The 56,187-nt window shown below is 47.9% G+C and carries 46 protein-coding genes, 1 tRNA gene and 1 pseudogene; 25 read left to right on the top strand and 23 right to left on the bottom strand.

What is annotated here, in order from left to right; all coding sequences use genetic code 11:
- The first annotated feature begins 157 nt into the window (after positions 1-157).
- The 6 genes from F452_RS10795 (at position 158) to F452_RS13075 (ending at position 5,228) form a co-directional block, all read left to right on the top strand.
- A complete protein-coding gene (locus F452_RS10795; protein ID WP_018965400.1) occupies positions 158-691 on the top strand; it encodes a hypothetical protein in 534 nt (177 codons plus the stop codon).
- Positions 692-979: 288 nt separating this feature from the next.
- Positions 980-1,438: a hypothetical protein gene (locus tag F452_RS12790; protein WP_018965399.1), complete on the top strand. Its 459-nt coding sequence runs from the start codon at positions 980-982 to the stop codon at positions 1,436-1,438.
- A gap of 119 nt (positions 1,439-1,557) precedes the next feature.
- Positions 1,558-1,773 carry a helix-turn-helix domain-containing protein gene (locus tag F452_RS0106415; protein ID WP_033317158.1) on the top strand — a complete coding sequence of 72 codons (216 nt, stop codon included), beginning with the start codon at positions 1,558-1,560 and terminating at the stop codon, positions 1,771-1,773.
- A 462-nt stretch (positions 1,774-2,235) separates the two neighbouring features.
- A complete protein-coding gene (locus F452_RS0106405) occupies positions 2,236-2,706 on the top strand; it encodes an SPOR domain-containing protein (RefSeq protein ID WP_026292259.1) in 471 nt (156 codons plus the stop codon).
- Positions 2,706-3,722, top strand: a complete 1,017-nt coding sequence (gene murB / locus F452_RS0106400) for a UDP-N-acetylmuramate dehydrogenase (protein WP_018965396.1) — start codon at positions 2,706-2,708, stop codon at positions 3,720-3,722. The genes F452_RS0106405 and murB overlap by 1 nt, the downstream gene beginning before the upstream one ends.
- Before the next feature lie 27 nt (positions 3,723-3,749).
- Positions 3,750-5,228, top strand: coding sequence for an MBL fold metallo-hydrolase (locus tag F452_RS13075; protein WP_018965395.1), 1,479 nt, complete (start codon positions 3,750-3,752; stop codon positions 5,226-5,228).
- A gap of 805 nt (positions 5,229-6,033) precedes the next feature.
- Here F452_RS13075 and F452_RS0106385 read toward each other — a convergent pair.
- The 8 genes from F452_RS0106385 to F452_RS11515 form a co-directional block, all read right to left on the bottom strand.
- Positions 6,034-8,331: an ATP-dependent helicase gene (locus F452_RS0106385; RefSeq protein WP_018965394.1), complete on the bottom strand. Its 2,298-nt coding sequence runs from the start codon at positions 8,329-8,331 to the stop codon at positions 6,034-6,036.
- A complete protein-coding gene (locus tag F452_RS0106380) occupies positions 8,331-9,710 on the bottom strand; it encodes an SWIM zinc finger family protein (protein WP_018965393.1) in 1,380 nt (459 codons plus the stop codon). Before F452_RS0106380 ends, F452_RS0106385 begins: the two co-directional genes overlap by 1 nt.
- A 25-nt stretch (positions 9,711-9,735) precedes the next feature.
- Positions 9,736-12,639, bottom strand: coding sequence for an excinuclease ABC subunit UvrA (gene uvrA / locus F452_RS0106375; RefSeq protein ID WP_018965392.1), 2,904 nt, complete (start codon positions 12,637-12,639; stop codon positions 9,736-9,738).
- Positions 12,640-12,709: 70 nt separating this feature from the next.
- Positions 12,710-14,083: a T9SS type B sorting domain-containing protein gene (locus F452_RS0106370; protein WP_026292258.1), complete on the bottom strand. Its 1,374-nt coding sequence runs from the start codon at positions 14,081-14,083 to the stop codon at positions 12,710-12,712.
- A gap of 108 nt (positions 14,084-14,191) precedes the next feature.
- A complete protein-coding gene (locus F452_RS0106365; protein ID WP_018965390.1) occupies positions 14,192-14,926 on the bottom strand; it encodes an ABC transporter ATP-binding protein in 735 nt (244 codons plus the stop codon).
- Positions 14,927-14,944: 18 nt separating this feature from the next.
- Complete coding sequence (locus F452_RS0106360) at positions 14,945-15,691, bottom strand: MlaE family ABC transporter permease (RefSeq protein ID WP_018965389.1); 747 nt, start codon at positions 15,689-15,691, stop codon at positions 14,945-14,947.
- 243 nt (positions 15,692-15,934) lie between these two features.
- Positions 15,935-17,275, bottom strand: coding sequence for a T9SS type A sorting domain-containing protein (locus tag F452_RS0106355; protein ID WP_026292257.1), 1,341 nt, complete (start codon positions 17,273-17,275; stop codon positions 15,935-15,937).
- Positions 17,276-17,418: 143 nt separating this feature from the next.
- Positions 17,419-17,661: a DUF1661 domain-containing protein gene (locus F452_RS11515; protein ID WP_152567413.1), complete on the bottom strand. Its 243-nt coding sequence runs from the start codon at positions 17,659-17,661 to the stop codon at positions 17,419-17,421.
- A gap of 265 nt (positions 17,662-17,926) precedes the next feature.
- Here F452_RS11515 and F452_RS10785 point away from each other — a divergent pair.
- Both F452_RS10785 and xpt read left to right on the top strand, forming a co-directional pair.
- Positions 17,927-19,265: pseudogene (locus F452_RS10785) on the top strand (nucleobase:cation symporter-2 family protein).
- Positions 19,266-19,301: 36 nt separating this feature from the next.
- Positions 19,302-19,877, top strand: coding sequence for a xanthine phosphoribosyltransferase (xpt, locus tag F452_RS0106345; protein ID WP_018965387.1), 576 nt, complete (start codon positions 19,302-19,304; stop codon positions 19,875-19,877).
- Here the strand turns inward: xpt and F452_RS13030 are convergent, their stop codons facing one another.
- Positions 19,878-20,012 (bottom strand): hypothetical protein, encoded by a 135-nt coding sequence (locus F452_RS13030; protein WP_018965386.1) that lies wholly within the window; start codon positions 20,010-20,012, stop codon positions 19,878-19,880. It abuts the gene before it with no gap.
- Positions 20,013-20,049: 37 nt separating this feature from the next.
- On the opposite strand from F452_RS13030, the gene dnaE reads away from it, so the two are divergent.
- Together dnaE and trxA are read left to right on the top strand one after the other, a co-directional pair.
- The gene (dnaE, locus tag F452_RS0106335) at positions 20,050-23,736 is read left to right on the top strand and encodes a DNA polymerase III subunit alpha (protein WP_018965385.1); all 3,687 of its coding nucleotides are present in this window, start codon (positions 20,050-20,052) and stop codon (positions 23,734-23,736) included.
- Positions 23,737-23,785: 49 nt separating this feature from the next.
- Positions 23,786-24,100 (top strand): thioredoxin, encoded by a 315-nt coding sequence (gene trxA / locus F452_RS0106330; protein WP_004583434.1) that lies wholly within the window; start codon positions 23,786-23,788, stop codon positions 24,098-24,100.
- Between the two features lie 249 nt (positions 24,101-24,349).
- Here the strand turns inward: trxA and F452_RS0106325 are convergent.
- The 4 genes from F452_RS0106325 to mutY form a co-directional block, all read right to left on the bottom strand.
- Positions 24,350-24,420, bottom strand: a tRNA-Gln gene (locus F452_RS0106325).
- 495 nt (positions 24,421-24,915) lie between these two features.
- The gene (locus F452_RS0106315; RefSeq protein ID WP_018965384.1) at positions 24,916-25,488 is read right to left on the bottom strand and encodes a 30S ribosomal protein S16; all 573 of its coding nucleotides are present in this window, start codon (positions 25,486-25,488) and stop codon (positions 24,916-24,918) included.
- Positions 25,489-25,863: 375 nt separating this feature from the next.
- The gene (locus tag F452_RS0106310) at positions 25,864-27,150 is read right to left on the bottom strand and encodes a T9SS type A sorting domain-containing protein (protein WP_026292255.1); all 1,287 of its coding nucleotides are present in this window, start codon (positions 27,148-27,150) and stop codon (positions 25,864-25,866) included.
- Between the two features lie 1,178 nt (positions 27,151-28,328).
- Complete coding sequence (mutY, locus tag F452_RS0106300; RefSeq protein ID WP_018965381.1) at positions 28,329-29,480, bottom strand: A/G-specific adenine glycosylase; 1,152 nt, start codon at positions 29,478-29,480, stop codon at positions 28,329-28,331.
- 125 nt (positions 29,481-29,605) lie between these two features.
- Here mutY and F452_RS0106295 point away from each other — a divergent pair, with 125 nt between their 5' ends.
- The 5 genes from F452_RS0106295 to F452_RS0106275 all read left to right on the top strand — a co-directional run bounded on the left by F452_RS0106295 (position 29,606) and on the right by F452_RS0106275 (position 33,978).
- On the top strand, positions 29,606-30,544 hold the full coding sequence (locus F452_RS0106295) for an ABC transporter substrate-binding protein (protein WP_018965380.1): 939 nt from the start codon (positions 29,606-29,608) through the stop codon (positions 30,542-30,544).
- Between the two features lie 50 nt (positions 30,545-30,594).
- Entirely contained in the window at positions 30,595-31,293 is a 699-nt protein-coding gene (locus F452_RS0106290) for an ABC transporter ATP-binding protein (RefSeq protein WP_018965379.1), read from the top strand.
- A complete protein-coding gene (locus F452_RS0106285) occupies positions 31,290-32,039 on the top strand; it encodes an ABC transporter permease (RefSeq protein WP_018965378.1) in 750 nt (249 codons plus the stop codon). The genes F452_RS0106290 and F452_RS0106285 overlap by 4 nt, the downstream gene beginning before the upstream one ends.
- 50 nt (positions 32,040-32,089) lie before the next feature.
- Complete coding sequence (locus tag F452_RS0106280; RefSeq protein ID WP_018965377.1) at positions 32,090-33,139, top strand: porin family protein; 1,050 nt, start codon at positions 32,090-32,092, stop codon at positions 33,137-33,139.
- Positions 33,140-33,339: 200 nt separating this feature from the next.
- Positions 33,340-33,978 carry a LysE family translocator gene (locus tag F452_RS0106275; protein ID WP_018965376.1) on the top strand — a complete coding sequence of 213 codons (639 nt, stop codon included), beginning with the start codon at positions 33,340-33,342 and terminating at the stop codon, positions 33,976-33,978.
- A 40-nt stretch (positions 33,979-34,018) separates the two neighbouring features.
- On the opposite strand, the gene F452_RS0106270 is transcribed toward F452_RS0106275, so the two are convergent.
- From F452_RS0106270 to F452_RS0106245, 6 genes are read right to left on the bottom strand one after another with little or no spacing between them, the layout of a single operon-like run.
- Positions 34,019-35,725, bottom strand: coding sequence for an ABC transporter ATP-binding protein (locus tag F452_RS0106270; protein ID WP_018965375.1), 1,707 nt, complete (start codon positions 35,723-35,725; stop codon positions 34,019-34,021).
- 46 nt (positions 35,726-35,771) lie between these two features.
- Positions 35,772-37,526, bottom strand: a complete 1,755-nt coding sequence (locus tag F452_RS0106265; RefSeq protein ID WP_018965374.1) for an ABC transporter ATP-binding protein — start codon at positions 37,524-37,526, stop codon at positions 35,772-35,774.
- A 24-nt stretch (positions 37,527-37,550) separates the two neighbouring features.
- Positions 37,551-38,825 carry a DUF1302 family protein gene (locus tag F452_RS0106260; protein WP_018965373.1) on the bottom strand — a complete coding sequence of 425 codons (1,275 nt, stop codon included), beginning with the start codon at positions 38,823-38,825 and terminating at the stop codon, positions 37,551-37,553.
- A 3-nt stretch (positions 38,826-38,828) separates the two neighbouring features.
- Entirely contained in the window at positions 38,829-39,653 is an 825-nt protein-coding gene (locus tag F452_RS0106255; protein WP_080637697.1) for an outer membrane lipoprotein-sorting protein, read from the bottom strand.
- 57 nt (positions 39,654-39,710) lie between these two features.
- On the bottom strand, positions 39,711-42,116 hold the full coding sequence (locus F452_RS0106250) for an efflux RND transporter permease subunit (protein ID WP_018965371.1): 2,406 nt from the start codon (positions 42,114-42,116) through the stop codon (positions 39,711-39,713).
- 34 nt (positions 42,117-42,150) lie between these two features.
- On the bottom strand, positions 42,151-42,771 hold the full coding sequence (locus F452_RS0106245; RefSeq protein WP_018965370.1) for a TetR/AcrR family transcriptional regulator: 621 nt from the start codon (positions 42,769-42,771) through the stop codon (positions 42,151-42,153).
- Positions 42,772-43,158: 387 nt separating this feature from the next.
- On the opposite strand from F452_RS0106245, the gene F452_RS12035 reads away from it, so the two are divergent.
- The 6 genes from F452_RS12035 to F452_RS0106215 all read left to right on the top strand — a co-directional run bounded on the left by F452_RS12035 (position 43,159) and on the right by F452_RS0106215 (position 48,266).
- Positions 43,159-43,308, top strand: coding sequence for a DUF1661 domain-containing protein (locus tag F452_RS12035; protein WP_369794167.1), 150 nt, complete (start codon positions 43,159-43,161; stop codon positions 43,306-43,308).
- A 284-nt stretch (positions 43,309-43,592) separates the two neighbouring features.
- A complete protein-coding gene (locus tag F452_RS0106235; protein WP_026292253.1) occupies positions 43,593-44,249 on the top strand; it encodes a PASTA domain-containing protein in 657 nt (218 codons plus the stop codon).
- A gap of 49 nt (positions 44,250-44,298) precedes the next feature.
- Positions 44,299-45,381, top strand: coding sequence for an RluA family pseudouridine synthase (locus tag F452_RS0106230; protein ID WP_033317155.1), 1,083 nt, complete (start codon positions 44,299-44,301; stop codon positions 45,379-45,381).
- 70 nt (positions 45,382-45,451) lie between these two features.
- Positions 45,452-46,465 carry a D-alanine--D-alanine ligase gene (locus F452_RS0106225; protein WP_026292252.1) on the top strand — a complete coding sequence of 338 codons (1,014 nt, stop codon included), beginning with the start codon at positions 45,452-45,454 and terminating at the stop codon, positions 46,463-46,465.
- Between the two features lie 2 nt (positions 46,466-46,467).
- Positions 46,468-47,628 carry a 1-acyl-sn-glycerol-3-phosphate acyltransferase gene (locus F452_RS0106220; protein ID WP_018965366.1) on the top strand — a complete coding sequence of 387 codons (1,161 nt, stop codon included), beginning with the start codon at positions 46,468-46,470 and terminating at the stop codon, positions 47,626-47,628.
- Positions 47,629-47,876: 248 nt separating this feature from the next.
- Entirely contained in the window at positions 47,877-48,266 is a 390-nt protein-coding gene (locus F452_RS0106215) for a PEGA domain-containing protein (protein ID WP_026292251.1), read from the top strand.
- Between the two features lie 64 nt (positions 48,267-48,330).
- On the opposite strand, the gene F452_RS0106210 is transcribed toward F452_RS0106215, so the two are convergent.
- From F452_RS0106210 to F452_RS0106200, 4 genes are all read right to left on the bottom strand, one after another.
- Entirely contained in the window at positions 48,331-48,957 is a 627-nt protein-coding gene (locus F452_RS0106210) for an HAD family hydrolase (protein ID WP_018965364.1), read from the bottom strand.
- 82 nt (positions 48,958-49,039) lie between these two features.
- Entirely contained in the window at positions 49,040-51,094 is a 2,055-nt protein-coding gene (locus F452_RS0106205) for a S9 family peptidase (RefSeq protein WP_026292250.1), read from the bottom strand.
- Between the two features lie 72 nt (positions 51,095-51,166).
- Positions 51,167-51,379, bottom strand: a complete 213-nt coding sequence (locus F452_RS12030) for a DUF1661 domain-containing protein (protein ID WP_235315036.1) — start codon at positions 51,377-51,379, stop codon at positions 51,167-51,169.
- Between the two features lie 296 nt (positions 51,380-51,675).
- Entirely contained in the window at positions 51,676-52,284 is a 609-nt protein-coding gene (locus F452_RS0106200; protein WP_018965362.1) for a C40 family peptidase, read from the bottom strand.
- A gap of 230 nt (positions 52,285-52,514) precedes the next feature.
- On the opposite strand from F452_RS0106200, the gene F452_RS0106195 reads away from it, so the two are divergent.
- From F452_RS0106195 to F452_RS10780, 4 genes are all read left to right on the top strand, one after another.
- Positions 52,515-53,204 (top strand): response regulator transcription factor, encoded by a 690-nt coding sequence (locus tag F452_RS0106195; protein WP_018965361.1) that lies wholly within the window; start codon positions 52,515-52,517, stop codon positions 53,202-53,204.
- Positions 53,201-54,484: a sensor histidine kinase gene (locus tag F452_RS0106190; RefSeq protein ID WP_018965360.1), complete on the top strand. Its 1,284-nt coding sequence runs from the start codon at positions 53,201-53,203 to the stop codon at positions 54,482-54,484. Before F452_RS0106195 ends, F452_RS0106190 begins: the two co-directional genes overlap by 4 nt.
- Before the next feature lie 123 nt (positions 54,485-54,607).
- On the top strand, positions 54,608-55,045 hold the full coding sequence (locus F452_RS0106185) for a PepSY-like domain-containing protein (RefSeq protein WP_018965359.1): 438 nt from the start codon (positions 54,608-54,610) through the stop codon (positions 55,043-55,045).
- A 40-nt stretch (positions 55,046-55,085) separates the two neighbouring features.
- Positions 55,086-56,187: PepSY-like domain-containing protein (locus tag F452_RS10780; protein WP_018965358.1), on the top strand; the 1,102-nt coding region annotated here is incomplete at its 3' end.

The raw sequence follows: 56,187 nt of genomic DNA, 5'->3' as shown, positions 1-56,187 counted from the left end.
CTATTGGCAGCAGCTGCTTACAACTTCAAAAGAGCCATGAAGGCTCTTTTGCACCTGCTCAAAATAATAAGCGAAAAGCTAAGCGAGAGACCATCGATGAATGACTCCTCACTTGCAAATGCTTTTTAAGGGATGACTACGTAGCACAAAGGTCTGCATGGAACTGACCAAGAAATACGGATTATATCTTGCTTCTGGAAAAGAGAATGTCAAGCGTGAACGGCTGAAAGGAAACGACAAAACCCAATATGAGATTTACGACGCTCTCAAAAAAGCTATCCCTCAAAGTTTGACGTGGGAGCAGTTGCAAGCAACCCTAAAGCAATCAGGTATAGGCTTGGAATTTAAAATGAATGGGAATACAGATAAGATTCAGGGCATCATTTTTGAGAAAGACGGTAATCGGATTTCGGGCTCCCATGTAGATAGAGAATGTAGCTTCTCAAAGATTGACAGGCAGATTAAAGATAATGCCTATCAAGCACTTCAAGAGGCAGAAAAACAAGAATTCAAAACATCGGAAACAGGAGGTGTGATGGATGCTCTTGATTCTCTTATAGGGCAACTAAGCATTTTCTCGCTCTTTAATAGTCCTCATTATGATGCAACGCTTGCCGAATACATTCAGGCTCTGAAAGCCAGAAAGTTGGCAGCTAAAAGCAAAATCAGAATACGCAGAGTACTGCACTAATGTTTAATCACAAAAGAAAAAGTATATGAATACAGATAGAATGGATACTTCGGCCGTATATGGTTTATTTGAGGAATTGAAGCAAAGTCTTACGGAAATGGCTTTCTCCTTAGAAGGAAGATCTGAACAACAAACAATCGATTTGAGTAAAATCGAAGAACTTTTTGAGAGGATGAATACACTTTCAACGCAAGAGGTATTTTCTCCCGAACAAATCAGGGTCTTGGAAGAAATACTTACCAAGAGTGTAATGGCAGGACTAGAAGTAGCCTTTGAGAAGCTGGATGGATGGGACTCAGAGAAAAAAGAGACTCACAAGCCATCGAGGCAAAAATTGATGAGATCGGCAAAGAGAGTCGTACTGTCATCCGTAAAGAACATATTCTTAGTCTTGACTTTAAGAATAGCAGAACAGTTATCACTTTTTACTGTATGGGGCTTGTTATTTTGTTTTCACTGCTTGGAAACTTCTGGCAAATGCGACAAAATAGTCAACTATTGGATAATGATTTGAAGTATCGCCACATTAAAATGTATGGAGAAACTAATCAGGAAAAGCTAATGGTTTTGGAAACGCTCTTCACCTATCAGAGAGACGAACAGCAAATTGCACTTATCCGAGAACAAGTGGAAACTTACGAACGATTAGTTAAAGAACAGGCAGAAAAGACAGAGCGAGCCCGCCTGAACACATCGCAAGCAAATGAACTTCATAAGCAAGCAGAATCCATAAAACAACGGAAATAAATGCTTCTCTTCACACCCATTAAATGATTTAAGGGAATGAGAAAATAAAATCTCATTCCCTTTTTCTATGCTATTTCATTTCACATCCTTGCGCTATCAAACAAAGAATATTGAAAGAGATGGATAAACCTATGAATCGAATCAAAGAAGTGCTTGAGGAAAAAGGTATTAAGCAAACATGGCTTGCCGAAAAACTCGGCAAGAGCTTTAGCATTGTCAATGCCTATGTCTGCAACCGCCGTCAACCAAGCCTCGAAACCCTCTTCCAGATTGCGAAGATATTGGGGGTGGATGTGAAAGGGTTAATCATTTATGCAAAAAGTAGGGATTTTTAAAATTTGCCTCAAAGGATGGTGTATGTGTAAAAATGACATCAAAAAAAGTTGAAAACATAAAAGAAAATACGATGACTACACTAACGCATGATTTAACAAGGCATCTTAGGGCTCTTTGTCAAACTCTCTCAGGATAAAAAACCTATTGGGTTCTTTATTTCTGCAGGTTGTCCATTATCTGTGCCAATGCCAGGGGAGAATGGCCTCTCATTCCTGATATGAAACAATTATCCGAGTATGTCTCATCCCAACTACAATCTAAACTTCCTAATAGATTGATAAAGGAACTCGAATCAACAGGCAAGGATAAAAATAACCTAGAAGACGTTCTAAGCTTTGTTCGCTCGCTAAAAAGTGTGGCATGCGGAGGGGGAATGTGCACCCCTGTTGCAAGTATGGCTGTTTTCATCGAAAACTCTATCTTTGCCGATGGGAGTATTAATAACTCAAACAGAAAAAAAGATGAATAAGATGGTTGTTTTGGCAGCCGCCATAGCTATGACGGTTGCATTCGGCTCATGCAAATCCAAGCAAAGTGCCTACCGCCAAGCTTACGAGCAGGCCAAAGAACGTGAGATTGCCCAAGCTGAAGACAAGGATACGGAAACTCGTCCGATAGTTTCTAAACCGGCTATCAATGTACAGATCCGTCAGGAAAAGCTCTCTGCTTACAGTGGAGAAGATGCTTCTCGATTGGATCGGTTCAGCGTAGTGGTAGGCAGCTTCCGCAATGCAACGAATGCTCGTTCTCTGAAAGAACGCTTGGAATCTGAAGGTTATACCCCTATTTTGGCAGAAAACGAACAGGGGATGCTACGCGTAATCGTAGCCAGCTTCCCTTCACGCGAAGAGGCCATCGCTGCCCGTGAGGCCATCAAGGAACGCTATGCCCCGAATTTTCAGGATGCATGGCTGCTTGAGCGTGCTAACTAATGGACATCAGACAAGACTATCCACTCTCCAAACGCAATACATTCGGTATTGCAGCCCGGACGGATTGGTGGATCGACTACACATGCGACGCCGATATTGACCGGCTTGTGAAAGACGAATTTTTTCAAGAATGTCGCGTACAAACGATTGGCGAGGGGAGCAATCTGCTCTTCCTCGCTAATTTTCATGGTATACTGCTTCATTCCGAAGTAAAGGGTATCACCGAACTGCACAAGGATCAGGACAGTATTCTCTTGCGTGTAGGATCGGGTATGGTATGGGACGACTTCGTCGCCTATGCCGTAGAGAACAACTATTATGGCATAGAGAATCTCTCCCTCATACCGGGCCAGGTGGGGGCGTCGGCAGTCCAAAACATCGGAGCCTATGGAGTAGAAGTATCTCAGCTGATCGAGGCGGTTCATGCTCGTCATTACCGAACAGGAGAATCTCGTGTGTTTCGCAACGAAGACTGCCGATACGCATACAGATACAGTATCTTCAAAGAACCGAACTATGCCGAATGGGCTATTATGTATGTGGACTATCGTCTGCGCCTGAAGCCCTCTTTCTCACTTGAATACAAAGCCTTGGCCAAGGTCCTGGAAGAAGAACGAATCACCCCTACCCTACGATCGATTCGAGATACGGTCATACGCATCCGCAATTCCAAGTTGCCCGATCCGACCACAATAGGTAATGCGGGCAGCTTCTTCGTGAATCCGGTGGTATCTGCCGAGAAATTCAATACCCTGCAAACCGAATACCCCTCCATACCAAGCTATCCCCAACCGGACGGCAGTGTGAAAGTGCCGGCCGGATGGCTGATCGAGCAATGCGGATACAAAGGGCATCGCTCCGGTGCAGTAGGCGTCTATGAACATCAGGCTTTGGTCTTGGTGAACTATGGCGGAGCTACGGGCACTCAGGTGGGTGCTTTGGCAGAAGAGATCATAGGCAGTGTCCGACAGAAATTCGGAATCACTCTCCATCCGGAGGTCAAATACATTTTATAATATATCAAGTAGCAAGCCTTTTGCCCCATGCGTTGCATATTATTAGGCTCAGGCACCAGTACCGGCGTCCCCGAAGTCGGCTGTCATTGTAGGGTATGTCGTAGCGAAGACAGGCATGACAAGCGCACCCGTACTTCTCTTCTTATAATCACGGATGCAGGGAAACGAATCCTCATCGACTGCAGCCCGGACTTTCGCCAACAAGCTCTGTTTGCCGGCATCGATTCGCTCGATGCCATTTTGCTGACTCACGAACATTTCGACCACGTCGGTGGACTCGACGATCTGCGCACCATCTGTTGGCATCGTGAGCTTGCCGTCTATGCCGAACAGAACGTACTGGACTCCATACGCGACAGACTGCACTATGTATTCCGCAAAAATCCTTATCCGGGTACTCCTCTACTGAAACTGTGCGAAGTAAAACCCGGCATGCCGTTTCAAGTAGCAGACCTGATAGTAGAGCCTCTTCGCATCATGCATGGCAGGCTGCCGATACTCGGATATAAGATAGGAGAGATGGCTTTCCTTACCGATATGAAGGATATAGCAGCAGAAGAAATCGAGTGTCTGAAAGGCTGCCGACTTCTTTTTATCAACGGCCTTCGCTACCGAAAGGAACACCCTTCGCACCAGACCATCGAGCAAGCTATTGACACAATAGGACAAATCGGCAATCCGGAAAGTGTGCTGATTCACCTCTCCCACCACGCACCTCTGCACCAGGAACATTTGGCTCTTCTTCCTCCACATATCCATTCGGGATACGACGGGCTGGAAGCCATAATCAACGAGAAGAGGATAAGAATTAAGGACTTCGAGTCGCATGTGTCCCGTTCGGAGTACCATTATCAAGACTGCGGACGCATTGATTACGAATCGGCACTGACCCTGCAACGCAAGCTCTTCCATGATGCTGTAGTAGACAAATTGGAAAACAGGAAACCGCAAAACACACTACTCTTCTGTGAACATGAACCGGTCCTAACCTTAGGCAAACACGGTCATGAAGAAAATCTGCTGCTGTCCGAATCCGAACTGAAAAGTCGCAGCATCCGACTATTTCATATAGAACGAGGAGGGGACATCACCTACCACGGGCCGGGACAAATCACGGGGTACCCCATATTCGATCTCGAACAATACGGTATCGGCTTACGCACCTATATCGAAATGCTTGAGCAGTGTATCATCGATCTCATTGCCATATTCGGTCTGAAAGGCGAACGTTCGGCCGGAGCATCCGGTGTATGGCTGGATCCTGATATACCGGGGCGTGCTCGCAAAATCTGCGCAATAGGGGTGAAAAGCAGTCGCCACATAACGATGCACGGCTTCGCCCTCAATGTCAATACGGATCTCGATTACTTCAAACTGATCAATCCCTGTGGATTCTCGGATAGAGGGGTGACTTCCATCGGTCGTGAACTCGGACGCGAGCAGGATTTCATCCTCGTCAAACAACAACTCGAAGCTATTTTCCGACGCAATTTCGGTGCTTTATAGCTCTTCTCTTCACACAAACACTCCTTTTTGATTGGAAATGTATTTTCCAGTCATAAATACACGTGAATAAACGAAAATCTCCCCACTGAGAATGCAATACGCTGATAAACAGTACATTGCATGTTTCCCTCGGATCGAATCCGCACTGTTTTATAGCCTTTGGGAACACATGCCGGAGGGGGGGCGAGCTACGCCCTATAGAGACCTTTGCGCAATAACCCTTCCACCCCCCTCATATTGATCAAGACGGACACAAGCATTGATTTGATGAAGAGAGGAGAGCTTCATGTGGGTCTCTGCGAACCTCAAGTATATACCTGAAGGAAACTTGGGGAAATCTCTGTTTACTTGGCAACCATACATCTGCTCTTCGATCTTTGCCTAAGATACAGAACTAACATGAGAGGATACTATGGTCTCATATGAGAGGATACTATGGTCTCACATGAGAGGATACTATGGTCTCATACGAGAGGATAATATGGTCTCACATGAGAGGATACTATGGTCTCATATGAGAGGATAGTATGGTCTCATACGAGAGGATACTATAGTCTATTGATGGAAGATGCTATCTGCTCTGTGTCGGATGGCAGGTTCGGGGAGTGGGAGATTCCGTGCGAGCTGTTAAACCGATAGATAAGATCGTCGCACGGCATTTTCTTGGAGATTTCATTGTCAATTGACCGATTTCCGAGCTTCAACATCGGCTCGATCCAAGCAGAAACAGGATACCTCTCTGTACATTTGCTTGAACTGATGTATTACACAGGGATGAAAAGTTTCATCAATGGTATCCTGTAGTTCAGATCGAATCTTTTTCTACTTTGGACAGCTTGGCAAACCGAAGCAATAAGCGTTTGCGTCCCACCTGCTGAAACGAGACTTCTGCCTTAGCATTGTCGCCTTCGCCTTCGAGGGATTCGATGATTCCGATTCCGAAGCGTGCATGTGCCACCGTGTCGCCCACACGCAAATCTCCTATCTGCTGATGAACCATCCGCTCCTCATGAACAGGGGAGGAGCCGATGCGTACCAGCCGTCTGCGAATCGGCTCCGGCTGAGGCAATCTTTCGAAAGCATCGCTCCGAGAAAAATGGATGGGGAGTTCGTCACCTTGGCAGTGTCCCCCTAACATTTCTTGCGGTACACGTCGCTCAACGTACGCATCATCAAGTTCTTGCAGGAAGCGACTCGGACGCGAACGTTCTGTTCGCCCGTTTCGGGAGCGTTCCGCAGCAAAGCTGATATGACAGGATTCTTTGGCACGAGTGATAGCCACATAGAAGAGACGACGCTCCTCCTCAAGACCTTGTTCGGTAGCATTCATCATCGAAGGGAAAAGGTTTTCTTCCATACCAACGATAAAAATATGCCTGAACTCAAGTCCCTTTGCGGCATGTACCGTCATCAGGGTGACATAATCTCCGGCTACTCCCTCTGTATCTTGGTCTGTCAGGAGTACGACCTCGTTGAGGAACGTTCCCAAGGAGGGGTTCTCTCCCCTTTCTTCGGCGTAAGAAGTGCTGTATTCCTCGATGCCGTTGAGTAATTCTTTGAGGTTTTCCTGCCGACTTATCCCCTCGATACTTTTGTCCGAAAAAATTTCGGCCGAGATCCCACTCCGTTTGACCACATCGGCTGCTTGCTCGTACAGAGATTCGTATTCGGACTCCTGAAGTTCACGGATGAGAGAGACGAACTCACTAAGACGGCGTCGGGCTGTAGCACTAAGATCAGGAAGGCCTTCCTGCGATTCGGACAGCACATCCCACAACGAACGTGAAGAAGCCGCGGCTATCTCGTTAAGACGAGACAGAGTGGTATCCCCTATTCCTCGCTTGGGATAGTTGATTACACGCCTGAGTGCTTCGTCATCATCGGGATTTACGATCAGACGGAAATAGGCCAGAACGTCCTTGATCTCTTTTCGCGAATAGAACGAAAGCCCACCGTATATACGGAAAGGAATATTGTGTTTGCGGAGTGCCTCCTCGAAAACTCGGCTCTGCGCATTAGTGCGATACAGAATGGCGAAATCGGAATAAGGGCAATGCTCTTGCAAGCGTCGCTCGACGATCGAGTCCGCTACCGTATAAGCCTCCAAATACCCCGATAGGCAGCCCGTCAGGCGAATACGCTCGCCTACCTGTTTGTTCGAAAAAACTTGCTTAGGGATTCGCCCCTCATTGTGAGCAATCAAGCTATTGGCTGCATTGACGATGCTCTGCGTACTCCGATAGTTCTCCTCAAGTTTGAAAAGCTTGCTCCCGGGGAACGACTTTGAAAAGCCCAGAATGTTTTCCACCTTGGCACCACGAAAGCTGTATATACTCTGAGCATCATCCCCCACAACAAATACCTTACCTTTCTCTCCCATCAACTGCCGAGCGATCAAATACTGTGCAAAGTTGGTATCCTGGTACTCATCGATCAACAAATAATCGATGCGGTCACGGTAGGTCTGCAAGACATCAGGGAAATCACGAAAAAGGACATTGATTTTGAAAAGCAGATCATCGAAATCCATGGCATTATTCTGCTTGCACAGCATGGTATAAAGAGAATAAATCTCTGCCATCCGAGGCATTCGACAGTCTATATCGTATCGGGAGAGATCCTTATTGGCAGCATACGACTCGGGAGAGATCAGCTGATTCTTGGCCATCGATATACGATGCTGTACCGCGTTGATACGATATACCTTATCATCGATATTCATGCGCTTCATCACATGACGGAGCAAGCTCTTGGTATCGTTCGTATCGTAAATGCTGAAGTCACGAGTATATCCGAGGTGTGCGGCATTCTCTCTAAGGATACGAGAGAAAACGGAATGGAATGTACCCATCTGTATCCTGTAAGCAGCAGGCCCGATCTCGCTTGCCACACGCTCCTTCATCTCTCTGGCAGCTTTGTTCGTAAAGGTCAGTGCCATCAACCTTGCGGGATCGTAGCCGGAGCGAATCAGGTGCAGCAACTTATAAACGAGTACCCGTGTTTTGCCGGAGCCTGCCCCGGCTATCACCAAGGCAGGCCCGTCATTATAAAGAACGGCAGCCTTTTGGCTGTCGTTCAATGATGAGAGATAATCTTCGGACATTACGATGCCCCGACAATCATACTGATTCTTTTAAGAAACACTTCTCGCAGCGTATCATTCGAGAGAACACGATTGAGATGACGCAGGAGTTTGTCTATCTCTTCTTCCGCATCAGTACCATGCAACAAGATTTCTGCCGTACGGATAGGAGGAAGCATTTCGTTCATTTCTCTAATCGAATCGGATGTGTACAGGAACATAAAATCACGCACATCCTCAGGCAGATTGGAGCCATCATTTCTAAGCGGGAAGATAGGACGATAGTCTCGGATAAAGCGATAGAACGGACCTAAGATGAACGGATCTATATGCTGTACCACAGAGGAGAACTGAACGGGGGTGAGATCTTCGATGGTCTCCAGATTCATATAAAGATGGTCGATCTGCATCCTCTTGATAGCCACCGAAACAGGATCGCGCCACTCCTTCAAACGAGCAGCCTGCTCCACAAACATGAATGTACAGGGGGGGACATTATTAGCCACCTTCTTAACAAAAGCCGAAGCATGCATCACCTCGATGGGCAAGCGGCGAAGCACAGGATTGGCAAAGGCATTTCGCCAAAGGATGAAACGCTGCGGATCGTTGATAATCACATATCCCGTAGCTCCGGGCTGATCGCGCAGATATACATCGGCAAGGGCAACGACTTCGCGAACGATTACATCGGAAGGAACACCGACCATCACGCCATGTCCCTCATAAGCCAAATCATACACATGCCTACGCATCTCTTCCGGCATATCGGCTGTATACTCATTATCGACTCGCTTGTCCGGATTGGTCTCGCGCAAATAATCCTGCCACTCCGTCCTACGGCAATGTTCCTGAGTCAGATCGAACACATCCTCATAGCAACGGAATGAAGCGGCAATATCCTTGGCCTCATCACAAATCTGCGGTAAGAAGCTGTAATTCTCAGGAGGTAAAGTGCCTGACTCATCGAAAAAGCGAGCACGCAAGGCCTCGAAGCGTGCCGTCTCTTCGCGTCCAACACGCATCTTGATGCTCCGGCCGCCTTTATAGCTCACGTAGATGGAACTATACTCGGGTGTATAGTCAAATTCGCCCCAAGGGTAACCGGGTACCTGATCTTGAAGAAAGAGCGTTACGGCCTCGATATGCTTGCATGTTCCAAGCCCATTCGTTCTAAAATCCAGGCAAGAACAATAATTCCGTTCGCTCCGAACACCACGGAATGCAACTCGGTATCGGTTGCGGCCGTTTGCCACCAAATAATCACCCCATATCCGATTATCATCCAAATGTTCGACCTCGAAAGGGTTCTGTTCAGCAAATTCTCTTCTTAATCCTACTTGCCACTCTTCTACGGTCATGCCTTCGGGACAAAACCGATTAGACAATTTCTGTTCTTTCATTGAATAAACCTTCCTTTACTTTACATTATATATTGTCTGCAGAATTCATGTGTACAGCACCCATCCGGCCTCTTTCGAGTTCGGCTTTTACAAATTGAGCTGTATAACTATTCCTGCATTCTATTATATCCTCCATTTTCCCTTGGTAAAGCAACCGGCCACCGCCTGCTCCTCCCTCCGGTCCTATATCAATCAAATAATCCGCACAGCGGATCACATCCAAATTATGTTCGATCACTATCACCGTATTCCCTCTCTCTATCAGGCGATTAAGGATCCCCAACAAGACGCGTACATCTTCGAAATGTAAACCCGTAGTCGGTTCATCTAATACATAGAGTGTATTTCCCGTGTCGCGTTTACTCAGCTCGGCAGCTAATTTGACTCGCTGGCACTCTCCTCCCGATAAAGTCGAAGATGGCTGTCCCAATTTGATATAGCCCAAACCGACCTCCTGTAAAACGGAAAGCTTGGATAAAATATGAGGTACATGTTCGAAAAATTCGACAGCCTTATTGATAGTCATATCCAAAACATCCGCAATGGACTTTCCTTTGTAACGGACTTCGAGTGTCTCCCTATTGTATCGCTTCCCCCGGCATCCCTCACACGGAGCAAATACATCAGGCAAAAAATTCATTTCGATCGTCTTGTATCCATTACCTTTGCAAACCTCACAGCGTCCGCCTTTGACATTGAAAGAAAAACGCCCCGGCTTATATCCACGAGCTTTACTCTCGGGCAGACCGACAAAAAGAGCACGAATATCGGTAAACAATCCCGTATATGTGGCTGCATTGCTTCTAAGCGTCCGCCCGATAGGACTTTGGTCCACGGCTATTATCTTATCTATATGCTCTAACCCCTCTATGCGGTCGTAGGGCATCGGATCCTGCAAAGAGCGGTACAGTTTTTGGCTGATAGCAGGGAATAGAGTCTTATTGATCAATGTACTTTTCCCACTACCGGAGACCCCGGTAACACATATAAATACCCCCAGCGGAAAGATAACGTCTATATTCTGCAGGTTATTGCCTTTGGCTCCAAATAATTTTATCGTTTTCCCGTTGCCGTCTCTCCTGCCGATCGACTTTTCTATACGCTTTCGTCCACTTATATAATCGGCAGTCAGCGTATCAGCCTGCACCATCTCTTCGGGACTGCCGGCAAACACCACTTCACCACCATGTCTACCGGCTCGTGGTCCTAAGTCTATTACATAGTCGGCATGCATCATCATATCCTGATCATGCTCCACCACTACCACTGTATTGCCTATATCACGCAAATCCTGAAGCGAATGAATCAACCGAAGATTGTCCCTTTGGTGAAGACCGATACTCGGTTCATCCAATATGTACAAGACCTCGACCAGCTTGCTTCCTATCTGGGTAGCCAAACGAATCCGCTGACTTTCTCCTCCGGATAAGGATGCTGCGGCTCGATTCATCGTCAAGTACTCCAGCCCCACATCTTTAAGAAATCCTAAGCGTGTCCGTATCTCTTTCAGTATCTCTATAGAAATAGCTCGCTGCGTATCCGAGAGATGTTCATCCAAAGAATCTACCCATTCTATAAGAGTCTTGATGTCCATTGCATTCACTTCTGCAATGTCCTTGCCGGCCAAACGATAGGACAGAGCTTCTTTGTTCAGACGCTTGCCGGCACAGTCAGGACAAGTCGTAGTCTTGAGAAACTGATCTGCCCATTTCTGTGCAGTCGCCGAGGCATCGGATTCTTCTGCCTGCATCAGTATATACTTAGCCGCACCGTCGAAAGTAAGAGCATATCTCGACTGTCCCAGTGCCTTGTTGTTGATCGTTAGCAACTCATCCGTACCATATAGAATATCTTCGATCAGCTCTTCCGGCAAATCGCGCAAAGGTGTTTTGATCGTCACGTCGTACTTTTCGCACAATGCCTCTATTTGCCAAAAGAAAAGATTGTTCTTGTATTTACCCAATGGCTCGATGCCACCTTCGTATATACTCTTCTCACGAAATGGAATGATCTTGTCCATATCCGGCAGATTCACTTCACCCAAGCCCTTGCAGCGCGGGCAATAGCCATGAGGGGAATTGAAACTGAAATTGTGCGGAGCCGGATCGCTATACGAAATTCCCGTATCAGGACACATCATCATCCGACTAAAATGTCCCACTTCGTTTTTTTCCGAATCCAACACCATCACAAGCCCCTCGCCCTCACGCATAGCCAGTGCCAAGCTCTCCGCTATACGTTTGCTCTGATCCGGTGCTACGCGCAGCTTGTCGATCTGCACTTCGACATCATGCATCTTATAACGATCAAGCTTCATCCCGTGCAAAATCTCACGAATCTCACCATCCACGCGTACATGGAGATAGCCTTTCTTACGAAGCCTTTCGAACAGCTCCTTATAATGCCCCTTACGCGAGCGAACCACCGGAGCTAACAAAGCTATCTTTCGCCCATCGTACTTTTCCAAAATGAGGTGGAAGATTTGCTCTTCGGTGTACTTCACCATCTTCTTACCTCCGGCATAAGAATAAGCCTCCGCAGCACGGGCAAAAAGCAAACGAAAGAAGTCGTACACCTCCGTAACGGTACCGACGGTCGACCTCGGATTCCGATTGGTCGTCTTCTGTTCTATGGAAATGACCGGACTCAGCCCCTTTATCTCATCCACATCGGGGCGTTCCATGCCACCACCGAGGAAATTCCGCGCATAAGCGGAAAAAGTTTCTATGTAGCGCCGCTGCCCTTCGGCAAAAAGGGTATCGAAAGCCAGTGACGACTTTCCACTGCCGCTCATTCCCGTGATGACAGTAAGGCTATGACGCGGAATACACACATCGATATTCTTCAGATTGTGCACCCGTGCTCCATAGACTTCCACAGCATCGTGTAGAGCTATCTTGTCTTTTACGTTTATAACTGTATCGCGCATATATTTCCGACCACTTCCTCATACATTGCTCATGGTATTAGAACAATCGGAAAGGTCGATTCGTTTTTTGCTATCGTGGGAGGTTTCCCTCCAAGGGTGTTTCGTGTGCAGGTCGGAGGATATTGATATCCCCTTTTCGTTTGTATTTGATTCCGTCAGCCCCTTCCGCTTCAATTACGTAATAGTATACGCCCGTAGGCATCATCTTACCTCTATATTTACCGTCCCAACCTTCATCAGGATTGGTCCAGCGAAAAATCTGTTTTCCCCAACTATCGAATATGCGTCCGTCAAAACGAACGAGTGAAGAATGCTTTACCCTGAATACATCGTTCACACCCGGACTACCGTATGGGCTGAAAGCGTTAGGTATAGTCAGACTGGACTCTGCTACTTTGTAATAGTTTTCCAACAAAACCTCATCGGTACAAGTTCCCGTCCGATTCGTCGCCTGCAACAGGATACTATACACGCCGGCCTGGCGGAATGTAAAGTCCGTAGTGGTTCCATTATAAACAAGAATGCTGTTTTCTGCCCCTTCCTCTGTCCGATAGATACGCCAGACAAAGTTTGCGGCCGAAGGCTCGTTGCCGTATGCAGCAAGCGTTACAGAGAAAGGAGCGGACACGAGAGAAGCATCTCCCTCTTCGGGCGTATTATCTCCTATTGCGCTCCCATCCTCCAGCTTGTCCACGAAAGCATACACCTCCACTTTCGGTGTCAGAAGTTCATCCGTGGCAATAGCAGTGAAAGGCAGCGACAGCTCCTTGGTAAAGCGATCGCCATGAATCGTATAGACAGCGTCTGCCAACGATGCCGACACCACAAGAGTTCGTTCGTCATCCGATGCTTCAACCTCAACTTCCTTCATGGAAGGCCGAAACAAACGAGCTTCGGCATCCCATTCCATATCCGAATAAGAAATCCGCACCCCCCGATCCAAGCGGCGGGGCACACCGTTAGGCTGATTATAAGGAATAGGCGGGATGGCTGCATCCACAGCTAAGTCCATCGAGATACAGGGAGACGTCTCAGAAGGTTTCCCCGTAACAGTAGAAACGGTCAGAGAATAGTCTGCATAGTTGCTTATCCAATAGTACTGAGGTAGTCTCCCATCACCGGAGATGAAATAACCACAGTTGAGTTGAGGAGCCGTAAGCGTCCACATACCATCCGAATAGGTAGCTGTAGTCACCTCTTCCGCTTCGATGGCTTTGGTCGTATAGCGATACAACTTTCCCGTACTCGTTCCGGCAAAACGCAGGGTGACAGATGCGGGATTCAGTGTATGCAGCATAAAAACCTGCAAGCGATTGGGAGAATCGTCCAGAGCTTTCATACTCGGTGCACCGACTATCTGTATCTGTGCCTTTGCTGTGCCGAAAGCCAACATGGAGAGCAAACACAGCTTTAGGAGTGTGCACAACTGATTATTTCCTTTCATCCGATTGTTTTTCTTTTTTATCCGGTCAATAATTTTCGTCAACGATTTTGCTTCGTGAGAGCGAATGGAAAGAAGGAAAAGGACGAGAGATACTCGGCTGACAGAGCATCAGTATTCCATTGTCTTGGCAAAGACAAAGTTCTTGAGCGACGTACAATCCGAAGAGTTCAGCGTTGCGCTCGATCCTTCCCACTCCTTACTTCCATGACGGATGTAGATGATCTTGTCTCCGATTGTCTTCACGGAGTTCATGTCATGAGTATTGACTACTGTGGTAATACCATGCTCTTGTGTAAGAGTATGTATAAGATCGTCTATGACGAGCGAAGTCTTCGGATCCAAACCGGAGTTAGGCTCGTCACAAAAGAGATACTTCGGCCCCAAAGCAATCGCACGGGCGATGGCAGCCCGTTTCATCATACCGCCACTAATTTCGCTGGGATACTTATGTCTGGCATCGGAGAGCCCCACCCGATGCAGTAGGTGCTTAGCCCTCTCGCGACGGACTGCCGGCTTATCGCTCGAAAACATATTCATCGGGAACATAACGTTCTCCATGACCGTCATACTGTCGAAGAGCGCAGAGCCCTGAAAGAGCATACCGACCTCGCGACGCAGGATTTTCAGCTCACTCTCACTCATAACCGTAATATCTCGACCATCATACAATACCTCTCCCGATGTGGGAGCGATAAGCCCAATGATACACTTCAGCAGGACAGTCTTACCCGCTCCACTGCGTCCGATGATCAGATTGGTTTTGCCCGTCTCGAATGTCGCCGAGATATTGTTGAGTACTTTCTTATCTTCGAACTGCTTACTGACTTCTCTGACTTCGATCATAATACGTTAGTATAACATTTACGCAAGCAATAAATTAGTGAGGAGCAAATCCGCCACAAGCACCAATATACTGCACTGAACCACGGCATTGGTACTTGCTTTCCCCACCTGCAATGCTCCACCCTTCACTGTATAACCGTAGTAACCGGCCACGCTCGATATGATGAAAGCATAAGCCACCGACTTGATAATGGAGTAAAACACATTGTAAGGGGAAAAGAAAAGCTGCAAACCATACTCAAAGTCGCTCCGAGGCAGATTTGGCACCAGCGAACAGGCCAGATAACCACCGACAATACCCGTGGCCATACTGATTATACTCAGTACCGGAACAAACAGCATGAATCCGATGATTTTAGGCAGGATCAGATAATTGGCCGAGTTCACACCCATCACTTCCATAGCATCGATCTGCTCTGTCACACGCATGGTTCCCAATTCGGAGGCAATACTTGATCCCACCTTACCGGCCAAAATGAGACACATAACCGTGGAAGAAAACTCCAACAGAATGATCTCACGTGTAGAATAACCGATCGTAAAGCGCGGAATGAGTGGAGAGGTCATATTCAGAGAAAGCTGGATGGTGATAACGGCTCCGATGAAGAACGAAATGATAATTACGATCCATACCGAATCGACTCCGAGCTTGTCTATCTCCTTAATCAATTCCCTAAATGACATCCTCCACCTGTTAGGCAGAGAAAATGTCCGCTGCATCAATTTTGTATACTCTCCTATCTGTTGCAGAGTTTTATTGTTCATTCGCTTTGCTTTGGATTAGTCCTGACAAATATACGAGGTTTCGGACAAAACACTCCGAAAGCAAAGTCAGCCACATGACAATTACCATCTATCAAGCATGAAAGACAACCCCTTAACCATGTATCTTTCTGCTGACAGCTGCATTCATGTAAAATAGAACAAGCCCCTTGGTAAAGAGGTCAAAAGACATATCCCAAGAGGCTTTTTAGAGACAAGGTCAAGTGATCACGCTACAACAGATGGCTATATCTGCACCTTATGACTGAATACCTGTCCGGAAGAGAGTCGCACCGAGACTATATAAATACCATTTCGCTTTAGTCCGTTAATATTTATATCCGAATAGATTTTATTATCAACGGTTTGCCGAAGTACCATCCTGCCAGCCAAGTCGAAAAGCAATACCTCAGACACCGGAGTTTCACTTTCGATCCTTATCTTCCCGGCCAAAGTATAGACATCCACTCCCTGTACAACTGTCGGAGAAATGAAAGAGGTTATAAGAGATTCTTTGCTCCTGAGCATTATTCCACCAACTTTCGCATAAAGAAGTTTGTCCCAAGGGCTATAGAAGAAAGTGTCAAATATCAGGCCTCCGTATATTTCATCTTCATACCACTCAAAGTCAAAGACAGATGCATCAGAGACACAGACTCTTGTCCGACCATCTACCCCAATAGGAGACCCAAAGACTTCACAAGCAATCTTGTTATCGTCCATCATGCATATATTTTGAACGATCGCATTCTGTATATCTCCGCCAACAGGTTGCCATTTTCCTTCAGCTGCTTTTCTGATCGCAAGGGTTCCACTCATAAGTTCTGTATATGAAGTAACAAGAGCTATTATATCACCTTCTTTATTCGAGCACATGGATGCAATAATCGAGTTACTCAATTCACTTTCCGATATATCGACGAACTCACCGTTCTGATAAGTAAAGATAGTCGTAGACATTGTGGTTTCATGCATCAATGCCAGATAGATGGTGCCACTATTCGTAGCCTCTGCAAAGCGACAGCTCATAGGAGTAGAGTCTTCATAGATAGAGTTGAACTCGAAATCATTTACACCTGATGCAAAGATGTGATGTGTAGTACCTATATAAGTCACCCCTGTCGAAGAGCGGAAGACGGTCATACCATGTTCATCTGTAGCCACGGGTGTTTTGAATATACATCTCCATTCGTTCTGCTCGTTTATATACAGTTGATACTCTTGATCCCGAGAAGAAGTCGTACATACATAAACTCTGCCGTATGCATCTGTCTGAATATCCGTAACTAACTTGTCATCAAAATACGGATCATGTTCCCACCATTGTGCATTATCTCCTAATGGACGATAGTATATACCTAATTGCTCAGAAGTATAATTTGCTCCCTGCTGAGTCCTTTTTGTCACGGTTACATAGACTGTTCCCTTTGAATCAATCCCCATACCGGGAATTATATACTTAACGTTAGGCTCATTACTGATAAAAGGAGGAACTATTTCTTCCCAAAAGCTCTGTGCATTTCCACCCAATACTCCTAACATCATTAAAGCCAGACACAGAATAATTTGTTGAACTGTTGTTTTCATTTCCTTTTCGATTATTAGTTTATTTATCATTTTATTTCATCCGCATCTTTCGGCTACAGATTTCCTTTCCATTTACAATCCATGAATACACAGAACAAATCTCTGAAATACATCATCATATGACACATGCCGAAAGGTAATAATTATATCAAAAACAACAAAATCACAAAAGAAATAAGACGGGAACAATACAACCGGGGTCGGATATCATCCGCCAGCTGTCTGAACGTGGTAGAAATATTTCCGCACCTCAAATGCTGCGATTGTGGCTCGTATTTTCGAGAAAAGTGGAGTGAGATTTTTTTCGTTTTGGCTCGAGATTTTTTCTTTTCCCGAGCCAAAAGAAAAACTTTTACGCGCCACGTTTTTGGGGGGTGGCAAATCACCGTTTTTTCGGTTGTGTGACGTGTGCTGAAATAAAATTCACTCTCCGCGAGGTTTTGCCTGCGTTTTATGTTTTAGTTAGGTATGCTGTGAAAGTTGCGATGCCGTAGGCTGTTCCTTCATGATTAGAGGGCTGCACCGATGAGAAGGCAATGTGCAAATGCGTATTTCTTGTTCAGTAAAGTGATCGGGTACGTTTTGATTATTATTTTTGTGCCTCTCTTCACGATGAAGAATAAGGAATATCGGACAAACACTCATTGTACTATGGCCATCGCACCGAATCAAGCTACCCCTCAGATAGATCTGATCTACAAGATCGAAGACAAGCCTTCTTGCAAAGATGCTGTCTTTGCAGCTTTCCAACACCTCCTTGCCATCTTTGTGGCTATCATTACCCCCCCCGCTTATCATTGCAGGAGCACTTAATCTGGATTTGGAGACTACTTCTTTCCTCGTCTCCATGGCTCTGTTCGCTTCGGGGGTATCCACCTTTATCCAATGTCGAAGGGTGGGGCCTTTGGGTGCCGGACTGCTGTGCGTGCAGGGTACGAGTTTTTCTTTTATCGGCCCTATTATCAGTGCCGGCTTGGCCGGCGGTCTGCCGCTTATATTCGGCTGTACGATAGCAGCAGCTCCGGTGGAGATGATCGTCAGCCGCAGCTTCCGTTATCTCAAGCGGATCATTACGCCCCTCGTTTCAGGAATCGTAGTCTTGCTGATCGGTCTGAGTCTGATCAAAGTGGGGATTATCTCATGTGGAGGTGGCAATGCGGCTATGAGCGATGGGACTTTCGGCAACTGGCAAAATCTCAGTATCGCTGCTCTCGTCCTGGTAAGCGTCCTCTTCTTCAATAAGAGCAAGAACAAATACATTCGTATGAGTTCTATCGTTCTCGGTCTGCTCGTCGGTTATGCTTTAGCTTACATCCTCGGTCGTGTGGATCTCTCCGGTATGGAGACGACGAAGATTGCGCTGTTGAATATCCCTGTCCCATTCAAATACGGCCTTAGCCTGAACATCTCGTCCTTTATCGCCATAGGGCTCATCTATCTTATTACAGCCATCGAAGCGACGGGGGATATTACTGCGAATTCGATGATTTCGGGCGAACCGGTGGAGGGCGATAAATACATCAAACGTGTATCGGGTGGGGTATTGGCCGATGGGTTCAATTCCCTCCTTGCCGGTGTATTCAATTCTTTTCCCAATTCTATTTTCGCCCAAAACAACGGGTTGATTCAGCTCACGGGCGTGGCCAGTCGTCGCGTGGGCTATTACATTGCCGCTATGCTCATCGTGCTTGGCTTGTTTCCGGGTATCGGTCTTATCTTTTCTCTGATGCCCGATCCCGTATTGGGAGGAGCCACGCTCTTGATGTTCGGGACGGTAGCAGCAGCGGGGATACGCATCATTGCAGCTCAGGAGATAGACCGCAAAGCCACGATGGTCTTGGCCATTAGTCTGTCGCTGGGCTTAGGTGTCGAGTTGATGCCGGACATCTTGCGCAACATATCTCCTGATCTGAGAGGGATCTTCTCTTCGGGAATCACCACCGGTGGTCTTGCTGCCATTATCTCTAATATACTTATCCGCGGCAAATAAAATGGGCGGACAGGTAGAAAACCCAATCATTGTCTTATGGAATTGCTCAAACAGAGGATTTTGCAGGATGGCAAGTGCTATCCGGGCGGTATATTGAAAGTCGATAGCTTCATCAATCACCAGATGGACTCGAAGCTAATGTACCAGGTGGCCGAAGAGTTTGCACGACTATTTGCCGACAGCGGAGTCAACAAGATCGTTACCATCGAAGCCAGCGGTATAGCCCCGGCTATCATGGTAGGTTATATTATGAATCTGCCCGTGGTCTTCGTGAAGAAAAAACAGCCCAAGACGATGGACAATATGCTGACTACTACGGTGCATTCCTTTACCAAAAGTCGGGACTACACCGTTTGTATCAGTCACGACTTTCTGACTGCCGACGATCGCATTCTGTTCATTGACGACTTTCTTGCCTATGGCAATGCAGCTCAAGGGATCATCGACTTGGCCGAACAGACAAGTGCTAAGATTGTCGGTATGGGCTTTATCATAGAAAAAGCCTTTCAGAATGGGAGAGCAGCCCTGCAAGAAAGAGGCATAAGAGTGGAGTCGCTCGCGATCATCCAAAGCCTCGACAACTGCTGTATAACCATCGCAAACGAAGACTAACTACACGTCAATCCCATACACATCCCGTCTGCCGGCACTCAGCGGGTGGGATGTTGCTTTTCCCTTCTCTTTTCTCCCGATAAAAGGCGTGCCGTTTTCCATTTCTCGGTCGGAAATCTCATCTTTTGTAGGCATATTATGAGTACTTTTGCCCGAAAGACAAACTACAAGGATGGAACCCTTCGTACATCTGCACGTACACTCCCAATTCTCTCTGCTTGACGGACAGGCCGCTATCAATGACTTGGTGGACAAAGCCATTGCTGACGGTATGCCGGGTATTGCTCTGACCGACCATGGAGCCATGTTCGGCATCAAGGAGTTTTACAACTATGTGGAGAAGAAGAATAGCGGGCACAATGCTACGCTGAAGGACTGCAGGCGTGAACTGGATCAGTTGAACGACTCGAAGAGTGCAGATCTGCTGACCGACGAAGAGCGCGATCGCATCGTCAAGCTACAACAGAAAATAGAGGAGACGAAAAGGCTCCTCTTCAAACCCATACTCGGCTGTGAGGCTTATTGCGCTCGACGTACACGCTTCGACAAGGACAGCCAAATTCCTGACCCGTACCATCCCAGACGTTCCATCGATGCCAGCGGTTGGCACTTGATCCTGCTGGCGAAGAACTTGCAGGGGTATAAGAATCTGATCAAAATGGTCAGCTATTCATGGACCGAAGGGCAGTATTATCGTCCGCGTATCGACAAGGAGTTGTTGCAGAAGTACCATGAAGGTATCATCGTGTCTTCGGCCTGTCTGGGCGGAGAGATCCCGCAACATATCATGGCCGGAGAGATCGGCAAAGCCGAGGAGTCTATTCTTTGGTTCAAGGAGATTTTTGGGGATGATTACTACTTGGAGATTCAGCGGCACGAGACGCACAATCCGCTCGGCAATCAGGATGTTTTCCCCCAGCAGCAGCGCGTAAACCGCGTGATACTCGAGCTTGCCAAGAAGTTGGGCGTCAAGGTAATTGCCACGAACGATGTCCATTTCTGCAATGAAGAAGATGCTGAGGCGCACGATCGTCTGATCTGCCTGAGTACGGGTAAGGATCTGGACGATCCGAACAGGATGCGTTATACCAAGCAGGAATGGATGAAGACAACGGCAGAAATGAATACCATTTTCGAGGATCTGCCGGAGACGCTGTCCAATACGTTGGAAATTCTTGACAAGGTAGAGTTCTACAGCATTGACAACAAGGCCCTGATGCCGGACTTTCCGATTCCGCCCGAGTTTAAGGATGATGACGACTACCTGCGCTTCCTTACCTACGAGGGAGCCAGACGCAAGTATGGAGAGGATCTTTCCAACGAGATAAAAGAGCGTATCGACTTTGAGTTGGAAACGATCAAAGGAATGGGGTTCCCCGGCTATTTCCTCATCGTACAGGATTTCATCGCTGCCGCGCGCGGTATGGGCGTCTCTGTCGGACCCGGCCGAGGATCAGCTGCGGGATCGGCTGTAGCCTACTGTCTGGGCATCACGGACATTGATCCGATCAAATACCATCTGCTTTTCGAGCGTTTCCTCAATCCCGATCGTATCTCCATGCCTGATATCGATGTCGACTTCGATGATGACGGGCGTGCCGAAATACTTCGTTGGGTGACGGAAAAATACGGCAAAGAACGTGTGGCCCATATCATCACCTATGGTACAATGGCCACAAAGAGTTCCATTAAGGATGTGGCTCGCGTACAGAGGTTGCCCTTGCCCGAAAGCAATCGTTTGGCTAAGCTCGTACCGGACAAGATTCCCGGAGAGAAGAAAGTCAATCTGAAAAAAGCAATAGAATTTGTTCCCGAACTCAAGCAAGCATCGCTAAGCTCCGACAAGGTAATGCGTGATACGCTGAAGTATGCCCAAATGCTGGAAGGGAACGTGCGCAATACGGGTGTGCATGCCTGCGGCATCATCATCGGGAAAACGGACATCAGCGATATCGTTCCGGTCAGTACGGCTCCGGACAAAGACACGAAGGAGGAACTGCTGGTCACCCAATACGAAGGTTCTGTCATCGAGCAGACGGGGCTGATCAAAATGGACTTCCTAGGGCTGAAAACGCTCTCCATCATCAAGGAAGCTCTGGCCAACATCAAGCGACGCCATGGCATCAACTTGAATATAGACACGATCCCGCTCGACGATCCCCTTACGTATAAGCTATACAGCGATGGACGTACCATAGGTACTTTCCAATTCGAATCCGGTGGGATGCAAAAGTATCTTCGGGAGCTGCAGCCCTCTGCATTCGAGGACTTGATAGCGATGAACGCGCTCTATCGTCCCGGACCGATGGACTATATCCCATCGTTTATCGCGCGTAAGCATGGGCGTGAACCTATCTATTACGACCTGCCGGAGATGGAGCAGTATCTCAAAGAAACATACGGCGTGACGGTGTACCAGGAGCAGGTCATGCTTCTGAGTCGTAAGCTCGCCGATTTTACCCGAGGCCAGAGCGATGAGCTTCGAAAGGCTATGGGTAAAAAGCTCATCGAGAAGATGAACGTCCTCAAGGTGAAGTTCCTCGAAGGGGGAGCCCGAAATGGACATCCCAAAGATGTGCTGGAGAAGATTTGGGCGGACTGGGAGAAGTTTGCCAGCTACGCTTTCAACAAGAGTCATGCCACCTGCTACAGTTGGGTAGCCTATCAAACGGCCTATCTGAAAGCGAACTATCCGGCTGAATACATGGCCGGGGCCTTGAGTCGCAACTTGAACAACATCACAGAAATCACTAAACTCATGGATGAGTGCAAATCCATGAAGATCGGCGTATTGGTGCCTGACGTGAACGAGTCCGAAATGAAATTCTCGGTGAATGCCGATGGAGACATCCGATTCGGTCTCAGTGCTGTGAAAGGTGTAGGATCAGGAGCCGTGGAGCAGATCATTGCCGAGCGTGAAGCCAACGGATTTTATAAGGATATCTTCGATTTTGTGGAGCGGATCAATCTCTCCGCTTGCAACCGTAAGACGATGGAGAGCTTGGCGTTGGCTGGTGCTTTCGACAGCTTCGGTCTGTCGCGAGAGGAATATATGGCTCCTCCTCTGACGGGTAAGGAGGAGTCGTACATACAAGCACTGATGCGCTATGGCTCCGTGGTGCAGGAGGAAAAGCACAGCCAGAGTAATTCTCTCTTTGGAGAGGAAGAAGATCTGATGATCCCTCGTCCACAACCGTCTCCCACAGAACCGTGGAACGACTTGGAGAGACTCAATAAAGAACGTGAGCTTGTGGGGCTCTACCTTAGCTCCAATCCTATGGCTCAGTATCAAGTGATCCTCGACCACTATTGCAATACGCATGCAACAGACTTGGCCGATCTGGAGTCCCTGGTAGGGAAAAATCTGATTATGGCCGGTATCGTAACCAAGGCATTTCAGGGCATATCCCGCTCGAACAATCCATATTCGAAGATTACGCTGGAGGATTTGTCCGGTACCGGCGAAATACCTCTTTTCGGACAGTCGCATGTGAATTTCGGCAATTATTGCAAGGAAGGCCTCTATCTCCTCATTCGGGCATCCGTCCAGCCTCATAAGTGGAAACAAGGTGAGTTGGAATTGACTGTAAACACGATAGAACTGCTTCCGCAAGTGGCCGATACTTTGATCAAAAAGATGACCATCTTGCTGCCGGCATCGAAGATCGACAATGAACTGATCGAAACGCTATCGGACGAATTGACAAACAATTCGGGAAAAACGATGTTATTTATCAAAGTGTACGACCATACGGAAACTTTCGACGTCGAGCTGGCACAACATAAATCGCTGATCAAAGTATCCCCCGAACTGGTGAATCGATTGAAGGCTTGCGAGATTAATTTTGCACTTGAATAGACCAATCATTATAAACAAGAATAATAACCAATTAAAAACGAACAAAGTTATGGCACTGCAAATTACAGATGCAACATTTGACGGCTTGGTAGCAGAAGGCAAGCCGATGGTAGTGGATTTCTGGGCTACATGGTGCGGTCCTTGCCGCATGGTAGGTCCGATCATCGACGAACTGGCAGCGGAATATGAAGGACGAGCTATCATAGGAAAGGTGGATGTGGATGCAAATACGGAATTGCCCATGAAGTACGGCGTACGTAATATCCCTACCATCCTGTTCATCAAGAACGGCGAAGTGGTAAAGAAGCTTGTGGGTGCTCAGTCCAAAGACGTATTCAAGAAAGAATTGGATGCCTTGTTTTAATTAAGTCGGTATTGGCATTCCAAAGAAAAGTCCTGTCTGACATGCTATCTTTTGCATCGTCAGACAGGACTTTTTGTTTTTCGTTCTCAGGGCAGAGCGGGAGAGCTTTTAGTAAGCGTCGTTGCAGAAGTTCATGGCTGCTGAACACTTGGGAGGCAAATACGGTGATTTAAGAGGCGACACCAACAAAGAGAAAGGGTTGTGCAGTCCGGAAGTTTACGCTTATCCGATGCAACCCTTTCTCTATCGTTGTCTCACAAGGATTCGAACCTTGACAAACAGAACCAAAACCTGTTGTGCTACCATTACACCATGAGACAATCCTCATAGCAACGGAGAAGATTCCTCTCAATTGCGCTGCAAAGATATGTATTTTCGGCAAATACACAACTGTTTTCCTGTTATCTGACAGAAAATATTCTTCAGAGGCTCTTATCAGATACGAGAAATCAGGCCAATGCCTCCATGTTTCACACATCAAGTCCGTCGAATCCCAAGAGATACGCTGCCGTCTCTTCCCCGTTTGAGCGAAGGATTTTTCGAGGTCGATACCCGTACCGTTGAACGATTTGTCCTTGGCGGCCTCCCTTTGCTCTTCGATCATAATAGCCAAGTTGGCTTTGCTCCCGAAGGGCATTTGTCCCACCTTGAAAAGACAGCCTCTATTTTCTCTATCACTCTCTGAAAATAATCTCGCCGTTCCGTTGCTTGATCTTTGATTGCAATGGTAAAAGGAAAAAGTCTGTCGTATAAAAACAGCAGAGGGTGTATCGCAAGCGAAACACCCTCTGTCATTTGGAAAAATTCGTCGGTAATTATTCTGCGCTCTCAGCCGCAGGAGCTTCTTCAGCAGCGGCTTCTACCGGAGCCTCTTCCGTCTGGGCAGTCTCTTCGGCAGCGGCTTCTGCTTCAGCCTTAGCTTTGGCCTCAGCAGCTTTCTTCTCTGCCACAGCTTCTGCGCGAGCCTTGTTTACGGCCTTCTCTGCTTCGAGCTTAACCTTGTTGTCTGCTACGGCAGCTTCTTTCACCTTAATCTTCATGTTGTTAAGGGCGTCTTTTTTACCCTTCAACCAAGCTTCGAACTTGCTTTCTGCTGCAGCTTGATCAAAAGCACCCTTCTTAACACCACCGAGGAGATGCTTCATCATGAGTACACCCTCACGTGACAAGATATTACGTGCCGTGTCGGTAGGCTGTGCACCTACACCGATCCAATACAAAGCGCGCTCGAAATTCAAATCTATTGTAGCAGGATTCGTGTTCGGATTGTATGAACCGATCCTTTCAATAAACTTGCCATCTCGTGGCGCCCTGCTGTCTGCGACAACGATCTTGTAAAAGGCATAACCTTTGCGACCGTGTCGTTGCAATCTGATTTTTGTTGCCATTCTTTTGAATTTATTATTTGCGTTCGCTATTGTATTAGCAGCCGCAAAGATAGACTATTAAAATGGAACATACAAAGTGATTTTTTGCTTTGGGGGCATTACACATTCGATTCTCATGCATAGTTTACACGTAAGATATTTTTCTGAGGGGGGGGGAGTTTGATCGGATTGATCATGGTTGAACTAACTATATGCTACCATTTTTGTCTGCATCCTAAAACATACACAAGCGGATTTATAGGCATGGACAGGCAAGCAAGCCGGATTTTAACGAGGTAAAATCTTAAAAAAAGAGGGTATCTCTTGTCAATTGGCAGTTCCAATTTATCAAGAGATACCCTCTTACTCTTATTCGTTGCCTATGGCAGGATTCGCTTACTGTTTGATGAGCTTAGTGGTATAGTTATCGAGACGGAAGAAATAAGTGCCGTCAGGAAGATGCGTCAGGTCAATGTTCTGACGGAGAGTCTCTACTGCGAAACTATAGACTTTTACCCCATTTATATCGTATAAAGCAGCTTCCTGCCCCAAAAGAAATTCGGGGATCTCGACGAGCGCATATCCTCTTACCGGATTGGGATATATCCTGATAGAGGGAGCATCTACTGCCAAGTTCGATGTCGGACTTCCTTCGTATGGAAGCATATTGTCAGCATCACCATTGAAGTCGAATACCCGCCAGTTCTTACTTTTAGCCTTTTCCACATCCTTTACGGTACAGATATTCTTCTCATCAGTGTCTTTGAGGTCTACAACGACGAACTTGCTCTGAGCACCCACACCGGGAGAGAGTGTGGGCAGAGCATCCACCACCTTTGTCATTTCTTCACCTGCGATCAGATTGGAATGACAATCCAAAACGCTCAGCCCCCTCACCCCCGACAGATTCAAGGATGTAAGTTTGTTCGATGAGCACCAAACGTAAGCAACATCCGGATTCTTAGAAAGATCCAAGGTCGAAAGCTCATTGTCGCTACACCAAAGTGTTATCAGTAGAGGATTGGCACTCAGATCAAGTTTCGTGATCCGGTTGCCAAAGCACCAAAGGTCATTGAGTCGGGGATTGGCCGTCAGATTCAGTTCTTTCAGCTCATTGTCGGAACACCATAGATTAGCCAACTTGGGGTTTTTGTCGGTCTTCAGCTCAGTCAGCTTATTCCTGTCACAGCCGAGGATGATCAAAGCCGGATTGCCACTCAGGTCCAAACTCTCTATTTCGTTGGAATCACACCAGACCCGCAACAGCTTTTTGTTTTGGGTCAAGTCCAGCGATTTCAGTTTGTTGTTGGTACATGACAGATAGGTCAAGTTCGGGTTTTTCGTTACGTCGACAGCCGTTGCACCTGTTTCTTTACACCCCAATCTGGTCGTATTGCCATATACGGTTATGGTCTGCGCCCCCAGTGTATATTCGTGGTATTCCTCATCGAAAAGGGTTATTTCCTCTCCGCTTTGATAGGTAGCATCTCCATTGAGATCTATCCATATCCCTTTCTTCTCTACGGAATGAACCAGCAATCGGATCTTTTCCCCTACTGCCTTGTTCGTCGTTACGGACATACGTACTCCTGTGGTCGGAGCCGGAACAAACTGTGCCTGCACAGTATGCCCCATCATCAGCAATGCAAAGATTGCGAAGATTTTCTTGGATGAAAATTTCATATTAGTATTGGTTTTCTATTTGTGGTCTTACCACGGATTCGATTCTAACAGCTTCAAGAGAACCGGCAAAACGAATGCAAAGTTTTTCTAAACAGAGTGCTGATCGACTCCATCGGCACAAAGAATATCTACAATCGCAAGATTAGCAATCCTGATCGGCGGATAGAGTAGTCGTTTTGTGAGTGATCTCTTGTTTTCGGTCGCAAATATAGTATTCCTCCGATTAATGCTAAATATCCGGAAGCAATTTGTCAGCTGTTGCACATTCCGGCACTACCGGCCTGACCTGGATTCGACGTAAGCAAATGTCGAAATTTCCGCTTGTGAGAGCATTTTTCGGCTCGAAAGATTCCAATCTCGAAAGCCGTATGGCGGCAGAAGCCATTCGCATACTGTCTGTTATCTCCATGAAGTCTCACTCGTCCAAACAATAAGGGAACCTCACGTAAAAGGAAAAGAGGCTTCCCTGTTTTGTATCATCTTGTAGGGAAAAAACACGTGCCAAAAAAATTTTCAACAACGAAGATGAGTTTAGAATCATTCCAAATAAGAGGTTAAGAAGAAGCGAATTTTGAAGTTTGAAAGTTCGGAGAATGGACTTTTTCAGATCGAAACATGACTTTGGGGAGACAAGAAAACGATCTGTATATAAATCATTTTCGATTTGTATATAGATCGTTTTCGATTTATATACAAATTGATCCCGATAAATATATAAATCGAATTCTATTTATATATAAAATGCATGACATAAAAAGCCTTTTAAGAAGGTGATATAAAAGAGGCACGCACCAAATTCTTCAGCGAATTTGTTGCGTGCCTTATCTATGTTTGGACTATCGGTGAGAGTTATTCCGGTTTACACCTCATAATCACGATGGAAATCTATCGACTCCTTGGGACAAGAAGTATATAAATACACAAAAACGGATAAGCCAAAACGGCTATAGAAGTGGAGAAATTCAGTGCGCATATTTTTATGATTCAGTCATTTAGCAAGCAATTCTATTCAATCGAAAAGCACTTTCAATAGCGATCATTAATATCGAACAAAAGTGTTTTATCAGCTGCAAATATAACAAAAAGACTTGAGTATAAAATTCATAGTTTCCGAACAAATATTCGTCGATATTGTCAATGTTCGAGATAGAAAAATTTTTCACTTAGACATGCACTATTCATCTATCATTATCAGAAAGAGGCAGTGCCTCAAGCAGCAAATTGAGGGCACGGGGAAAGGCAAAATCGTCAAGCTGTTCCTCTCGGATGCAGCGGTAGCCATCCAGTTCGGGAGCTTCATCGAGACGGGCTGTAAGCCTATAGCCATGAATCCACAAGTTGCGATGCGTAAGCTGGTGCTTGAATGTTTTGAATGGTAAGCTATCCATACTACCGGAAACGGATCGTAGCAAACCACCCAATTCGGGAGACAGCAATAAGGTCTCTAAAACTGCATGATCGGATAGCTCGACACAGGGAAACTCGTACAAACCCTGCCATATATCTCCACTCGGACGCCTTCGAATATAAGTGTAGACGCCGGTGGGGGTGATAACCCGTATATAAATGAAATAGAGATAGCGATTCGTAATCCTAAGTCCACCTTTCTTGACCGGCAAAGCATCGACACAACCGGCTGTATCGGCCATGCAAAAACGGCGTACCGGGCATAGCAGGCAAGAAGGAGACGTGGGTGTACAATGAAGTGCCCCAAACTCCATAATGGCCTGATTGTGCCTTGCCGGAGCTTCCCTGTCGAGCAAAGCATCGGCCCAGGAAGAAAAAAGCTTCTTGCCGGCAGGGGTATCTATCGGCGTATCAAGATTCATCAGTCGGCTGATGACACGAAAGATATTTCCGTCCACTGCCGCAAAAGGCAGATCATAGGCAAAGGAGAGAACAGCTGCAGCCGTATAATCCCCGACACCCGGTAGTCGCAGTATCTCCTGCCTCGTACGAGGTATGCTACCTCCGAAGTCAGAGACTATCATACGGGCTGCCCGATGCAGATTGCGCGCCCGGGAGTAATAGCCCAAGCCCTCCCACTGCTTCAGCACCTCATCTTCAGATGCAAGAGACAAGGAGCGGACATCGGGGAAGCGTTCGATAAAGCGATGATAATAATCCCTCCCCTGCTCCACTCGCGTCTGCTGCAGTATAATCTCGGATATCCAGATACGATAGGGATCGTCCGTTTGCCTCCACGGCAAATCCCGCTTATTGGCATCGTACCATTCGGCCAGTAGCCTTCGCAATTCAGGGAAATAAGGAAGAGGATCGATCTTGCTTTCCGACGGTAAACTTCTCGTTCGGGAAGAGGAATTTGTCATGCAGGATTGGAATAGGAAATGTTGTTTGTGCAAAGATATAAACTGATGTATGTAATTCTTTGCATCTTTGTAACTCATTTCGATACTTGGAATGCGACCATAGTCTTTCACAATCAGAGAACGCGATGAAAAATTTTTCTTTTTTTACCCTCCTTGCTCTGGCTGTTTTGAGCATCACCCTCTCTTCATGTGGTAATAGGAAAAGCTCTGCAGACAAACAAAAAGAGCCTTATACCCTCTCTCTCGGAGCCATGCCTTCCATGGACTATCTGCCTTTCGTTGTAGCACAGAAAACCGGCATTTACGATTCACTCGGGCTGAAACTGGAGATTGTCAAGTTTTATTCACCCAATGAACGTGATGCGGCTTTCCATTCGGGCAATGTGGAGGGTACTGTCATCGACTATACGGGAGCAGCCATGCAGCAAGCCGGAGGCATCGATCTGCAACTGGTGATGCGTCTCGACGGATACTTCCGGCTGGTAATGTCCAAAGATTATACGGGTGAGAGCTTGGAAACCCTCAAAGGAAAGAATCTGGGTATATCGCGCAATACGGTCATTGAGTACACCACCGACCGAATCATCAATACCGCAGGACTGGCCGAAAGCGACATAACCAAGACCGAGGTCAATAAGATCCCTTTGCGCTTGGAAATGCTTCGCAGCGGACAGATCGATGCAGCCGTCCTACCGGATCCATTCATTACCATTGCGATGGCAGATGGAATGATGTCCTTTGTCTCCACACAGGATCTGGGCATATTCGTAACCGGAGCGATGTTTGCCGGCAGTGTCATCAGAGAGAAGCAAGAAGCCATCGATATACTGCTTCGAGGATACGATCTGGCTGTGGACTACATCCATTCACACGATAGAAATGCCATCCGAAATATCCTGATCGAAGATGTCGGTGTACCCGAACCCTTGGTAGACGATGTGATTCTGCCCGATTATTCACATGGACAGAAGCCCACGATGGAAGATCTGCAACAAACTATCGACTGGCTACACGCCAAGAAATTGGTACCGAGCGACTATACCGGCAAGGATCTGATCCGCTAAATCCGGTAAAATCAAGAGACAGACGAAACGCAGATTCCTCCATTAGGCAAATGATCTCTATTCGCAATCTGGCCGTTACATATCGCCACGGGAGTACGGAAGTGAAAGCATTGGACGGTCTTTCACTGAATATTCCCGAAGGAGAGATTTTTGCCGTAACGGGACCTTCGGGCTGTGGCAAATCGACATTCCTGCACGTTTTGGCAGGCGTGCTGACAGAGTATGAGGGAGAAGTGCTATTCGATGGGAAACCTCTGAATCCGAAATCATTTTCCATAGGGATAGTTCCCCAGCAATATGGACTTCTGCCATGGAAACGAGTACGTGAGAATATCGTACTTCCATATACCCTGCGAAAGGAAGCCATAGAGATGCCGGAGTTTGAGAGCATTGTACGCATCCTCGGCTTGTCGGACATATTGCATCGGTATCCGAGGGAACTAAGCGGAGGACAACGTCAGCGCGTGGCACTGGCACGAGTCTTTCTCCAACGTCCACAGTTGCTCCTGCTTGACGAAGCATTCGCAGCTCTCGATATGCTCACAGCCGAGAAAAGCAGGCAACTCTTCCTTGGACTTTGGGATAAACATCGGGTCACCACCGTTATGGTAACGCATAATGTGGAAGAAGCCGTAGCAATGAGTAGCCGGGTAGCCGTCATAGGGGGCATGCCCGGACGAATCAGAGGCTTGTGCGAACGTCCGGATACCGATACCATCCGTAGAATGCTGAACCGGATCGAAGTATGAGAAAGACAAAAGGATTTCTGGGGCGAGTGCTCGTGGGTGCTCTACTGCTCAATCTCCTGTGGCATCTGGCTGCACTGCTCCTCAATACCCCTGTGCTGGTGGATCCCCTTACGGTTTACTCCAAAATAGGAACGGTATGGCAGCAGTCCATGTCCGCACATCTGTTGGCGAGCTTGCGACGAATCGTCATCGGCATTTCGATAGCCCTCGTCTTGGGACTCATTGTCGCGCTCTCCATGTTCCGTTACAAGAGCTTCGGCCGTGTGATGGATTCGTTCGTCTATTTCTGCTATCCTATCCCCAAATTAGCACTCCTACCGATCATCATGCTCTTGGCAGGACTGGGCGATGTGACCAAAATAATTATGATCGTACTGATCATCATCTTCCAAATCATCGTCAATCTGCGCGACAGTCTTCGCAACATTCCCAAAGAGAGCTTCCTTGTCCTTACCTCATTGGGTGCCACTCATGCTCAGCTGATGCGCCATCTGATCCTGCCGGCCATTACTCCCGAAGCACTCTCTACACTACGAGTAGCCATCGGGACAGCCATATCGGTACTCTTCGTGACAGAGACATACGGGACGAACAAGGGCATGGGATTCTTCATTGTCGATGCATGGATGCGTATCAGCTATACGGAGATGTACGTAGGCATCGTGGTTTTAGGGATGGCAGGTTTTTTCCTTTTTTTGCTTGTGGATGGTCTTGAGACCGCACTGTGCAGATGGAGGAACAGTTAGCCACATAAACAAAGAAAATTATCATTCAACAAAACAATAACGCTCAAGAAATGAAAGTAAAACATCTATTAGCGGCATCCTTGGTGATGCTGGGGGCAGGGAGTATTTGCGCCCAAAAGCCCGCAAACAGTATTTTCAATGCAATCAAAGAACGGGTTAGCCTCGCCGGTTATGCACAGGCAGGATTTTCCTCCTTGTGGCTCCCTGCGATGGATTCCGATGAGGAGAACTACAACACGTTCGACGTGAAACGCATCGCCCTTCGTGCCGATATTGCCATCACGAACAAATGGTCTGTAACCTTCATTCCTGATTTCGCGAAAGGATACACCAATTTGGAACTTTACACATCTTTTCGCGCCTGTTCGGGTTTCGGAATACGATTGGGACAGTTCAAAACAGCTTTTTCGATCGAAAACCAACTATCTCCATCTATTATCGAAACTATCTCATGCGGATCGATGATTTCCAACTTCCTCGCAGCAGGAAATGGTTCCGATCCTCTTATGGGTGCTCAAAGCGGACGCGACATTGGTTTGGAAATCTATGGCGATCTCTTCAACGACATGCTCGGCTATCGCCTTGGAGTACTCAACGGCCAAGGCATGAATACGCTCGATGGCTCCAAGCATAAAACCGTGGAGGGCAGCCTTACGCTCCGACCACTCGAATGTCTTTCCTTTACCGGCAGCTTCATAAGCGGTAAGACTGTGGCTTTGGGAAAACTTCCGGCCCCAATCGATGGCATGCAAATTATGGACGGAGATTTATACGACAGATCTCGCTGGAGTGTAGGAGGAATGTTTCGCTCGAAGTGCTTCGACCTGCGTACCGAATATCTTGAAGGAAAGGACAATGACTTGATTACCAAAGGATTTTACACCACCGGAGTAGGCCGACTGTTCAAAAACCTCGATATCATCGGCTCGTATGACTTTATGAATCTGTACGCAAGACAACACGTTCATAATATTACAGCCGGCCTTCAGTACTGGTTCTTCCCGAAGTGTCGCTTGCAGGCACAGTATGTATTGAGTAATCCGAAAGGTGAGCACAACAGCACACACGCCCTGCTAACACAGGTGCAGGTAGCGTTCTGACAGTAGATCGGAGCAATAGGAAAGCCGATTATCAAGCTGTTTTTTGATGCGAAAGTCCGGATCAGGAGGTTGCCTCCTCGTTCCGGACTTTTTCTTTTCAAGAAAACCGGCAAAAAACGGATTAGGATATAACGGGGTAGAATGTTTATCTTTGCAATCCCACATAGCGGGACAATAAGGAGTTTTTCCCTTTCTACGGCATGGTTGCCTCTTCAATTCTATACGGTATTCTCATCGGCATTCTCGTGTCGGCTCCTATGGGGCCGATCGGGGTTCTCTGTATCCGAAGGACTCTGCACCGAGGACGACGCGATGGGTTCTACACCGGTATCGGTGCCATGCTTAGCGATCTCTTCTATGCCACTGCCACCTATCTGGGGATAGGTTTGGTAATGAACTTCATCGACAGCAATGAAGCTTGGCTACAGCTTCTCGGCAGTGTGGTCATGTTTCTATTCGGCATATATCTGTATCGGACAGCCCCTTCTTTCAAGGTGGACGATAAGGACAACAACTTTTCCGTATGGCATACCGTACTAAGCTCTTTCGGTCTTACGCTATCCAACCCTTTCATCATCTTCTTTTTTATCGCCCTTTATTCCCGTTTCAACTTCGTCACCGATATTCCCGGGAAGATGTTAGTCGGTTACACCTCCGGCATGTTGGGTATCGCTTTGGGGGCGATCGGCTGGTGGTCTCTTATCACTTATCTCTTCAGCCTGCTACGCAATCGGATCAATGTCGTTGGCATACGGTGGTTCAACCGCATCGTAGCCGTCATTTTTATGGTTATATCCGTTTTCGGATTGTTTGCCGGTTTGTCCGACATCTTGAATTAGCACACTCGCCCCTACGGGGCTAAAGCTCTCTTTCCGTTTCTTACTTTTGAGCCGCTACCATTCGGGCAAACTCACCGTTCATCGCCATCAATTCGGTCGGACTGCCACATTCGGCCACTGTGCTATCTTTGAGGACAACGATCTTGTGCGCATTGGCCACAGTGCGCATACGGTGCGCAATAATGAGGACTGTCTTATTCTTGATCAGCTCGGATATACCGGCCTGTATCTTGGTTTCATTTTCGACATCCAGACTTGCCGTGGCTTCGTCAAGGAGCACAATCGGAGCATCCTTGAGCAAGGCTCTGGCAATAGAGATGCGCTGACGTTCGCCTCCTGAAAGGTTCTCACCATTTTCACCGATCAAAGTGTCGTATCCATTCGGCAGACGATCTACAAATTCGTCGCATCTTGCCAGCCGAGCTACGCGTTTCAGCTCTTCATCCGTGGCATCGGGCTTACCTATACGGATATTATCGGCCACCGATGCATTGAAGAGCAGTACATCTTGGAAGACGATGGCATAATGACGTAGCAGGGGTTCGGGTTCGATTTGTGAAATGTCTTCCCCACCCAAAAAGATCTTTCCCCCGTCTATATCCCAAAAGCGTGCTGCCAACTTGGCCGAAGTGCTCTTTCCTCCGCCCGAAGGACCTACGAGGGCTGTCACTTCGCCCTGTTTGGCTGTAAACGATACATTGCGCAATACTTGCTTCCCTTCTTCATAAGAGAAGTCTACATTTTGGAATATGATATCGAAGTTTTGTACCGCACAATCCGTTTTGCCCTCCTGCATCGGCATAGCATTCATTTCTCTTATCCGATCAATGCGTACGTCGAGGTATTGTAAGAGAAGCAAATTGCTGAACACTTCACCAATAGGATTATATATGCTCGATCCAATAAGCAGAAAGACCAAATAGGTAAAGAGATCGATAGCCCCCTCCGACAAGAGATAAGCTCCTGCTATAACCACAGAGGCCAGTCCCAGCTTGAGGATAATATGGGAAGCATTAAGGAAGGTACCTACGACAAGTTCACCTCGAATCAGGCTCTTCTCATAGGCATGGAGCTTGGCATCGAAACGCTGGGCAAACTCTTCTTCGCCATTGTATGATTTTATCTCCTGTATGTGCTCGATCCCCTCCTGTATGTGCTCGGTGACCTCTCGTTTGATATGGTAGTTCGAGCGGAATGATTGGTCCAGCATCTTTTTGGAACAGATAATAGCCAAGGCCGCTACAGGCACAACCCAAAAGAGAGCCAGCGATAGCTGCCAATTGTAGCAAAAGAGTCCGATACCGATCAAAAAGAGACTGAACAACGATGCAAAGAGCTGAGGGATGCTGTGAGAGAATACCGTCTCCATCACTGTACTATCCTCCATCATGGTGGAAGTCAGGTCGGAAAGATTCTTCTCTCCGAAGAAAGCCAGCGGCAGTTTGCGTAGCTTTTCAGCCAAGGCGATACGGCGGTTCGCACTCTCGGTATAAATCTTGGTGTACAGGCCCGTGTATTGGAAGAGAGCTATGACGAAGAGCACCGCCATAAAAGCCGCTCCCATGGCTATATAATACCCAATGCCATGTCTGGTGGATCCTTGCAGATAGTCTTCGAGGAAAAGAAAAGTGAATATGGCAGGCAACATAAATCCGACATTCAAAACCGTAGTCCATGCAATGCCTTTGGCAAGATCCTGTGCACCCTTACGAGAGAGAGCGAATCGGCGTTGGAAATATCGTATCATAGATTTGTTTCGTTTCGATTAGAGGTAATTATGTGTATTTCTTCTTTCATAATGTCCAAGAAACGGATCGCCGGTATTCCTCCCACATGGATTTGTAAAGACCACCTTGTGACAGGAGTTCTTCGTGGGTACCCTGTTCGACGATTCGTCCCTTCTCAATCACAAGGATACGATCCACATGCTGCACACTCGTCAGCCGATGGGCAATCATCAGCACCGTCTTCCCTTTCGTCAGTTCGTGCAAAGCCTGCTGTATCAGCTGCTCATTTTCAGGATCGGCAAAGGCTGTTGCTTCATCAAGCACCACAATAGGAGCATCCTTGAGTATGGCACGAGCCAAAGCTATGCGCTGCTGCTCCCCTCCGGAGAGATACGTGCCTTCGGCCCCTATCTTCGTTTGCAACCCATCGGGCAAACGCTCTATAATCTCACGGCTCTGAGAGAGATCGATGGCACGATACAAAGCCCCCTCGGAAGCATCCGGGGTGCCATAGGTAATATTCTCACGAATGGTCGTTTTGAAGAGTTTGGCATTCTGAAAGACGAAAGAGATCCTGTCCATCAGTTCTTCTTTGGCTATATCCCTTACATCTACTCCACCGATTCGCACACTACCTTCGGTAGCATCCCAAAAGCGGGGGATGAGTCGGGCTATAGTGGTCTTACCTCCTCCGGAAGGTCCGACCAGTGCATAGGTTTGTCCCGAAGGAATGGAGAAACTGACATCGCTGACAGCATCCTGCACTGTACCGGTATAGCGAAAAGTAACATGATCGAAAGAGACCTCATTCGAGACGGGAATTTGCGGCCTTTCGGGCGTAGCAAGGGGTTCTTCCCATGTCAAATTTTCCAGTCTGGTTATTGTCTCATTCAGTAAAAAGAGGTTCTGATTCAGGTAGGCCATCTTCATGATATTGGTCGTGAAAACGGGTGTAATCAGCAAGTACAGAAACATATCGGCTATTATGTTCGCCGTATTGCCTGTTCGGCCTATAAGCCAAATAGCTACAGGCACGAGGAAAAAAGCAAAACTATTGGTAAACATGACATAGAAAGCCATTGGCTTCTGCCAACCCAAAGTATATTCCGTCACCAATTTCTTATACTCGATAATACTTTGGTAGAAACGTTTGAAGGAATAAACGCTCTGCTGGAAGACTTTCACTACCGGTATGCCACGCACATACTCTACGGCCTCACTCCCCATCTTCTCCTGTGCATCGAGATACCTTCGCTGGAACTTATTTTGCTTCGGATTCAACATAAAAGACATGGCTCCCACGGCAAAAGCAATCGGGAGCAGGCAGGCAATACCCAACCGCCAATCGAACACGAAGATCAGTACCAGCACCCCGACGGGAGCCATCATGCTGCCTATAACATCGGGCAAGATATGAGCAATGAATGTATGCGTCTGCGAAGAGTCCTCATCAATGACCTTACGCATCTTTCCGCTCAGGCGTTTGTCGAAGTAACCCAATGGCATACGCACTACACGGCGCATGGCTTCCCGACGCATATTGACCTCTACTCTGAAAGCAGCAAGATGCGAAAGGGAAAGGGAGAGGAAATAGGCCAAGACACCGAATGCAGCTATGCCGACTGCCCACCAGGCATAGACAAATACCTGATTATCCTCGATGGTGCCCTCTCCTCCAAGGAGCGTGCGCACGATCAGCCATATCAAGACGAACGGTACCAAGGAGACAAGCCCGTTGAGACCCGAAAGCACTAATGAAACGGGCAAGAGGATGGCTCGGTTGCCCATATAGGCTTTTATTTTTTTGATTGTGTCGTTCATTTGTATTGGTCGTTTCTGTTGTTATTAGAAGCTGTAGCGGGCTTTGAACCAGAGTTCGGAATTGTCTTTGTAGCGATCGAAAATACCGCTGCCCTTGCTGCCGAACCAGTCGTATCCGGCCATCAGATGTATCTGGTCGTTCAGGGCATAGTCGGCAGCAAAACGACTGAACCACCCTTTGCCCGTGAGGTCGTAGTAGGAGAAGTTCGAGAGCTGGAGCGTGCTGCCGAGGAGCTTTTTGGAAACGTTGAGGGTAAGCAGGGCGGAGTGTTGCCTTTGAGAAATGAAATCCCTATACCCGAATATGCTTTCCATCGAGAATTGCCCTGAGATCATCCATTCGCCGGGAGCATACCAATCGGCTCCGGCCAGCCAGTTGATCGTCTGGAAACCCTGCTGTTCGGCATAGCTCTTATAGGTGAAGTGTTTGTCTATGTTGAATGCAGCCTCTCCCCTGAGAACAAACTGTCCGATGGGTACGGAGAGGTCGCCACCGACAAATCCCATACGATAATAACGAGGACTGACGACAATCTCCGTCGGCGCAATACTCTGTACCTCGATGACGGGCATCTTGTTCCATGTATGCAGAGCAGCCAAAGAGAAGTCGATACCGGAGAGCGTAGCACTCCATCGTGCACCGTATTCGATATTAGCGACCTTCATGGCCGGTTTGCCGGCTTCTTCGTTCCAGACGATATTCATCCCCTGAGCAATGGATGTGTGTGTGAAGATATTCCAAGGATTGCGAGGATCCACCGGCAGGCGGTATCCCTCAAATACGGGCAGCACCACGGCTTCCAGTTTCATAGACTCGTTGAAGACAGAAAAGCGCAAAGCATTGACCGGCATGCGAATATCATCGTAATCCTGTGCCAGAAATTCAGTCATATCCATCGGCGAAATCAGATCCGTGATGCGCACACCATCGGCAGCCCCCCAGATGACAATCTGCCGTCCGAGGCGCAAGCCCCAATGGTCTTCCTGATGTTCGAAGAAGGCCTCACGCAAGCGTAAGCCGGTCTCGTCTTTCAGCAGAGCGTTGTAGGTGGCATTGACCGATACGGCTACTTTCGAATTGCCGAACGATCTCTCCAACTCGCCCCTCACTCTCGTACGCGAACTCATGAAATCGAAGGGAGAAGTACTGCGTACGGCATGGTAGGTGTCCACGAATCCTTTGAACTCGTATCGGGAGCTTCGCTCTTCTTCCTGTCCCCACATCCGAGAAGGGAGGAAGATGAGGATGCTTACCAGCGAAAGCAGGAGGCGTAGCACCGTGTTTGTCTGCGGTTTCATGGTTTAGAGAGAGCCTTTTTCGAGAGAGGTAACGCTAAACTTGGATTCGTCGATCGGGCGGTTGAACTCCGGCGTCCTGATCTCCAGTACAGTCCGATGTCCCGTCTGCACATTGGACATATCCATCTTCTGTGCCAGCCAAAAGCCATCGACCTTCGTGATCTCGGAAAGCTCCAAGAGACGATGCAGCTTGTTCATTTTATCGTAATACTCCACCCTGACGGGTATCAGGCAATCCTGCCTGATCCAAGCGATTTTCTTGGAGAAAACATCGCGCTGATCCTTGGACGTGGACTCCAACTTCCAGCATTTATGCCCGCCGAAAGTCTCTTCGCCGAGGAGCTTGTGCGTATCCTCGTCCACATTGCGGCTGCCCATGTCGTCGTAGGTGAAGTCACTGCCCATGAAGTAGTCCTTCTTGGCAGATGCTCCACTGATGCGACGAGTCTTCTTCATCGCCGGCAGGTAGAGCCATTTGTCATCGTCCTTGCCGATCTGATCATAATCCCATGTGAGGAAACCGGTTCCTTTGACATCGCCCGGATAGAGGAAAAACATGATAGTCTTCCTGTCTTTCTTATCCTTGCCCGTATCGATGGAGTAGGAAATGAGCTTGCGCTCTCGTACGGCACCTCGCTTGTTGATGAGTTTCATCGTGAGTTCGGAGCGGCGCGTGTCACCATCGGGGCGGTCTTTTACGCGCTGTGCTATGTCGCGCCCGGTCTGGGCCGAGATGCTGAAAGAGACCATCGCCGCCATGGCTGTCAGGAGGGAGGTCTTTGCCAATCGTTTCATCGTTTTTTCGTTTTTGTTAGCTGTTCTACTTATTAGTCTTCCCCGACCCTTGCGGTGGGCAAAAATTCATAGGCATTTTACCTTATACGCCTAACCGTTGGGGATATTCGACTGAGGTCCGTGCTCAGTCTCTCCGGATGCCGACACGGCAGAATCTTCTTTCCCGAATATTCGGAATCGTCGGAACAGGAGCGGTGTGATGCAGAGGTCTGCCAAAAGGGCTGTGAACATCCCCGCAACCGATAGAATACCCATATGTACGAAGGAGTGCCCTTTGGAAATGGTGTAAGCGGCAAAGTTGGCCGAGACGATAAGACTGGTGAGCAAAATGGGCGTGCCGACGATCCGGAACGATTTGAGTATGGCTCCGCGATAATCGCGCTGGCGGTCGAACTCCAAGTGTCCGTGGTTGAAGAAGTGGATGGTATCGTCCACAGCCAAACCCAATATCATAGGCATGATCGTAGCAGTCATCATATCCAGCGGATAATCCAGAATGCCCATCAGACCGCCCACCACAATGGCGGGCATGATATTGGGGATAAGACCTATAAGCCCTACACGAATGCTACCGAAGACGATGGACATCAATAGCCCGATCACAAGCAGTGAGATAAGGAAGGAGGCGATCTGTCCGCGCACCACATACTGCATCATCGTGGTGAACTGCGGCAGGCTGCCCACCGGTGTAATCTCTGCTTCGGGGAAAAGCTTACGGGCATAGTCGGTAATGTCCTGCAATTCCCACTCGGCCTCACCCGAATTGTAGGAATTCATCTCCACTTTCAGACGCAGCCGTTTGTATTCGTAGTCTATCCAGTTTTCGGCTTCGCTGCCACCTGCGTTCTCGTAGAGGAGAAGCTGCTGTGCCACCTCTTCCGCATCATCGGGAACGCGATAATAGACCTCATTCCCATCGTGCAGGGTCTCGTTCAGATCCTTGAGGATATTCAGGATAGAAGTCGTGCGCTTGGTCAGGGGATACGCCTCGGCATGACGAGCGATGCTGTCCAGAGCATGGAGAGCTTCGGGAGTCTTGGCCTTCCCCTCCTCGCCCAAATCGATCATAATGTCGTAGGAGTAAAGAGACCCCAATTCGCTTTCGCTCACGGAGAGGATATTACTAACGTATTCTATCCGTCTTCCCATCGTCCGTTCGATATCGAATGCCGTCTCCATTTTCAGGAATCCGAGGATCATCACCACAGTCATGATGATAAAAGCAGACCAGACGGACTTCTCATGATCCAATACCCAGGCACCGAAGGCTTCGAGCCATCGGTCCAGCCGATGCTTGCCTTCTTTTCCCACGGAGGCTTTGGGCCGGCGGTCTTTACCGAAACTCAAAGTAGTGGGCATCACCGTAATGGCAATCATAAAGGAGAAGAGAACACTGGTAGAAGTAGCGATGCCGATAAAGTGCATCGGTACGACGGGAATAGCCAGGAAAGAAAGAAGGGCGGCAAAGGTGGTGAGGGCACTGAAGAGTACGGGCCACCCCGTCTCTTCGATGGTCTCCACAGCGGCTTCCTTGCGCTTGCCATGTATCATCATCCGCCGTCGGAAATAGGAATGGATATGGATGTTGTATGCCACGGCTACGGCAAAGGCCAAGAGCATCGGTATCATCATCATACCACTGTCGATACCCAAGCGGAGATAACCCGTCAGTCCATAGGCCATGACGATGGAGGACAAGGCCGTGATTACGGGCACTACCACTCCGCGTAAAGAACGGGTAGATAATGCGAGCACAATGATAGCCAGCAGAATGGCAATACCCATTACAAGAGGCAACTCTCTATTCACCCAAGCCATCTTCCTATCCGTCAGATAGGGCATACCGGCCCCTTTGGGATGCAGCGCGGCATATTCGGGCTTGCGGATAATGTTTTCCAATTCGCGTCCTACCACCATTTCAGGGGCGATAGCGCCTTTCCCTTTGTTCCATACGGAATCGGCCGGGAAGGGATTCAGCTTGAGGAGAATCCACGTAAGGGTACCGTCCCGGGACACCAGACGGTTGGCTATATATGATTTGAGGAATGCTTTGTGTCGGATCTCCGTCAGTCCGGCAGAGTCGGAAGGAATCTCTTCGGGTACGATCTGCTCGATGGTCATCCCCTCCTCATTCCCGATCATGAACTCGATGTCCGTAAGCGAAGTAATCTTATCGGCATAGGAAATGCTGTCCAGCATCTCGTTGGAAAGACGACGGATCAGCTCCAGATTTTCTTTCGTGAAAGTATTGTCACAGCGGGTCAATACAGCGGCATAGTTATCATTGCCGAAAACGGATTTGAACTCCTCCGTCTTGATGATCATGGGATCGTCTTCGAGGAAATAGTCTTCCCATGAGGATTTGATATTGAGGAAACGCAATCCATTGAATCCGAGAAAGAGAAAGAGGAAAAAACCTCCCAATACAATCCAACGCCTGCGGATAATCCATTCGCCACGATGGCGAAACCACCTGTTAATGCGTTCTATTTTCATTGCTTTGTCTCATTTGTGTTTTTTATGTTCTGTATTATATCTGCATCAGTGCTCGCCAGCCGGCCGTGCCGAAAGCGATATACTCGGACAAGCCTTGGCTGATCTCCTCATCGGCATGGGTCTCGTTCGTTATGATCTCAATAAAGACATTGACCCACCATGTAGCCCCCAATCGAATGAAAAAGGGACTTACCTCGGTATTGGCATGGGGGTATTTCTCCTTGAAGAGCCTTAGATAGTTCTCACCTGATCGCATTTGCTTGCTGATGACCTGGTCCTTGAAGTGCTCCAACGACGAACCGCCGGACTGCAAGAGGAGGAGCTTCAGCTCCGCCCGAAACTGTCGGGCAAACTGCATGAACTTCTTTGTCGTCTCTTCACGGAACTTTTCAGGCATGAGCATATAGACATCCATATTGTGCTCACTGTTGTGATCTTCCATTATCCGTCCGAATTCATCCAAGAGAGGCTGAAGCACAGCCCTGAAGAGGCTGTCCTTGTGTTCGAAGTAGTTGTATATATTGCTCACGGCCACCCCCGATTCGCGAGCGATGGTTCGGAGAGAAGCATCTCGGAATCCATTGACCATGAATTCCTCTCGTGCAGCTCGCAAGATTCTGGCACGGGCATCCGTCTCGTTTTTTGTCCTTGTCAATTCGTTATCGCTATTGGTACATGACAAAGGAACAAAGCCTGAACAGTGTTCACAATCCCGATTTTTAGGTAAAATCGACACAAAAGCGATCAAAATCTAACAACAAATCGGCAAAACGGCTGTCGATACCAATCTGTGTACCAGGCATTTCTTTCAAAAAGGGGCTTTTTCACCGGTAGAATCCTCCTCGAATAAACGCCCCTCATCATACTGCAGAGCAAATGCTTGATCGAAGCGCGAAATCCGTCACCATTTATCCATACAGAACAAATACATAAAAGAGTCATTGGCAAGGGGTACAATGCTCCCCCACGAATCGAACATATATGGAAATGAAGTGTAGCGATGTCTGGCATCCGATGGATTTAGGCGCGAGAATTTTCTCGTTTGCCTCTCCAAAAAACGTGGCGCGGGAAGTTTTTCGTTTTGGCGTGGGAAGTAAAAATTTTACGCGCCGGAACGAAAGAATTCTCGCGCCACTTTTCGGGGAAACACGCGCCACAATCGGAGCATTTTTGGTTCGTATTTGAGAAATAGCCGGCTATAGCGATTGGCCAATCTGAGCCACGGCGTAAGATCGACACCTCCATGATGGGTGCACTCTACCCACATCGCTCGTCTTAGGACGAACTCAGGTTAATAAGCCGGTGGAGATCGATGATAAGGCCTTCATTCCCGATGAAGGCGACAGACCGGGGAGTAAAACCGGAACAAACCGCTCCCGACTGCCAACCCTTTCCGGTACTTGCTTCTGTTTTTCTGTTTGCAGGTTTTTTCCGTACTTTGAACTGTATTTTGGAACAAAATAATATTCCGTTGGCATGCAACTAAAGAATTTTCGTCATAAATATCCTGTCCTATTTCACCTGCTATTGATGATTTTGGCTTCAGGTCTTATCCTCATGGGTATTATGTTCGGACTGGATATTTACACGAGGCACAACAGTTCTATCGTAATGCCGGAGTTGCGCGGCAAAGATTTGAAAGAGGCTGAGCGTTTGCTCTCGAGCCACGATCTTCGCTACGAACTAGTCGATTCCGTTTATGACAAATCTCTGGCTCCGGGTGTCGTAGTGGAAATGGTTCCACGCAGTGGCAATACGGTCAAGCCCGGGCGTATCATCTTTCTTTCGATCAATGCAAGATCGGCTCGGAAAGGAATCGTACCCGATCTGAAAGACATGTCCAGCCGTCAGGCTCACGCTATTTTGAAAGGATTGGGCTTCGAACAGGTCACGGAGCGGTATATCTCAGGCGATTTTATCAATCTGACGGACGGAGTAGAACTGGCCGATGGCAGGAACGTACTGGCCGGCACCCGTCTGCCGATAACGACTCCGTTGGTACTACGGGTGATCAACGGTTATGCACCGCTTTCTCCGGATTCGTCACTGATCGACGAGCCTATCACCTACAGCTCATCGGCGGACACAGCTTCGGGAAAGGCCGAAGAGGAGAATAGCGAATCGTGGTGGTAACCAAGTACGCCTTATGGAGGAAAAACAGCTGTATCCGATGACCCCCGAGATGGCGGACCTATTCGAAGAAGACGATGCAGAGGACATCTCAGACGGCGGGTTAGATCCGGAAGAGGACAGATACGAACATTTCAGGACTGTAGCGGATCCGGGGCAGACGCTTATTCGTATCGACAAATTCCTCGTCGACAGGATGAACAATGCCACACGCAGCCGTATCCAGCAGGCGGCCGAGGCCGGTGCCATATTCGTCAACGGGCGGCCTGTAAAGAGCAACTACCGGATCAAACCGGGCGACGTGGTCACGCTGGAACTCCTACGGCCGCGACGGGAATTGGAGATCATACCCGAAGAAATCCCACTCGATATAGTGTATGAGGACGATGTATTGCTCGTGATCAATAAGCCTGCCGGATTAGTGGTACACCCCGGCCATGGCAATTATACGGGCACGCTGGTCAATGCACTGGCCTACTACCTCCGAGAGGATCCCGAATACGACCCCATGGATCCAAGTCTGGGACTCGTACACCGTATAGACAAGGACACGAGCGGCCTTCTGGTCGTTGCCAAGAGAGCCGAAGCCAAATCGGATTTGTGCAAGCAATTCTATTATAAGACGACGCATCGCTCCTATCGTGCACTGGTATGGGGGCGTTTCGACTACCCGATCGGGACCATTACCGGCAATATAGGACGCGACCTGAAAGACCGCCTGCAAATGGCTGTATTCCCTCCCAATGGAGATATTGGCAAACCGGCCGTAACGCATTATCAGGTCTTGGAAGAGCTGGCATACGTCAGCTGGATAGAATGCCGTCTGGAGACGGGACGTACTCATCAGATCAGGGCACATATGAAGCACATAGGCCATACGCTGTTTGCTGACGAGCGTTATGGCGGCGATCAAATCCTGAGAGGAAACAATACGGCCAATTACCGCCGATTCGTGCAGAACTGTCTGGCTATCTGCCCGCGACAGGCACTGCATGCCAAGACATTAGGCTTCCGCCATCCTGTAACAGGTGTAGAAATGCTGTTCGACTCCGATCTGCCTGCCGATCTTACTGCTTTGCTTGAGCGTTGGCGTACGTTTATCACCTGCATATCCGCAGGACAGGATTATATCTGAACCGATTCGACTGATCCCCCATTACTAATAGTACAATAGCTTTTCCCCTACATATTAAATAAACAGAATGATGAAAAAACCAATTGTAGCTGTCGTTGCTGGCGGTTATTCGGGCGAACATTCCGTTTCGCTCAAGAGTGCTGCCGGCATTCTTTCCTGGCTTGGAAGCGAGCCTTTCTCCACCTTTCTTGTGCTGATCGAGCGCGATCGCTGGTCGGTGCGGGTATCAGAGCAAAGAGCGGTTCCCTTGGACAAGAATGATTTCAGCTTTGATCTTGACGGCGAACGAGTACGGTTTGACTATGCTTTTATCACCATACACGGGACTCCGGGCGAGAACGGTCTGCTTCAAGGGTATCTCGATATGATCGGCATTCCGTACAATACGGGCGACACGCTTGTCGAATCGCTGACGTTCAACAAATACGTCTGCAATCGTTTTCTTTCCGGCTTCGGTATACGCATTGCCGATTCTGTCCGACTGACTCGGCGGGATCCTCTGCCCGATGTAGCGAGTCTGACAGCACGTATGGGGCTTCCTCTTTTCGTGAAACCCAATGTGGGAGGGTCCAGCATCGCCACTACCAAGGTGGTGGAAGCAGCACAGCTCCATCCGGCAATAGAACAAGCCTTCTCTGAGGGTGAAGAAGTGATGATAGAACGTCTGATATGCGGTACCGAGGTTACCTGTGGGGCATTCCTCAGAGGCAAAGAAGTCGTTTCATTGCCTGTTACCGAAGTTGTCGCACATAATGAGTTTTTCGACTTCGATGCCAAATACAACGGTGCCGTCGAAGAAATCACACCGGCAAGAATCAGTGATGAAGCCACTCAGTTGATACAAACCATGACAGCGCGCATATACGGACTTCTCAACGCTCGGGGCATCATACGCGTGGACTATATCATCGAAGCAGACGGTATCCCTACGCTGCTGGAAGTAAACACGACACCGGGCATGACCCCTACAAGTTTTATTCCCCAGCAGATTCGGGCTGCCGGAATGGATATGAAAGAGGTGCTTTGCACTATCATTCGGGATGGACTGAACGACAGCAGTAACGGACAACTTCACAACCAATAACTATGGATACGACACTATTTGAGGACATCAGGCCATACTGCGATCAGGAGGTACCGGCCGTAATAGAACGTCTGCTGAGCTCGGCCGAATATCGGTATGTGTTCGGCAAAATGATGCCGGACGTAAAGCCGCAGGAGTTCGAACAAATGATGTTGGGCTGCAAATCGGCCGGCGAATTCAAACACATCTTCGGCTATACAGCCGTTAAGGCGGTGGGTGAGAAAACGACCTTCAGCCTCTCGCTGAGTGGCAGGAGTCGTATCCCTGACAATGGAGCCTACGTTTTTATCTCCAACCACCGCGACATCGTATTGGACTCGGCTTTCCTCAACCTGCTGCTTGCTGAGATCAACTACAATATGCCGCAGATAGCCATCGGGGACAATCTGCTCGTGAAGCCTTGGATAGAAGACTTCGTACGGCTCAACGGGAGCTTTATCGTACGCCGTGGGATCAATATGCGCGAGCTGATAGCACAGTCGCAGAGACTATCGGCATACATCCGGCATACGATCACCCATACGAAAGACTCCATCTGGATAGCCCAACGCGAAGGACGGGCCAAAGATGCCGACGATCGCACACAGAGCAGTGTGCTCAAAATGCTTGCCATGAGTGGTGAGGACGGAGGGATCAAGAGTCTGCTCGACCTCAACATCGTGCCGCTCTCTTTGAGCTATGAGTATGATCCCTGCGATTACCTGAAAGCACGCGAAATGCTCTGCAAGCAACGCGATCCGTCATATAAGAAACCCGTCGGGGAGGATCTGCTCAATATGCAGACAGGTATTTTCGGCTACAAAGGACGTGTTCACTTTGCCATAGGTACTCCTCTGAGAGAATTGGCCGAAAGCATCCCAACAGACATACCGCACGCCCGGCAGTTCACAGAAGCAGGCAAACTGATCGATGCAGAAATCCATCGTCGCTACCGTCTCTATCCGGGCAATTATGTAGCATGGGATCTTCTGGACGGATGCGACCACGCCGGTACGCATTATAGCGAGGAAGAAAAAGAAACCTTTGTAAACTATCTGTCTGCACAAATCGCCAAAGTGGAGATGCAGGATAAGGACGAAGAGGAATTGAAACGACTGATCCTGACCATGTATGCCAATCCGGCAAAGGCCTATTATGCCGCTCAAGATCCGATGAATGTATAGTCCGATCGATACCCTCCACCGGTCAAAGACACACATCGTCTCCTCTGAAAGGCAGTATGGTTTTTAACCATATACATATTATCCATTGGGGAGTTTATGTTATTTTTGCCGTCCGAAGACTCGATACAAATCCCTTACGGAACATCAAAAAAGAACATATCATTTGTATGAGAAGGATGACTATGCCTCCATCATCTTTCCATACCGGTCTAAGTTATGGGGGGCGGAAAAGAAATAAAAACAATACAATGAAAAAAGCATTACTATGCTTCGCTTGCGGTGCACTTTGCTTAGCTACGATTACCGGGTGTGCCACTCTCTTCGGCAAACAGTCTCATGCTGTGGAAATGGTTTCCAACCCACAGGGAGCAGAAGTTTATGTCAATGGGGACAAGATGGGACAAACGCCCCTGCAGCTCTCGCTCAAGGCTGACAAATCCTACACAGTGGAATTCCGTATTCCGGGTAAACAACCCATCATACGTGTAATCAACAACCGCGTAGAAGCTAAGTGGGTGGTATTGGATGTACTGGGCGGTCTTCTTCCCGTGGCTATCGATGCCATTACAGGCAACTGGTACGGGCTGGATCAGAATAAGCTGAACGTGGACTTCACGATGCAAGAGTCTACGAAATAAGCAAACGTTTTTTCTATACGAAAAGGGCTGTACGGAGCGAAACGATTCGCGGTACAGCCCTTCTTTATTTCTGTTCGTGGAGGAGTCGAGTAATGGTAGGGATCCAGTTTTCCCCATTGTCGGGGCAATAGGTGTGGAAACCGAGTCGTTCGGCCGTTGCCACATTAGCCGGTCCGTCGTCGATGAAGAGAGTTTCCTCCGGATTCATACCGCTATCGGCTATCATTTCGAGGAAAATATCTTCGTTGGGTTTGCACTTGCCCATCCGACAACTGGCATACACCTTATCAAAGAAGCTATCCAACGTTCGTCCCGAGGGGAGAAAACAGGGACTCATAGCCAAATCGAGGACATAAGGATTCGTATTGGAGAGGAGGAAGAGTCGATAATCGGGGCATAGCGAGTCGATATAATCGAACTTTTCGGCCGAAATCTCCTCAAGGAAGCCGAGAAGAGCGTCGTACACTTCCTGATAAGTCAATTCTTTGCCGATGTGTCGGGAAAGCTCGGCCCGAAATTCCTCCTCACTCTTGCGCCCGGACTCCAAATCGAGGAAGAGCCCCTTTTGCAGATAAGGGTCGAGCATCTCTTCTATGTGTGCTACGCCAATGGCTTTGAATCGTCGGACACATTCTCCGCGGTTGAGATGGATAAGAACTCCGCCGAGATCGAATACGATGTTTCTAATCATAAATGTGCGCTATTATTGAAATGGAGAGGGCGGGCTGACGTTATCGTGTCTGCCCGCCCCCTTCGATTTTGACGGGAATAGATTACTTCTTCAGCCAACGATCCAGCCAACCGAAGAATGTACGATGGAATAGCAGTGCATTCTGCGGTTGGAGTACCCAATGGTTTTCATCCGGATAGATCAGCATCTCGCTCGGGACACCCCGAAGCTGTGCCGCATCGAAAGCAGCCATAGCCTGTGAAGCAAGAATGCGGAAGTCCAGTTCGCCATGGATCATGAGAATGGGCGTATCCCAATTCTGCACGAACTTGTGCGGCGAAGTTGCATAGGTACGCTGAGCCACTACGTTATCTTTCTCCCAGAAAGGACCGCCTATGTCCCAATTGGCAAACCACATCTCTTCCGTCGTGGCGTACTGCATCTCCAGATTGAAGATACCGGCATGAGCGATAAAAGCAGCAAATCGCTTGTCATGATGGCCGGCCAACCAATAGACGGAGAAGCCTCCGTAGCTGGCCCCCACTGCTCCGATACGATCGCCATCGACGTACGGCTCTTTCTTCATTTCATCCACGGCCGTCAGATAGTCACGCATATTCTGGCCACCATAGTCGCCACTGATCTGCTCGTTCCATTTCTGTCCGAATCCAGGTACGCCATGACGGTTGGGAGCAATGACAATGTAACCCTGCTCAGCCATCAGTCGGAGATTCCAACGGAAGGACCAGAACTGGCTAACAGTGTTCTGCGGACCACCCTGACAATAGAGTATAGCAGGATATTTCTTGTTCTTGTCGAAGTTGGGCGGCAGCACTACCCACGTGAGCATATTGCCACCGTCGGTAGTCTTCATCCAGCGTTTTTCGCAGGTGATCGGAATGAGACGATCGAGGATAGCTTTGTTCTCTGCGGTGATCGCCTGTGCCGCGCCGTTCTTCAGATTTACGCAATAGAGATCGTCGGGAAGTTCGAAGGAGTGGCGTTTGGCCAGCATAACGTTGTTCCGCACGGAGAAGTCCGCATAGTCGTGCTGTCCTTGTGTGATCTGACGGATCTTACCGGTTCGGAGCGTAATCTCCCACAGATTGGTCTCCGCCTCCTTACAGGCAAGGAAATAGATACCCTTGCTGTCAGGCGTCCACTGGATCATATCCACATTGTAATCGAATGTGGGGTTTACGTAGTTGCGCTTTCCTGTGGCAAGATCCGCCACGAAAAGACGCTTCAGATCGCTTTCATATCCATCGCGCTCCATACTGATCCATGCGATGCTCTTGCCGTCGGGGCTGAACTTCGGATATGTGTCGTAGCCCATCATCCCCTCGGAAATATTGTGTGTGCGGCCGGAAGCCAGATTGTAGATATATATGTCTGAGTTGGTAGATAGAGAATATGCCATGCCCGTTTTCTTACGACTGGCATAGGCTATGTTCTGTCCGTCAGGGCTCCAACTGAAATCTTCGATACCCGACCATGGTTTCATCGGAGCTTCGTAGGGTTCGCCCTCCATAATGTCCTTGCCGGTAGTAATCATTCCATCCGTCACGTTCGCGATGAAGGGATGCGGTATGGTCTCCACCCATTCGTCCCAATGCTTGTACATCAGATCGGTGATGATACGTCCGGTAGCTTTGTCCAAATCGGGATAAATGTCTTTGGTACGCTTCCCGAATTTGATGTCCTTGGTGAAAAGCACCTGTTTCTCATCCGGAGAAAAAAGAAAACCGGTAATACCTCCTTCGATATTGCTAAGTTGGCGACGTCCCGTACCATCGGCGTTCATAACCCAGAGCTGCATGCTGCCGCCCTCGTTGCTCATGAAAGCGATACGCTTACCGTCGGCCATCCAGACCGGAGCGTATTCGTTGGACTCCGTGTCGGTTATCTGCTTGCGTCCCGAACCATCGAGATTGACAGTAAATAGCTCGCGAGTAGCCTTATTCGTTTTGACATCGGGGAAACTGACGGCATAAACAGCCGTTTTGCCATCGGGCGACAAAGCCATTTCGCTCACTCGCGACAGGGTCATAAATAGCTCCGGCGTCAGATGCTCTCCGGTGCCGGCTCCGGCTGATGGGGTCATAGCAGCCGAACCAATGATGCTTGCGGCCATCATCGAAAAGATTTTTTTGTTCATTGTGGTGATTTATTACTTGTATTACATTTTATTGTGGAACGAAAATACGAAAGAAACTCGTTATCCTCCCTTTTAACGAGAATTTGATCTATGAAGGGAGGCATGTTCGTCGGACAGAGCATACGGCCTGCATGTCGCCATTGATACAATCGCTATCGGTGCGGCAAGCCAATGGCTCAACATGCTACTATCTCTACGATACGGACCAAAATGTTCTGATCGTGGTGCGTGTTTTCCTGAAAAGACGCGCGAGAAGTTTTTCGTTTTGGCTCCAAAAATTTTCACTTCCCGCACCAAAAGAAAAACTTTCTCGCGCCACGTTTTTTCAAACCACTTCCATCTAATTTTATGAACGATAAATCTTTTTGCCGGCAAGTCTCAGCTCGATCGTTTTTTACATTCTCAAATAGAGGAAAATAAGAACTGGAACGTATACCGCTTTTCTCCTCTTTGACTACCTCGCCATAGCTCTCCTTCCAAGCCCATCGGGCTGTATGAGAAAAGGGCTGTGCACAAATCCGGTGATTGCTGCACAGCCCCATGGGGGGGATAGCCCCTATAGTCGTTTCAGTATGGTCCGATCAACTTTTTCGCGGAGTTGTTTTCCGTTCTCCGGGTACCCTGCCATAGCCGACCAATCGGCGGGAGAAGTAGGCACTGCGACTGAGCTTCTCTATTACGATCCCTCTCGAATTGCGACTGTGCATCATGGTAATATCATCACCATCGACGGATACGACCAAAGCGACATGCCCTACACGGCTGCTGCGCGCATTGCGACCCTTGAAAAAGATGAGGTCGCCCGGCTGCAGATCTTCGCGTCTGATACGGTCCGTGTACAAGCTTTGTGCAGCTGCACTGCGAGGGAGCTTGACATCGAACTTGGAGTAGAGGTAGGATACATAGCCGGAGCAGTCCATCGGCCATGGAGAGGGTCCACGATAGCGGTATGGCTTGCCAAGAAAGGTGCGACCGAGATTGATGAGTTTGTCTATAAAGGGAAATGCAGCCTTGTCCGCTGTTTGAGCTGCGAGGGAGTCTGCCGGGGACTCTCCTCTGAGAATCTTGTTATATAGCTGCAGGATATGTTCGGTACAGAACGGACTCTGCGCCTGAATATGCGAAGGGGAGAAAAAAAGGATGCCGATCAGCGTGAGAAGTGCTATTCGCACTGCGCGCTTTATTGTCATAACTATCTGTTTTTAATTGACTAAAAGACTTTATTTGCCAAGATTCCGGCAAATCGCTTTCAAACAAAGATATATAAAAAGTAAAAAAAGATTAGCGCCGCGTGCCAAAACGCAGTCGTAAAATATCCGCACATCACAGGACTGCAGGGCGAGAGAGGCTATTTCAGAAAAAATTCAGTTTTACCATGTTATATTTGTAAAAGAAGATCAATCGAAACAGGGCTATCCAGATGAAAATCCTCATTATCGAAGACGAACCGGAACTGCGCGAAACGATCCAAAAGTTTCTGCTCGGGGAGAGGTACGTGGTAGAGACAGCTGCAACGATGAACGAAGGCTTGGACAAGGTACTCGTGTACGACTACGACTGTATCCTGCTGGACATCATGCTGCCGGACGGTAATGGGCTTACTCTCTTGAAAGAACTCAAAAAAAGGGGGAAAACGGAGAATCTGATCATTATCTCTGCCAAAGATTCCATCGAAGACAAGGTAGAAGGAATAGATCTGGGAGCCGATGACTACCTGACCAAACCTTTCCACCTCTTAGAGTTGAATGCCAGAATTAAAGGACTTATCCGACGCAAGACAGCTCATGGAGCTATGGAAATCAAACTCGGAAATGTATCTTTGGTACCGGACAAGTTCGAAGTCTTGGTCGATGGCCATCCACTGGAATTGAAACGCAAAGAATACGACATCCTGCACCACCTGATGACCCGTCCTAACCGATTGGTGGACAAAGCGGCTCTGGCCGAGGCTGTCTGGGGAGACTATATAGACCAAGCGGATAATTATGACTTCGTCTATGCTCAAATCAAAAATCTGCGCAAGCAGATGAACGATGCAGGGGCCACTATCGAGATCAAATCTGTATATGGGTTCGGTTATAAACTCATAGAAAGGGACGAAGAGCGTTGAAACTATCTTATCGAATAGTACTGCGTTTGTCTGCTGTCTTCCTCGTGGTATTTACCGCTTGGGTGATAGCTTTCTATTATGTAATCGTCGATGAAATAAACGACGAGACGAATGATTCGTTGGAGAACTACTCCGAACACGTCATCCGTAACATTCTCTCCGACAACCCTCTTCCACCGGCCGAAAACGACCTCAACAACTCCTACTCGATTCGGGAGATTACCCCACAGGAAGCTATGCGTTTCGCTCACGACATTTACTACGATGAGATGGTGTACGTGAAGGCTCGCCGTGAAATGGAGCCCTGCCGTACGATGCATACGGTATTCGGCGACGGCCATGGCAAATACTATGAACTCAAGGTTTCCATGCCGACCATCGAAAAGAGGGATTTGCGCGAAACGCTGTTAGAGTTTATCATTTATCTCTATATCCTCCTTCTGATCGTTACCATCAGCGTCACCATGTGGATCATATCGCGTAGTTTCCGGCCACTGTACCGACTGATCAGCTGGATAGATCGCTTCCGCGTGAACGAACCTGTTCAAGAATTGGTAATGGCAAAAACGGATGTGACGGAATTCCGCAAGCTCAGTGAAGCCATGCTGCGTACTGCCCACCATAACGTGGAGGTTTTCGAGCAGCAGAAAGAATTTATCTCGCATGCCTCACACGAGCTGCAAACGCCTCTGGCCATAAGCCGTAACAAACTGGAAATGCTACTGCAAGATCCTTCTTTGAACGAACAGCAGCTCGAGCAGATTTATAAGGCCATACAGTCTATCAACCATATTGTACAGCTCAATAAAACCCTCCTTCTCTATAGCAAAATCGAAAACCATCAGTTCCCTGAGGTGGAGAGCATAGATGTGAATGAGCTGCTACGCAATTTGGTGGAGGAGTATGAAGCGATTTTTGCCAATCGAGGTATTCGCATCGTGTGGGGCAACAGTGAAGCGATGGTTCTATCGATGAACCCGACCTTGGCCAAAGTCTTGCTAAGCAACCTGCTCAAGAATGCATACCTACACAATCTTGAAAGAGACGGAGAGATCCATATCGATCTTACCTCTAAGCATTGCAGCATAGCGAATACGGGAGTGAAGGACGCTTTGGACGAGACCTTGATATTCGAGCGTTTCTATCACGATATGAAACAGGCTCATTCTTCCGGCTTAGGGCTTCCCATTGCACGCTCTATATGCCAACTGTACGGACTCCGGCTGTCTTATCGCTTCGAGAACGGCAAACACACTTTTTCCATCAACAAGGAAGTATAAGAAGGTGCTTGACGGGCCGGTCAGGAAAAATTTTTCTCAAAATCTTTCGTCATTTCAGTTTCTTTTCAGATTCATATAAGTTCTTTGTTATACACAACCAAGGATAATAAAGAATTTAGAGCAATGAAAAGACTGAAAATTTTTCTTCTAATAATTGTACTGGCTGGAATAAAGGCATTTGCGGCCGGCGATCGTATCATCCCCCTCAATCGCATTCCCCAAAAGGCACAGGCAGTCGTGGCAAAACACTTTGCAAGTGCTAAGGTAGCATACGTAAAGATGGACAACGACTTGTTCAGCAAGACCTATGATGTTGTCTTTGCCGATGGCAATAAAATCGAATTCGACAAAAAAGGAAATTGGAAAGAAATAGACTGCAAGTACTCGCGCGTACCCAGCGATTTGGTCCCTGTCCCGATATTGCGCCATATATCATCTCAGCATCCCGATCTCTATATCGTTCAAATCGATCGGGATAGCAGAGATTATGAAGTGGAACTAAACAACGGCATGGAACTCGTATTCTCTCTCAAAGGGGTTTTCAAGCGGTTTCATGATTGACAAGCATTCTATTCAATAATCAAATCAAAAATTTAGAGAAATGAAAGTATTCAAGTTTTTAGCATCGATGGTGCTGTTTGCAGGCTTATTTGCTGCATGTAACAAGGAAGACAACGATCTCATCAATTCAACTTCGGATGAAGCGGCAGTTTTAGCTACGATGTATCCCAATGCTCAGAATGTAAGATGGGAACAAGAAGGCGAATTTCGTGTGGCAGAATTCATGAACGAAGGCGTTAAGTCTGAAGCATGGTTCTTGCGAAGCATCTGGCAATACACGGAGATAGACATTCCCTACAGCGCCCTGCCTAAAGCAGTCCGAGCTGCTTTTGAGGCAAGTGAATATGCCAAGTGGAAAATAGAAGACATAGATAAGGTAGAACGTAACGGTACCGAAATATTCTATGTCATAGAAGTAGAAAAGGGAGACCAGGAAGTCGACTTGTTCTACATGCCCAATGGCAAGCTGATCAAAACCGTGAAAAAACCTCACAACGGATCAGCAGGTCAATATGCCAATCCGGTGATTCCGGCAGGAGTAATGAATACCATCAAGGCTTACATCGCTTCCAACTATCCTAATGCAACCATTCTGGAGTACGAGATCGAAGATGGCTACATAGAGGTGGACATTTTGGATGGTACGGTACATCGAGTTCTTATTTTCACACTCCAAGGCGAGTGGGTAAATAGTCATGTGGATGATGGAGATGACGACTATGACTACGATGATGATGCATACGAAAACAACATTCCTGCCAACATCAAGGCTCTGATCATCAGCTATGTCAATCAGAATTACCCGGGAGCTATCATTCACAGTATCGAGCGTAACTCCAATGGTACTTATGATGTAGAAATTTATTACAACAATAAGGAGTATGACTTGCTGTTCGATGCTCAGGGTAACTTCGTGAGCGGAAATGTAGATAATCAGGATGATGATGACAATATCCCTGCTCACATCAAGGCTAAGATCGTAAATTACATCAAGCAGAACTATCCCGGTGCCTTTATCAAAGACATAGAAAGAAAGTCCAACGGCACATACAAGGCAGAGATCGTCTACAACAACAAGGAGTATGACTTGCTGTTCGATGCTCAGGGTAACTTCGTGAGCGGAAATGTAGATAATCAGGATG

The organism is Porphyromonas gulae DSM 15663 (genome assembly GCF_000378065.1).
Taxonomy (GTDB): domain Bacteria; phylum Bacteroidota; class Bacteroidia; order Bacteroidales; family Porphyromonadaceae; genus Porphyromonas; species Porphyromonas gulae.
Note: the sequence above shows the minus strand (reverse complement) of the source record. Positions and strands in the feature narration are given on the sequence as shown.

Bases quoted from the DNA above. Each gene is read 5' to 3' on its own strand.
- F452_RS0106250 (WP_018965371.1), bottom strand. From the start codon at position 42,116: ATGAAAATAGAACGCATTAACAGGTGGTTTCGCCATCGTGGCGAATGG.
- F452_RS10795 (WP_018965400.1), top strand. From the start codon at position 158: ATGGAACTGACCAAGAAATACGGATTATATCTTGCTTCTGGAAAAGAG.
- F452_RS13030 (WP_018965386.1), bottom strand. From the start codon at position 20,012: ATGCCTACAAAAGATGAGATTTCCGACCGAGAAATGGAAAACGGCACG.
- F452_RS0106215 (WP_026292251.1), top strand. From the start codon at position 47,877: ATGAAAAAAGCATTACTATGCTTCGCTTGCGGTGCACTTTGCTTAGCT.
- uvrA (WP_018965392.1), bottom strand. From the start codon at position 12,639: ATGCGCGATACAGTTATAAACGTAAAAGACAAGATAGCTCTACACGAT.
- F452_RS0106285 (WP_018965378.1), top strand. From the start codon at position 31,290: ATGAGAAAGACAAAAGGATTTCTGGGGCGAGTGCTCGTGGGTGCTCTA.
- F452_RS0106295 (WP_018965380.1), top strand. From the start codon at position 29,606: ATGAAAAATTTTTCTTTTTTTACCCTCCTTGCTCTGGCTGTTTTGAGC.
- murB (WP_018965396.1), top strand. From the start codon at position 2,706: ATGGACATCAGACAAGACTATCCACTCTCCAAACGCAATACATTCGGT.
- F452_RS0106275 (WP_018965376.1), top strand. From the start codon at position 33,340: ATGGTTGCCTCTTCAATTCTATACGGTATTCTCATCGGCATTCTCGTG.
- trxA (WP_004583434.1), top strand. From the start codon at position 23,786: ATGGCACTGCAAATTACAGATGCAACATTTGACGGCTTGGTAGCAGAA.
- F452_RS12790 (WP_018965399.1), top strand. From the start codon at position 980: ATGGGACTCAGAGAAAAAAGAGACTCACAAGCCATCGAGGCAAAAATT.
- dnaE (WP_018965385.1), top strand. From the start codon at position 20,050: ATGGAACCCTTCGTACATCTGCACGTACACTCCCAATTCTCTCTGCTT.
- F452_RS0106225 (WP_026292252.1), top strand. From the start codon at position 45,452: ATGAAAAAACCAATTGTAGCTGTCGTTGCTGGCGGTTATTCGGGCGAA.
- F452_RS0106230 (WP_033317155.1), top strand. From the start codon at position 44,299: ATGGCGGACCTATTCGAAGAAGACGATGCAGAGGACATCTCAGACGGC.
- F452_RS0106185 (WP_018965359.1), top strand. From the start codon at position 54,608: ATGAAAAGACTGAAAATTTTTCTTCTAATAATTGTACTGGCTGGAATA.
- F452_RS0106195 (WP_018965361.1), top strand. From the start codon at position 52,515: ATGAAAATCCTCATTATCGAAGACGAACCGGAACTGCGCGAAACGATC.
- F452_RS0106405 (WP_026292259.1), top strand. From the start codon at position 2,236: ATGAATAAGATGGTTGTTTTGGCAGCCGCCATAGCTATGACGGTTGCA.
- xpt (WP_018965387.1), top strand. From the start codon at position 19,302: ATGGAATTGCTCAAACAGAGGATTTTGCAGGATGGCAAGTGCTATCCG.
- F452_RS13075 (WP_018965395.1), top strand. From the start codon at position 3,750: ATGCGTTGCATATTATTAGGCTCAGGCACCAGTACCGGCGTCCCCGAA.
- F452_RS0106260 (WP_018965373.1), bottom strand. From the start codon at position 38,825: ATGAAACCGCAGACAAACACGGTGCTACGCCTCCTGCTTTCGCTGGTA.
- F452_RS0106360 (WP_018965389.1), bottom strand. From the start codon at position 15,691: ATGAACAATAAAACTCTGCAACAGATAGGAGAGTATACAAAATTGATG.
- F452_RS0106315 (WP_018965384.1), bottom strand. From the start codon at position 25,488: ATGGCAACAAAAATCAGATTGCAACGACACGGTCGCAAAGGTTATGCC.
- F452_RS0106310 (WP_026292255.1), bottom strand. From the start codon at position 27,150: ATGAAATTTTCATCCAAGAAAATCTTCGCAATCTTTGCATTGCTGATG.
- F452_RS0106290 (WP_018965379.1), top strand. From the start codon at position 30,595: ATGATCTCTATTCGCAATCTGGCCGTTACATATCGCCACGGGAGTACG.
- F452_RS0106265 (WP_018965374.1), bottom strand. From the start codon at position 37,526: ATGAACGACACAATCAAAAAAATAAAAGCCTATATGGGCAACCGAGCC.
- F452_RS0106270 (WP_018965375.1), bottom strand. From the start codon at position 35,725: ATGATACGATATTTCCAACGCCGATTCGCTCTCTCTCGTAAGGGTGCA.
- F452_RS0106235 (WP_026292253.1), top strand. From the start codon at position 43,593: ATGCAACTAAAGAATTTTCGTCATAAATATCCTGTCCTATTTCACCTG.
- F452_RS0106200 (WP_018965362.1), bottom strand. From the start codon at position 52,284: ATGACAATAAAGCGCGCAGTGCGAATAGCACTTCTCACGCTGATCGGC.
- F452_RS0106385 (WP_018965394.1), bottom strand. From the start codon at position 8,331: ATGTCCGAAGATTATCTCTCATCATTGAACGACAGCCAAAAGGCTGCC.
- F452_RS0106280 (WP_018965377.1), top strand. From the start codon at position 32,090: ATGAAAGTAAAACATCTATTAGCGGCATCCTTGGTGATGCTGGGGGCA.
- F452_RS0106380 (WP_018965393.1), bottom strand. From the start codon at position 9,710: ATGAAAGAACAGAAATTGTCTAATCGGTTTTGTCCCGAAGGCATGACC.
- mutY (WP_018965381.1), bottom strand. From the start codon at position 29,480: ATGACAAATTCCTCTTCCCGAACGAGAAGTTTACCGTCGGAAAGCAAG.
- F452_RS0106220 (WP_018965366.1), top strand. From the start codon at position 46,468: ATGGATACGACACTATTTGAGGACATCAGGCCATACTGCGATCAGGAG.
- F452_RS0106370 (WP_026292258.1), bottom strand. From the start codon at position 14,083: ATGAAAGGAAATAATCAGTTGTGCACACTCCTAAAGCTGTGTTTGCTC.
- F452_RS0106210 (WP_018965364.1), bottom strand. From the start codon at position 48,957: ATGATTAGAAACATCGTATTCGATCTCGGCGGAGTTCTTATCCATCTC.
- F452_RS0106415 (WP_033317158.1), top strand. From the start codon at position 1,558: ATGGATAAACCTATGAATCGAATCAAAGAAGTGCTTGAGGAAAAAGGT.
- F452_RS0106355 (WP_026292257.1), bottom strand. From the start codon at position 17,275: ATGAAAACAACAGTTCAACAAATTATTCTGTGTCTGGCTTTAATGATG.
- F452_RS0106205 (WP_026292250.1), bottom strand. From the start codon at position 51,094: ATGAACAAAAAAATCTTTTCGATGATGGCCGCAAGCATCATTGGTTCG.
- F452_RS0106365 (WP_018965390.1), bottom strand. From the start codon at position 14,926: ATGATCGAAGTCAGAGAAGTCAGTAAGCAGTTCGAAGATAAGAAAGTA.